A 57,671-nucleotide genomic window follows, 5' to 3' on the forward strand; every position below is an offset into this window, starting at 1 on the left:
ACGGACTGGATGCCGGCGCGGAAAACCTCGGCGATGAAGGCGGAATAGCCGATCATCAGCGCGATGATCGCCCGCCACATCAGCGAGAGGTCGCGCACCTGCACCGGTTCCATGGTGCCGGCAGCAACAAGCGGGCCGAGAATGAAATTGACGGCAGCCACCAGCGCCGGTGCGCCGACGAAGGCGATGTAGAACAGGAGGACGAGGATCGGCACCCCGCGGATCACCTCCGTGTAGAAGCGCGCGACCTGGCGCAGCGCCTTGCTTTCGGAGAGCGCCATCAGCGCGACGCCGAGCCCGAGCAGCGTTGCGAGCAGGAAGGCGACGAGAGTCACGAAGATCGTGACCCACAATCCCTTCAGCACCACGCCGAAGACCTGCCGGTAGAGATCGTTCGCGACGATGACGCCCGCAAGCGCCAGCGCGATGACGGCGAGCGCGACCAGCCACCAGGGATAGTCACCCTTCGCCGCGCCGGGGGAAACGGGAGCCATGGCCGCCCGTCACTCCCCCATCTTGTAGTCGAGGAACCACTTCTTATCGAGCGCGTCCAGCGTGCCGTCGGCCTTGAGCGCGGCGATCGCAGCGTTGACCGGGGCGACAAGGTCGGAGCCCTTCGGGAAGATGAAGCCGAAATCCTCCGTACCGAGCGGTTCGCCGACCACCTTGAGCTTGCCGCCCGAGGCATCGACATAGCCCTTGGCCGCGACGCTGTCGGTGAGGACGAGGTCGACGTCGCCGGCCTGCAGCGCCTGCACCGTCGCGCCGAAGGTCTCGAACAGCTTGATGCGCGGGTTCTGCTCGTTGCCGTCGAGGATCTCGTAGACGGCGGTGTAGAAGGGCGAGGTGCCCGGCTGGGCGGCGATCAGGCCGTCCTTGAGCGCGGCGAAGCTCTTGGTGTCGGAAAAGCGGTTCTCGTCGGCGCGCACCAGCATGAACTGCTGCGAGCGCATGTAGGGATCGGAGAAGTCCACCTTCTCTTTGCGGTCGTCCTTGATGGTGATGCCGGTCATGCCGATATTGTACTGGTTGTCGGAGACGGCCTGGATCATCGCGTCCCAGGAGGTGTTCTGGTACTCGACCTTGAAGTCGAGGCGCCTGGCGATCTCGTTCATCGCGTCATATTCCCAGCCGATCTGCTCGCCGCTCTTGGGATCGACGAACTGCAGCGGCGGATAGGCGTTTTCCGTGACGACCACGACGGTCCTGCCGCCGAGGTCGGGAAGGTCCGAAGCGCATGCCATGGCGGGCGCGAGGGCAACGGCAGCAAGGCCTGCGAGAACGGCACGGCGGGACAACATCGAAATACGCTCCTGAATTGTGGCGGCGAAACACTGTCACAGGTGCAGGGCGGCAGGCAAGCATGCCGCTTGCGCGCCAAGGCTTCTCCGTAAAACAAAAAGCCGCCGGCTGGCGCCGACGGCTTTCATGACGGGATGCGCTGCCGGATTATTCGGCGGCGGCTTCCGCAGCCTTTGCGGCTTCGGCAGCTTCAGCGGCGGCCTTCTCGGCGGCAAGCGCCTGAGCGGCTGCGACCTTTTCAGCTTCCAGACGTGCCTTTTCCTCGGCAATGGCCTGGCGCTCGGCGTCGTTCAGCTTGCGGGCGCGCGTGCCGGTGTTCTCGACGATACGAGCCGACTTGCCGCGACGATCGCGCAGGTAGTAGAGCTTGGCGCGGCGGACCTTACCGCGGCGGACGACTTCGACGCCTTCGACGAGCGGCGAGTAGATCGGGAAGACGCGCTCGACGCCTTCGCCGTAGGAAATCTTGCGAACGGTGAAGCTCTCGTTGAGGCCACCGCCGGAACGGGCGATGCAGACGCCCTCATAGGCCTGGACGCGAGTACGCGAGCCTTCCGTGACGCGCACGTTGACGCGGACGGTGTCGCCCGGGGAGAATTCCGGGAGCTGGCGCTTGGCTTCGATCTTGGCGGCCTGTTCGGCTTCGAGCTGCTGGATGATGTTCATCGGTCTAACCTTCGGTTCTTCTGAAACAGCCAGAGCGCTCGACGGTGGCCTTCGAGGTCATGCCTCTCAGGTTGGTCCGTTGCCGGACGGAGCGGATTCGCCATTCTTTGCTTGCAGGTCGGCTGGGTAGTCCCAAATCCGTGCGGGCCAATACACCAAACGAGGCGGCTTGTCATCCCCTGCGGCCAAAGAATCGACGGCGGGACCGTCGCCACCCGTCCTTGCGGCTCCTCTGGCGTGACGCTATCACCCTTACGGGGAGAAGAGCGCGGCCCTGCCGGCGCTCCGGGGAGCATCATGACCTTTGCCGACGCCATCTTTCTGTTCGTTGCCGGCTTCCTGTCCGGCGTCGTCAACGCCATCGCGGGTGGCGGCACCTTCCTCACCTTCGGCGCGATGACGATGCTCGGACTGCCGCCCATCCTCGCCAACGCGACCTCCGCCATCACGCAGTTTCCCGGTTATATCACATCCTCGCTCGCCTATGCCCGCGAAATCCGCGCCGACTGGAAGGAGGCGGTCCAGCTCGGGGCTCTCTCGCTGGTCGGCGGCCTCGGCGGGGCCTTGCTGCTGCTGTCGCTCTCCAACCAGTCCTTCCGGGCACTGGTGCCGTGGCTGCTGCTGGCCGCAACCGCCGTCTTCGCCGCAGGGCCTTATCTCAAGCCGAAGACCCTCAGCCCGGAAAAGCCCGTCACGCCGCTCGGGCTGTTCGGCCAGTTTGTCACGTCGATCTATGGCGGCTTCTTCGGCGCGGGCATGGGCATCATGACGCTGGCCGTGCTCGGGCTGACCAAGGGCGGCGACTATCACCGGCTGAATGCGCTGAAGAATTTTCTCGCCGTGGTGATCGCGGCCATGGCCATCGTCGTCTTCGCCAGCGGCAAGGTGGTCGGCTGGCCGCAGGCCGCCGTCATGGTGCCGGCGGCGGGCCTCGGCGGCTGGTCCGGCGTCTGGGCGGCGCGGCGCGTGCCGCAGCCGGTGATCCGCGCGCTGGTCGTCGCCGTCGGCCTTGCCCTGACGGCCTATTACTTCTTGACGGGTTGATCGGAGAGAAGGTCCGGCCGACGCTCGAGCGTCAGCTTTTCCGCTTCCTCGCGGCGCCATCTGTCTATGGCCGCGTGGTTGCCCGAGGTCAGCACGCCGGGGATTTCCCGGCCTTCGAAGACCTGCGGACGGGTATAGTGCGGATGTTCCAGCAGCCCGCCCTCGAAGCTCTCGTGCTCGCCGGACAGCGCATTGCCCATGACGCCGGGCAGAATGCGCACGACGGCATCGATGAGGATCATCGCCGCCGGTTCGCCGCCCGAAAGGATGTAGTCGCCGATGGAGACCTCCTCGAGCTGCCGCCCGTCGATGACGCGCTGGTCGACGCCCTCGAAGCGGCCGCAGACGATGATCGCGCCCTCGCCGGCCGCAAGTTCGCGCACGCGCTTCTGCGTCAGCGGTTTTCCGCGCGGGCTCATCAATAGGCGCGGTCGGTCGTCGCCCGCGGAGGCATGGTCGATGGCTTTGGCCAGCACGTCCGGCTTCAGCACCATGCCCGCCCCGCCGCCGGCCGGCGTGTCATCGACGGTGCGGTGGCGGTCGGTGGTGAAGTCGCGGATCTGCACGCAGTCGAGCGCCCAGTCGCCGCGCGCCAGCGCCTTGCCGGAGAGGGACTGGCCGAGGAAGCCCGGAAACATCTCCGGATAGAGCGTCAGGACGGTGGCGCGGAAAGCCACGTCACTCCCCCTCGCCCTGCGGCGGGCGGCGACGGCGGCTGCCGGGACCGTCCTTGTCGTCATCGACGAGGCCGGCGGCGACGGCGTCGATCAACAGGCGCCCGCCTTCGACGTCGATCTCCAGCACGGCGGCCTCGGAGAAGGGAATGAGCACGGGACGCTTGCCCGGCCCCTTGAGTTCGAGGAGATCGCCCGCGCCGAAATCGAAGATGCCCGTCACCTTGCCGTGGCTGCGGCCGGTCGTGTCGACGGCCTCCAGCCCTTCGAGGTCGGCATAGAAGAACTCGTCCTCGTCCAGTTCCTCGTCCGGCAGGTTGTCGCGCTCGATATAGAGATCGAGGCCGTTCAGCGCCTCGGCGGCGTTGCGGTCGTTGATGCCGCGGAAGCGCACGACGACGACGTTCTTCGCCTCGCGCACTTCCAGCACCTCGAAGGACCGGCCGTCCTCGGTGTGGAGATGGCCGTAATCGCCGATGGCGGTCGGGTCGATGGTGTAGGATTTCACGCGGACCTCGCCGCGCAGGCCCTGCGCCGCGCCGACGCTGCCCATGAGGACGGGATTTTCCAGTTTCACCATGGTTCGGTTCCGTGTGGTCTTGCAAAGCCTCTTACGACGTTCACGCGGAGGCTCCTAGAGCAATTCCAGCAAAAGTGTGCAGCGGTTTTGCGTTCGGAATTGCGGCAGACAAATGAAAACGGGCGGCATGAAGCACGCCGCCCGTCTCCACAAAAAGTCGAGGCAGATTATTCGCCAGCGGCAGCAGCAGCGGCGTCTTCTTCCTTCTGCTTCTTTTCGGCGGCGCGCTCGAGAGCCTTCTTGCCCGGCTTTGCCTTGTCCGGGTTGTTGCGGGCTTCGCGCTTCAGGACGCCGGCGTCGTCGAGGAAGCGGGCGACGCGGTCGGTCGGCTGGGCGCCCTTGGCGAGCCATTCCTTGGCGCGGTCGGCGTCGATCTGGACGCGGGTCGCGTCTTCCTTGCCGAGCATCGGGTTCCAGGAACCGATCTTGTCGAGGAAGCGACCGTCACGCGGGGAGCGGGCGTCGGCAACGACGATCTGGTAGTAGGGGCGCTTCTTGGAACCGCCACGGGCGAGACGAATCTTCAGGGACATGTCATTTCTCCTTGGGTAGATGGGCCGCTTTTCAAGCGGTGTGGTTTGCGCCGCCATGTTCGGCGGCAATGGCTTCATGATGCCGGATCACCTCGCGGATGATGAAGTTCAGGAACTTCTCCGCGAAATCCGGATCCAGATTGGCATCCTTCGCCAGACGGCGAAGGCGTTCGATCTGGTATTCCTCGCGCGCCGGATCGGCCGGCGGCAGTTCATGCGTCGCCTTCAGCACGCCCACCGCCTTGGTGCAGCGGAAGCGTTCGGCGAGCATATGGACGAGGGCGGCGTCGATATTGTCGATCGACTGCCGGTATTCCCCCAGTTGCTGCTTGACCTTCGGATCGATCGTCATGCGGCGTTCCTCACTTCTTCTTCGGCAGGCCGGGCAGGCCCGGAAGGCCGCCGCCGAGACCGGGCAGGCGAAGACCGCCGCTGCCGCCGAGGCCCGGCAGGCTGCCCGGCTTGATGCCGGCGGCTTCCGCCTGCTTGGCGAGCGCCGCGAGCTGCTTGGGGTCCATATTGGAAAGATCGGGCATGCCGCCGCCAAGGCCGCCGAGGCCCATCTTGCCGGCAAGGCCGCCCATCATCTGCTTCATCATGCCGCCCTTCTTGCCGCCCATCATCTTCATCATGTCCGCCATCTGGCGGTGCATCTTGAGAAGCTTGTTGATGTCGGCGGCATCGGTGCCGGAACCGGCGGCGATGCGCTTCTTGCGGGAATGCTTGAGCATGTCGGGGTTGGCGCGCTCGGCCTTGGTCATCGAATTGATGATGGCGATCTGGCGGCCGAAGAGCTTGTCGTCGAGGCCGGCGGCAGACATCTTGTCCTTCATGCCGGCCATGCCGGGCATCATTCCCATGATGCCGCCCATGCCGCCCATCTTCTGCATCTGGCGAAGCTGGTCGGCGAGGTCGTTGAGGTCGAACTTGCCCTTGGCCATCTTGGCGGCCATGGCGGCCGCCTTTTCGGCGTCGATGTTCTCCGCCGCCTTCTCGACGAGCGAGACGATGTCGCCCATGCCGAGGATGCGGTCGGCGACGCGGCGGGGATGGAATTCCTCCAGCTCGCCCATCTTCTCGCCGACGCCGATCAACTTGATCGGCTTGCCGGTGACGGCGCGCATGGAAAGGGCCGCACCGCCGCGGCCGTCGCCGTCCATGCGGGTGAGCACGAGGCCGGTGATGCCGACGCGGTCGTCGAAATTGCGGGCGAGGTTGACGGCGTCCTGACCGGTCAGCGCGTCGGCGACGAGCAGGATCTCGTGCGGATTGGACTTCCGCTTGATCTCCGCCATCTCGATCATCAGCGGCTCGTCGATATGGGTGCGGCCTGCGGTGTCGAGGATGACGACGTCATGGCCGCCGAGCTTCGCGGCCTGTACGGCGCGGGCGGCGATATCGGTCGGCGACTGGCCGGCGATGATCGGCAGCGTGTCGATGCCGGTCTGCACGCCGAGCTGGCGAAGCTGCTCCTGCGCGGCCGGACGGCGCGTGTCGAGCGAGGCCATCAGGACCTTCTTCTTCTCGCGCGTCTTCAGCCGGTTGGCGATCTTGCCCGACGTCGTGGTCTTGCCCGAGCCCTGCAGGCCGACCATCATGATGACGACGGGGGCGCTAGCGTTGAGGTCGATGGATACGCCCTCGGAGCCGAGCATGGAGACCAGCTCGTCATGGACGAGCTTGACGACCATCTGGCCGGGCTTGATCGACTTCAAGATTTCCGCGCCGACGGCCTTTTCGCGCACCGCATCCGTGAAGGAGCGCACCACTTCCAGCGCCACGTCCGCTTCGAGAAGCGCACGGCGGACCTCGCGCAGCGCCGCCGAGACATCGGCCTCGGAAAGCGCGCCACGGCCTGTCAGTCCATTCAGAATGGAGCCAAGGCGGTCCTGGAGTGTTTCAAACATCACGTCTTCCTTCTTGTTTCCGCGTCACGCGGAAACGTCGGTGCAATCGGCGTCAAAAACAAGACGCAAAGCCAAAAAGCACCCGAGGGCGCATCGCGCTGTCGGGTGTTGACCTCCGGGATCTGTTTATACCGCAATGGGTCCCGGTCGGCGGCTTCAAGCAGTCTCACTTGTCGCAGATGCGCGGCTTAAACAGCAACAGGGCCGGAAAGTCAAGGATTGGAGTCCCGCGAATCCTTCGCGCACCAAGGATTCGGCAGCGGCGCGGGCAGGATTCGAAGACTCCGTCTGGTAATCGAGGCCTGTTTGCGCCATATACGCGCAAGAAATCAAAGACTCCACGCCGGGTCTTTACAGGAACATTCCGACATGGCCGCTGAAGCGCAATTCGCCCGTATGAACGGACTGGGAAACATGATCCTGGTCGTGGACATGCGCGGCCGCGCCGATGCCGTGACGCCGGCGGCCGCCATCGCGCTCAATGCCGATCCTGCCACCCGCTTCGACCAGATCATGGCGATCCACGATCCGAAGGTCGAGGGCACGGATGCCTTCATCGACATTCTCAACTGCGACGGCACCAAAGCGCAGGCCTGCGGCAACGGCACGCGTTGCGTCGTGCAGGCGCTCGCCGCCGAGACGGGCCGCAAGGCCTTCACCTTCCAGACGGTCGCCGGCATCCTCAACGCCACCGAGCATGCGGACGGCACGATCTCCGTCGACATGGGCAAGCCGGTCTTCGAGTGGGACCGCATTCCGCTCGCCGAGGAATTCTTCGACACGAGCCGCATCGAATTGCAAATCGGGCCGATCGACGCGCCGATCCTGCATTCGCCCGCCGCCATGTCGATGGGCAACCCGCATGCGGTCTTCTGGGTCGACCGCGACCCGATGAGCTTCGATCTCGACCGCTTCGGCCCGTTGCTCGAAAACCATCCGATGTTCCCGGAAAAGGCCAATATCACGCTGGCGCAGGTCACCTCACCGTCCTCCATGACGACGCGGACCTGGGAACGCGGCGCAGGCCTGACGCTCGCCTGCGGCTCGGCCGCCTGCGCCGCCGGCGTTTCCGGCGCGCGTACGGGCCGCACGGGCCGCAAGGTCGCCGTCACCGTCGCCAGCAGCCCGAACCGCGGCACGCTGACCATCGAATGGCGCGACGACGACCATGTCGTGATGACGGGACCTGCCGAATGGGAATGGTCGGGCACGCTCGATCCCTCGACCGGCGCCTTCCGCCGCGACAAGACCGGGGCGGCCGCCCTTTGAGCGGCGTCGAGGTCATAACCTTCGGCTGTCGGCTCAACACCTACGAATCGGAAGTGATGCGCGCGCAGGCCGAGAAGGCGGGGCTGAACAATGCCGTGCTGGTGAATACCTGCGCCGTCACCGGCGAGGCCGTGCGCCAGGCCCGGCAGGCGATCCGCCGTGCCCGTCGCGACAATCCCCATGCCCGCATCATCGTCACCGGCTGCGCGGCGCAGACGGAGAAGCACACCTTTGCCGATATGCCGGAGGTGGACGCGGTGCTCGGCAACGAGGAGAAGCTGAAAAGCGCTTCCTACCGCGCGTTGCCGGATTTCGGCGTCTCGGCGGAAGAGAAGCTGCGCGTCAACGACATCATGAGCGTGCGCGAGACCACACCGCAGATGGTGAAGCTGATCGACGGCCATGTGCGCGCCTTCGTGCAGGTGCAGAACGGCTGCGACCACCGCTGCACTTTCTGCATCATCCCCTATGGCCGCGGCAATTCCCGCTCCGTGCCTATGGGCGCGGTGGTCGATCAGGCGCGCAGGCTTGTCGAGAGCGGCTACTGCGAGATCGTGTTGACGGGCGTCGATGCGACCAGCTACGGCGCGGACCTGCCCGGCAGGCCGAGCCTCGGCCTGCTCGCCAGGACGCTCCTGAAGCAGGTGCCGGAAATCCGCCGCCTGCGGCTCTCCTCCATCGACAGCATCGAGGCGGACGACCATCTCTGGGATCTCATCGCCGACGAGCCCCGCTTCATGCCACACCTGCATCTTTCCCTGCAGCATGGTGACGACCTGATCCTCAAGCGCATGAAGCGCCGCCATTCGAGCGCCGATGCGCGGGATTTTTGTGCGCGGGTGCGGATGGCCCGGCCGGATGCCAGCTTCGGCGCGGATATGATCACGGGTTTCCCGACGGAAACGGAAGAAATGTTCGCCAATGCGGCGCGGCTTGCGGAAGATTGCGGCATCGCCCATCTCCATGTCTTTCCCTACAGCCCGCGCCCCGGCACGCCGGCCGCGCGCATGCCGCAGCTCGACCGCGCGCTCGTCAAGGACCGCGCCGCCCGGCTGCGCGAGACTGGAAAAAGGCTGCATGAGGCCCATCTCGTCTCGATGATCGGGAGAGAGGAAACGATCCTCGTGGAGAACAACGGCCTTGCCCATACGGAAAACTTCACGCTCGTCGATGCCGCGGGGCTTAAGCCGCGCGATCTTGTGCCGGTGACGATCACCGGACACAATGGCAGGCACCTGACGATGCGGCCCCTCAATGCGGCCGGCGCCGCGTCCCTTCGCAACTAGCGGATACCTTTCATGGCTCTCGGCTTCATCAAGAAGATTTTTACATTCGGAAAAGACACCGCCACCGAGCCGAAGCCGGAGGCGCCCATTGCCGAGCAGCAGGTGGTAGAGACACCTGTCGCCGAGCCGGACATCATCGACCAGCCAGCCATCGAGATCGCCCCGGAAGAGCCTGCACCGGAAGAGACCGCATCGGAGGAAACCGCGGAAATCCCCGCCGCCCCCGCCGAGGAGGACGAGGACCGCGACCCGCTGCTCGATGAGGCGGAAGCCGTCAATCCGGAAGCGGACTACCATATTCCAGAAGACGTCGAACCGGAGATCTACCCGCTTCCCCACGCACCGACTCCGCCGGCCGCCCAAGAACCGGCCGAAGCGGAACCCGTGAGCGAACCGGCCGCCGAAAAGGTCGTCGCAGAGCCGGAAGCCGGAGCGCAAGACGGAACCGTCGAGGAAGAGCCGGTCGAAGAATTCGTCGCGCCCGTGGAAGAGATCGTCGAAGCGGAATCGGAAGAGGATACGCCGGACGACATCGAGGACCCCGTTCTGGCAGAAGCCCTCCGTGCTGAAAAGCCCACCGACGCACCCGCCCTGCCGAAGGGCTTTGCCACATCCGCGAAGGCGCCCGTCGAGGAGGCCGCGCCCATGGCGCAGCCGAAGCGCACCTGGTTCCAGCGCCTGCGCGAGGGCCTTGCCCGCACCTCCTCGCAACTCACCGGCCAGATCACCAGCCTCTTCACCAAGCGCAAGCTCGACGACGACACGCTGCAGGACCTCGAGGACCTGCTGATCCAGGCCGATCTCGGCGTGGAGACGGCGCTGCGCATCACCGACACGCTCGCCTCCGAGCGCTACGGCAAGGACGTGACCGGTGCGGACGTCTCGCGCATCATGTCGGCCGAGATCACCAAGGTCCTCGAACCTGTCGCAAAGCCGCTGGAACTCGACCTCAGCCACAAGCCGCATGTCATCCTCGTCGTCGGCGTCAACGGCACCGGCAAGACGACAACCATCGGCAAGCTCGCCGCCAAGCTTTCCGGAGCGGGCCTGAAGGTGATGCTGGCGGCCGGCGACACGTTCCGCGCCGCCGCCATCGAGCAGCTCAAGATCTGGGCGGATCGCACCAGCTCCGACATCGTTTCCTCCAAGCTCGGCGCCGATGCGGCGGGGCTTGCCTATGAGGCTTACGAACAGGCCAAGCTGAAGAAGAGCGACGTCCTCATCGTCGACACCGCCGGCCGCCTCCAGAACAAGGCCGAGCTGATGGCCGAGCTGGAGAAGATCGTGCGCGTCCTCGGCAAGCTCGATCCCGACGCCCCGCACACCGTGCTCCAGACGCTCGACGCCACGACCGGCCAGAACGCGATGAACCAGGTCGAGATTTTCCGCAACGTCGCGGGGGTCTCGGGCCTGATCATGACAAAATTGGACGGTACGGCCCGCGGCGGCATCCTTGTGGCGATTGCCGCCAAGCACAAGCTGCCGGTCTATTTCATCGGTGTCGGCGAAGGGATCGACGATCTCGAACCCTTCGAGGCCAAGGATTTCGCGGAAGCGATCGCAGGAGTTGGAGCATGAGCAAGGCAACGCTGGACGCACCGGCCAAGGAAGAGGAGAAGGTCAGCCCGCTCCTCAAGATGGTGCTGGAACTCGGACCGCTCGTCGTCTTCTTCTTCGCCAATTCGCGCGGCGAATGGCTGGCGTCGCACTTTCCGGTGCTGGCCGAGATGGGCGGGCCGATCTTCATCGCCACCGGCCTCTTCATGGCCGCGACGGCCATCGCGCTCGTCGTCTCGTGGATCCTGACGCGCACCCTGCCGATGATGCCGCTGATCTCGGGCGTCGTCGTCTTCGTCTTCGGCGCGCTGACGCTCTGGCTGCAGAACGACACCTTCATCAAGATGAAGCCGACCATCGTCAACACGCTGTTCGGCGTCATCCTGCTCGGCGGGCTTTTCTTCGGCAAGTCGCTGCTCGGCTACGTCTTCCACGCCGCCTTTAAGCTGACGGACGAGGGCTGGCGCAAGCTGACGCTGCGCTGGGGCCTGTTCTTCCTCGTGCTCGCCGTGATGAACGAGGTCGTCTGGCGCAATTTTTCGACCGATTTCTGGGTCGCCTTCAAGGTCTGGGGCACCATGCCCATCACCATCCTCTTCACGCTCTCGCAGATGCCGCTGATCATGCGCCATTCGGCCGAGCAGCCGGAAGAAGAAAAGGCGCCGTAAGCCTCACGCGTAGGCGAAATCCGCCGTCTTGCTGATCAGCACGGCCTTCAGCTTTTCCAGCGCCCGGTTCTCGATCTGGCGCACGCGCTCCTTCGAGATGCCGAGGAGAATGCCCAATTCCTCGAGCGTCGCGCCATTCTCGGCGAGGCGGCGGGCGCGGATGATCTTCATCTCGCGCTCGTTGAGCTGGCCGAGTGCCGAGTGCAGCCAGTGATGACGGCGTTCGCCGTCGATGCTGCCCTCGGCCTGCTCATCGGGCAGGGGCGCGTCGCTGGTGAGGAAATCAAGGCGGTTCGAGCCCTCGCCGCCCTCCCCTACAGAAAGCGGCGCCTGGAGGGAGACGTCGGAGGCGGAAAGCCGCGCGTCCATGGTGCGCACATCCGCCGTGCTGACCCCGAGGGCCGCCGCGATCTCCTGATGGATCGCCTCGCTCGTCAGATGGTCATCGCCGCGGGCGAGCCGGGCGCGAAGGCGCCGGAGGTTGAAGAAGAGCGCCTTCTGCGCGGAGCTGGTACCGCCGCGCACGATGGACCAGTTGCGCAGCACATAGTCCTGGATGGAGGCGCGAATCCACCAGCTTGCATAGGTGGAGAAGCGCACCTGCCGCTCCGGCTCGAAGCGGGCTGCCGCTTCCAGCAGGCCGATATAGCCCTCCTGTACGAGATCGCCGAGCGGCAGGCCGAAGTTGCGAAACTTGCCGGCCATCGAGACGACGAGGCGCATATGGGCCATGGCGATGCGATTGCGCGCATGCTGGTCGTGATTGTCCTTCCAGGCATGGGCGAGGGCCTGCTCCTCCTCCCTTTCCAGATAGGGGGCGGACATAGCGAGCTTGATCATGCGGCGGTCTGCGGTCGTCGTAGCCATGGCGGTCTCTCCACGTGAACCGAGGCGGCGAGAGGCACTATCTCTCGTCTGCGTGACGATGACGTTTCAGAGGAGCCTGCGGATCGCTCGAAAAGGGCTTCGAGCGAAGAAAGCGGCTGTTCCACTCCCGCGGCCGCCCGGAGCCGGTCGTCCTCGGGCGTTCAAACGGGTGCGGCGCAAAAAAGTTCCAATAAAAAACCCGGCTGTCGCCAGCCGGGCTTTAAATTTCGACGTTGCGCCCTAGATCAGGCCGCTTCGTCCTGCGAGTCGTCTTCCTCGATGGCCTTGCCGCGCTTCGGACCCTTGGCGAGGTTCGTCTCGACGAGACGAACGGCTTCGGTTTCCGACATCTTGTTCACGGCGGCGATTTCGCGGGCCATGCGGTCGAGAGCGGCTTCATAGAGCTGACGCTCGGAATAGGACTGTTCCGGCTGGTTCTCGGCGCGATAGAGGTCGCGGACCACTTCGGCAATCGAGATCAGGTCGCCCGAATTGATCTTGGCATCGTATTCCTGCGCGCGGCGCGACCACATGGTACGCTTCACGCGGGCCTTGCCCTGGACAACCTTCAGCGCGCGGTCGACGAAATCGGTCTCCGACAGTTTGCGCATGCCGATGGAAACGGCCTTGGCAACCGGCACCTTGAGACGCATCTTGTCCTTCTCGAAATCGATGACAAAAAGCTCGAGCTTCATGCCGGCGACTTCCTGCTCTTCGATGGCGACGATCTGGCCGACGCCGTGAGCGGGATAGACGATCGACTCGCCGGTCTTGAAGCCCTGGCGCGTGGAAGATTTCTTCTGCTGGGTCGTCATTCTATTCAAATACTCCCTGTTACGCTCCCCGGCGACGGCCGGGGTGGGTCCGGGGACCCGGGAAAGACGGGGGGCACCTTGGGGGTGTCACCACTGGTCCGTCCGCCATGCGCAAAAACGTCCCTTTCGACGCGATCACATTTGAGCAACCGAGGTTGCCTATGGGAGGTGAGCGACGTTGAGGGATCGTTAGCTTTCGTGGTGGTGTTCGGGCACGCAAAATGCCGCGATTTGGATCAGTATCCGGACCCTATCACAAAAAAGTGCCGAAATCAATAATTTGCTTCGCATGGGTCATCAAGCCTGCCCTATCGCGCTTTTCGCGCGAGCATGCTTTTTTCCCCAGCTTCGGTCATTGCCGCCCGGTGCCGGGCGATCGCGCCCGGCCGGCGGGGTCAGTCGCCCTGGCCGGGCTTCGGCGAGAAATACTGCTCGTACTTGCCTTCCACGCCGTCCATTTCCTTGGCTTCCGGCATCGCATCGCGCTTGATCGTGATGTTCGGCCAGACCGAGGCGAATTCCGAATTGATCTTCAGCCACTTGTCGAGGCCCGGCTCGGTATCCGGCTTGATGGCCTCGGCGGGACATTCCGGTTCGCAGACGCCGCAGTCGATGCATTCGTCGGGATGGATGACGAGAAAGTTCTCGCCCTCATAGAAGCAGTCGACGGGGCACACTTCCACACAGTCCGTGTACTTGCAGCGGATGCAGTTGTCGGTCACGACATACGTCATGCTTCACTCCAGAATCGTCATAAGGCGGCGGAGGCGGGGCCATCCGGCGCCGCAAAACCTGTCACGCAGTCGGCTTGCCGGACAGAAGAGGGCCGCGCTCGCGCAGGCTGTCCGGTGGCTGAGGTAAAGGCTTTGCAGGCGCTTTGCAAGCGTAATACATGCGCCGCCTGACGTGGGCGAGGTATAGAATTCTAATCCTCGTCGTCGCCGGGAAAAGCCTGGAGCCGGTCGGTTTCCCGGCGCTCCCGCTTCGTCGGCCGTCCGGCACCCCGTTCGCGCGTCGCCTGCGCAAAGAGATTGCGCTCCTCGCGGGGCGCTGGGGGCGGCGTCATGTCGCTGTAGAGAAGGCGGGCTTCCTCATAGGGGCCGCGGCGCACGCCGGGCTGGAGCACCTTGACCACCGCGTCGTGCCGGTCGAGCGAGAGGACGATAACGTCGCCCGGCCGCACCGCATGCGAGGGCTGGCGGACACTGACGCCGTTGACGCTGACATCGCCCGCCTCGACGGACTTCGCCGCGAGCGAGCGGGACTTGCGCAGCCGCGCGAAGAACAGCCACTTGTCGATGCGCTGTCGCGCCTGACCCGCGGGCTGTTCCTCGTTATGCGCCATCGGCCTACTTCTTCATCTGCTCCTTGAGCGCCGCGAGCTTGGCGAAGGGCGAATCCGGATCGATCGGCTTTTCCTTGCGGGGAGGCCGGGCCTCGAACTTCGCCTGCTGCGGCTTGCCGCCACGGTCGTTGCGCTCGCCGCGATCCGGGCGGTTGCCGCCCTGCGGCTTTCCGTCGCGGCCCTTGTTCTGGTCCGGGCGGCCGCGGCCGCCTTCCCGGCGCTCGCCACGCTCGCCGGCCGGCTGGCCGCGATGACGCTCGCCGCCGCGGCGTTCGCCCTGGCCCTGACGGTCGCCGTGGCGCTGGCCCTGACGCTGGTTGTCGTGGCGCGAGCCCGGACGCCAGAGGAGGACGGGCTTGGCCTCGGCCGGCTCGCCTTCGCCGGCCGCTTCCGCGACCGGGGCTTCCGCAGTCTCGGCAACGGGTGCCTCGGTGGCCGCAGCCGGAGCCTCGGTTGTCTCGACCGGGGCTTCAGCCGTCGCTTCGCCTTCGTCGGACGCATCGGCATCGTGTTCGTCGGAGGTCTCCGCGCCTGCTTCCGCCGGGGTCTCCGCAGCGGCGGCGGCCGGGGCCTGCGCGGCGAGGAAGGCGGCGGCCTCCTCGGCCTTCACGCTGTCGGCACGGTAGCCGAGACCCTTGAGGATCTCCTCCATGTCGTCCGGCGTCGCGCCGAGAATGGAGAGCATGGCGGTCGTCGCCATGAAGCGGCGGCCGTCATAGGCGCCTTCCGGACGCGGCGTGCCGGGCTTCCACTGCAGGAGCGGACGGATGAGGTCGGCAAGGCGCTCGAGGATGTCGATGCGCACGGCGCGCTTGCCGAGGAAACGGAAGCCGGCCAGCTTGTAGAAGGCACGCTCGTAGCTCGGATCGGTGACGACCGAGGTGCGGCCGGCGGCCAGCACCGGGATAAGGTCGCCGTAGCCCGGCTTGTCGAGGCCGTCGTTCTTCAGCGCCCAGAGCAGCGTGATGAGTTCGGCCGGAGCGGGCTTCAGCAGCGCCGGCATGAAGATGTGGTAGGCGCCGAAGCGGATACCGTGCTTGCGCATGGAAGCGCGGGCGTCCTGGTCGAGCGCCTTCACGTCGTCGGCGACGTCGCGGCGGAACAGCACGCCGAGGCTTTCCACGAGCTGGAAGGCGAGGCCCTTGGCAAGGCCCTGCAGGTCTTCGGCACGCGAAAGATCGTCCAGCGGCTTCAGCACGGTCGCGATGTGATGGTTCACGAAGCGCTCGATGCGGGCGGCAACGTGGTCGCGCGCATTGCCCGTCAGCTGCTCGTCGGAGAGCAGGATGACGCGCGGGCGCATGATGTGGTCGGAGGCCGAAAGGCGCGCGACGGGATCGCCGAGCCAGCGCACGGTGCCGTCCGAGCTCAGCGCGAGATCGGCATTGCCGGCGGCATGCAGGCGTGCGGCACGGGCCTCGAACTCCAGCGCGAGCGCCTTCTGCGCAGCCGCCTGCACGGCCTTCGCATCGGGGCCTTCCGTCCCGGCGGCCAGCGTGAACCGGAAACCGGCCAACTGCCCGACATGATGTCCCTCTACGAAGACATCGCCATTCACACTGATTTCAGCTTCCAGCATCGCATTCTCTCTCAGGCGCTTCATGAGCACAGATGTCCTGCGATCAACAAAGCGTTTCGTCAACCGTTCATGTAGCGCATCGGACAATCGGTCTTCGATTTCCCGCGTCTTTTCCTGCCAGTGTGTCGGATCGGCAAGCCATCCGGGCCGATTCGACACATAGGTCCAGGTCCTTATCTGCGCGATTCGTGCCGAAAGCGTGTCGATCTCGCCATCGGTCCGGTCGGCCCGGCGGACCTGATCCGCCAGAAAATCTTCGTTCACCGTGCCACGCTTTACCAGGTCCGCATAGAGCGTCGAGATGAGATCGGCATGCTGGGCGGGCGTGATGCGGCGATAATCGGGAAGCGCGCAGGCTTCCCAGAGCTTTTCGACGCGCTCGGGCGTCGTCGCAAGGTCCCGGACATCCGGGTAGCGCGAGAGATGGTCCAGCGCCTGCTGGTCGACGGCCGGCAGCGCCCGCGTCAGCCCGCCGATCGGCGGCGGCGCATCGAGCGACTGGCGCAGCGATTGCAGGGAGGAATAGTCGAAGCGGGTCGTGCGCCATTGCAGCACCTTCACGGGATCGAAATGGTGCGTCTCGATGCGCTTGACCAGTTCGTCGTCGAAGGGATCGACGCGGCCCGTCACGCCGAAGGTGCCGTCGCGCAGGTGCCGGCCGGCACGGCCGGCGATCTGGGCGAGCTCGGCCGGGTTGAGGTTGCGGAACTGGTAGCCGTCGAATTTTCGATCCTGCGCGAAGGCGACATGGTCGACGTCGAGGTTGAGGCCCATGCCGATGGCATCGGTGGCGACGAGATATTCGACGTCGCCCTCCTGGTAGAGCGCGACCTGCGCATTGCGGGTACGCGGCGAGAGCGCGCCGAGCACCACCGCCGCCCCGCCGCGCTGGCGGCGGATGAGTTCGGCGATGGCATAGACCTCATCGGCCGAGAAGGCGACGATGGCGGTGCGCTGCGGCAGGCGCGTGATCTTCTTCGAGCCGGAATAGAAGAGCTGCGACAGGCGCGGCCGCTCGATGACATGGATGCCGGGCAGGAGCTGCTCGAGGATCGGCTTCATGGTAGCCGCGCCGAGCAGCAGCGTCTCGTCGCGGCCCCTCAGATGCAGCACCCGGTCGGTGAAGATGTGGCCGCGTTCCAGATCGCCGGCAAGCTGCACCTCGTCGATGGCGACGAAGGCGGCGCGCGTCTCGCGCGGCATCGCCTCCACCGTGCAGACAGAGAAGCGCGCCATATGCGGCGTGATCTTCTCCTCGCCGGTGACGAGCGCGACATTGTGCTGGCCGACCTTCTCGACGAGGCGCGTATAGACCTCGCGCGCGAGAAGGCGCAGAGGCAGGCCGATAACGCCCGTCTCATGTGCCACCATGCGCTCGATTGCGTAGTGGGTCTTGCCCGTATTGGTCGGGCCGAGCACCGCGGTCACCCCGCGGCCGCTCAGGATCATGGGTGCTTGCGACAAGACATGCCCCGGCAGGTTTCAGTTTCGGGCTCACAGATGCCCATCGGGGCGGCCGATGGCAAGGGGGGAGGCGAAATAGGGCGGTTTTCCCGATGCTTTGCAAGAGTCTGGAACAGGGCGCGAACGAAACGGAGACGAATCGATGACTCTGGGTGATTCAGGGTTTGTTCACCTCTAGGGGTGGGCCGGCCCGCGGCAGAACCACGAAATGCTGAATCGGATCAACCGGTAAGGAGCCGCCCTGCTGGCCGGGGCGATCAAACGAGATGGTCGCGCAGATCCGCCCCGTCCCAGCCGCCGCCCGCCTCGTAGAGCGGAAACACCTCTTCCGTCAGATACGGTCCGCCGCCGACCGATTCCTTCGAGGACATCAGCACGAAGCGGTTCACGGTGAAGGGCGCGGTGTGGAAGTTTCCGCGGCCGGAGAGGTAGTGGGCGACGTCCTCGGTGCGGGCGTTGCGCAGGCGCGCGAGCGTGACGTGCGGGGTGAACTTGCGCGGATCGGCGGGAAGGCCGAGGCGCTGGCAGATGCGCTCGACCTCGCCCTGCAGCGCGTACATTTCCGGCGCCTGCGTGACACCGGCGAAAACCGAATGCGGCTTCTTCGAGCCGAAGGAGCCGATGCCGGAAAGCGCGAGCTGGAATTCCGGGCGCTCGATGCGGTCGAGCCGGTCGACCACCTCGTCGGCGGTGCGCCCGTCGATATCGCCGATGAAGCGCAGCGTGATGTGGAAGTTCTCGACGTCTATCCAGCGGGCTCCGGGAAGTCCGCCTCTCAGGAGCGAGAGGCTCATCGCCGCGTTGCGCGGCACTTCGAGGGCGACGAAAAGTCTCGGCATGGCGACTTCTCCCTGCTGGAAAGTAACGTCAGCGAATCACGCAACGGATTTTTGCGCAACCCTAATTTCGCACCCGCGAGAACTACTCCCCTGCCTTGATCGACTTGAGGAAGGTCTCGACCGTCGGCAGGATGGACTGGACCATGACGTCCACGCCCGCCGGGTTCGGATGCATTCCATCCTCGATCTGGAGGTTCGCCTTGGTGACGACCCCGTCGAGGAAGAAGGGATAGAGCGGAACACCGTGCTTTTCCGAAAGGCGTCCGTAGATGCCATTGAAGCGTTCGGCATAGTCCGCGCCCATGTTGGGCGGGGCGAGCATGCCGGCGAGCAGCACCGCGATGCCGCGCTCCTTGAGCCGCGTCAGCATGGCGTCGAGGTTCTTTTCGGTCTCCTCCGGCGCGATGCCGCGCAGCGCGTCGTTGGCGCCGAGCTCGAGGATGACGCCCTGCGTCCCGTCGGGGATCGACCAGTCGAGGCGGGCGAGGCCGCCGGAGGTCGTGTCGCCCGAGACGCCGGCATTGGCGATCTCGACCTCATGGCCCTTCGCCCGAAGGGCCGCCTCCAGCTTGACCGGGAAGGCGTCGGCAGCCGGAAGCTGGTAGCCGGCCATCAGGCTGTCGCCGAAGCCGACGAGCTTGACAGGTTCGGCGCGGGCCATGCCCGTGGATAACAAAGCTGTGATGGCAAGTGAGGCGAAAAATCCGAGCGCCGCTTTAAACGACATGATGCTGATCCTAGATTGCTGGCATTCCAGTCTTTTCCATACATATAGGGCAGAATTCCTTGGCCAGAACCATCATCGATCTGAAAAAAGCCGATCTCACCCTCGGACGGGCGGCCGCATCCGTGCATGTCCTCAAGGGGATCGACCTGACGATCGATGCGGGCGAATCGGTCGGCATCGTCGGGCCGTCCGGCTCCGGCAAGTCGACGCTGCTGATGGTGCTGGCAGGCCTCGAACGGCTGGACGGCGGCGAGATCCATATCGACGGCGCCGCCCTGCACGCGATGAACGAGGACAGGGTGGCCGATTTCCGCGGCCGCAATATCGGCATCGTCTTCCAGTCCTTCCACCTCATTCCCAACATGACGGCGCTGGAAAACGTCGCCGTGCCGCTGGAGCTGGCCAATGTGCGCGACGCCTTCGATATCGCGCGGCGCGAGCTGGAGGCCGTCGGGCTCGGCGAGCGCCTGTCGCACTATCCCGGCCAGCTTTCGGGCGGCGAGCAGCAGCGCGTCGCCATTGCCCGCGCGCTCGCGCCATCGCCGAAGCTGCTGATCGCCGACGAGCCGACCGGCAACCTCGACACGGAGACCGGCCGCCAGATCGCCGACCTCCTCTTTTCCAAGCAAGCCGAGCGCGGCATGACGCTGGTGCTGGTAACGCACGATCCGGCGCTTGCCGCCCGCTGCGGCCGGCAGGTCGCCATGCGCTCGGGCGAAATCGTCTCGGGCGCCGCGCCCCTGCGCGCGCTTGCCGAAGCGGTGCCGGCATGAGGGCCGGCGCGGTCCTCCGCCAGGTCCCGCTCGCCCTTCGCCTTGCCTTGCGCGAAATGCGCGGCGGCCTGAAGGGCTTCTACATCTTCCTCGCCTGCATCGCGCTCGGCACGGCGGCGATTGCCGGCGTCAATTCGGTGTCGAGCGCCATTACGCAGGCGATAGCCTCGCAGGGCCAGACGCTGCTGGCCGGCGACGTGCGCTTCGAATTCCGCAACCGCTTCGCCACGCCCGAGGAGCTGAACTATTTCGAGGGCCTCGGCGCGGTTTCCAGGACCACGGGCCTGCGCTCCATGGTGCGCCTGCCGGACGGCTCCGACCAGACGCTGGTGGAGGCGAAGGGCGTCGACGGCGCCTATCCGCTCTACGGCACGCTGGAGACCGAGCCGCAGAAGCCGGCCGCTGCGCTCTTCGCGAAGGATGGCGACGCCTATGGCGCGGTCGTCGCGCCTCTGCTGCTCGACCGGCTCGGCCTTGCCGTCGGTGACGAGATCCTGCTCGGCACGGCGAAGATCCGCATCGCCGCCACGCTCACCCGCGAGCCGGACGCCGTCTCTGAAGGCTTCGGCTTCGCCCCGCGCCTGATGCTGCCCGAGGAGGCCCTGCGGGCGAGCGGGCTGGTGCAGACGGGCAGCCTCGTGGAGAATGCCTATCGCATCCGCCTTGCGAAACCCGATCTCTCCCCGGCCGCCATCCGCGCGGAAGCCAACAAGGCCTTCCCGACGGCCGGCTGGTCGATCCGTACGGCCGACAGCGCGGCGCCGGCGCTGACCGCCAACATCACCCGCTTCTCGCAGTTCCTGACGCTGGTCGGCCTGACGGCGCTGATCGTCGGGGGCGTCGGCGTGGCGAACGCCGTGCGCGCCTATCTCGATTCCAAGCGCTCGGTGATCGCCACCTTCAAGTGCCTCGGCGCGCCGGCCTCGCTCGTCGCGCTCGTCTATCTCGCGCAGATCGCTCTGATCGCCTCGATCGGCATCCTGATCGGCCTTGCGGTCGGCGCCCTGATGCCGTCCGTGGCGATGCAGTTCCTCGGCGGCGTGCTGCCGGTATCGGCCAAGGCCGAGCTCTACCCCTCCGCGCTGCTGCTTGCCGCCGTCTTCGGCCTGCTGACGGCGCTCGCCTTCGCCATCATGCCGCTCGGCCATGCCCGCGAGGTGCCGGCCACCGCGCTCTTCCGCGAGCAGGGCTTCGAGGCGGGCCGCCTGCCGGGCTGGCCCTATATTCTGAGCGCTGCGCTCTTCCTTGCGGCGCTGGCCGGCCTTGCCGTCTACACGGCCTATGACCGCTACATCGCGCTCGTCTTCCTCGGCGCCATCGCCTTCGCCTTTGTCGTGCTCAGGGTCGTCGCCATGCTGATCACGGCGCTGGCGCGGCGCAGCCCGCGGGTCAATTCGCCGGCGCTCCGGCTCGCGGTCGGCAACATCCACCGTCCGGGCGCGCTGACCTCCTCCGTCGTGCTGTCGCTCGGCCTCGGCCTTGCCCTCCTCGTCACGCTGACGCTGATCGACGGAAACCTGCGCCGCGAGCTCACCGGCAACCTGCCGGAGCGTGCGCCGAACTTCTTCTTCGTCGATATCCAGGGCAGCGAACTCGACGGCTTCCGCGAAGTACTGAAGGCGAACATGCCGGAGGGCAAGATCATCGAGGTGCCGATGCTGCGCGGCCGGGTGATGGAGCTCGACGGTGTCGACGTCGCCAAGGTCAAGGTTCCGCCGGAAGGGCAATGGGTGCTGCGCGGCGACCGCGGCATCACCTATGCCAAGCGCGTGCCGGAAAACTCGACGCTTTCGGAAGGGACCTGGTGGCCGGAGGACTATTCCGGCGAACCGCTGGTGTCCTTCTCCACCGAGGAGGGCCGCGAGCTCGGCCTGAAGATCGGCGATACGGTGACCGTCAACGTGCTCGGCCGCAACATCACCGCACGCATCGCCAATTTCCGCAATGTCGAGTGGGAATCGCTGTCGATCAACTTCGTCATGGTCTTCTCGCCGAACACCTTCGCCAGCGCGCCGCATGCCTGGCTCGCCACCGTGATCGACCCGGGCGCGACGGCGGCGCAGGAGGCCGCGACGCTGAAGGCGATCACCAATGCCTATCCGACCGTCACCAGCGTGCGCGTCAAGGATGCGCTCGACGTGGTGAACGAACTGGTCGGGCAGCTCGCCACCGCCATAAGGGCGGCCGCCGCCGTCGCGCTGGTCGCCTCCATCCTCGTGCTCGCCGGGGCGCTCGCCGCCGGCAACCGGGCGCGCGTGCACGACGCGGTGGTGCTGAAGACGCTCGGCGCGACGCGGGCGACACTCATCCGCGCCTTCAGCTACGAATACCTGATGCTGGGGCTGGCAACCGCCGTCTTCGCGCTCTTCGCCGGCGGGGCGGCTGCCTGGTTCGTGGTGAGCCGCATCATGAAGCTGCCGTCGAGCTTCCTGCCCGACGTCGCGGTGATGACGGTCGCGACCGCGCTTATCCTCACCGTCGGCATCGGCCTTGCGGGGACCTGGCGCATTCTGGGGCAGAAGGCCGCGCCCGTGCTGCGCGAGCTCTGAAAAACGACCGGCCCGCACCCTCCGCCGAGGTTGCGGGTCTTGTGCGGAACACAATTCATGCTCATATTCACGTCAGGCAAGCTGGAGCCCCGCAGCGGCTGCCCGGAACCGCCCGCAAGGCAGGGACCGACACCGTAATCCCATGGGGCTTGAACCAAGAGGACAACATGGCTGATCTCCGCAATTACCAGACCCGACCGGCGGGCGCCCAGGCCGGCGCCGTCATCGACGAGGGCCTGCGCTCCTATATGCTTCGGGTCTACAACCTGATGGCGCTGGGTCTTGCGATCACCGGCCTCGTGGCGTTCTTCGCTTCCCAGGCCGCGATTTCCGGCGGCCAGCTCACGGCCTTCGGCCAGGCGATCTATCTGAGCCCGCTGCGCTGGGTCGTGATGCTCGCCCCGCTCGCGCTGGTCTTCTTCCTGAGCTTCCGCATCCACACGATGAGCGTTTCGGCCGCACAGACGACCTTCTGGGTCTATGCCGGCCTGATGGGCCTGTCGCTGTCGTCGATCTTCCTGATCTACACCGGCGCCAGCATCGCGCAGACCTTCTTCGTCTCGGCCGCCGCCTTCGGCGCCCTGTCGCTCTACGGCTACACGACGAAGCGGGATCTCTCCGCGATCGGCTCGTTCCTGGTCATGGGCCTCTTCGGCCTGATCATCGCCTCGCTGGTCAACCTGTTCCTCAAGTCCTCGGCGCTCGACTTCGCGATCTCCGCGATCGGCGTTCTGGTCTTCGCTGGCCTGACGGCGTGGGACACGCAGAAGATCAAGGAAATGTACTTCGAGGCCGACGACGTCGCCATGGCCGGCCGCAAGGCCATCATGGGCGCGCTGACGCTCTACCTCGACTTCATCAACCTCTTCCTGTTCCTGCTGCGCTTCCTCGGCAATCGCGACTGATGCCAGCAGGCCGGATGGCCGATGAAAAAACCCCGCCGGAAACGGCGGGGTTTTTGTTTGCGCATCCGGAAGGCGCGACCGGCAACCTTGCCGTTTATTCGGTGATGATCTTGAACTTGTCGCCCGGCTTGACCGTGCTCGTCGCGGTCATGGCATTGATCAGCCGGAAGAGATCGAGCTTGCGCTCCGTCCCCATCATGCGCGCCGAGAGCGAGGCGATCGTATCGCCGGGGCGGGCGGTGACGACGCGCACGCGCAACGGCTTCAGCGAGGCGGCTTCCTCCGCGGTCAGCTTGCGGAACGAGTTCCTGAGGATCGCCGCCGTCGGCTCCAGCGCCTTGGAGCCCGTCGGCACCGCCGTCAGGAAGCGGTAGATCTGGTTGTCGATGCGCACGACGGTGACGTCGAATTCCCAGCGGTCGGCGGCGGCCCGCGCGGTCGCGCCCGGCAGGCCGTTGATCGACACCGGCCGGATCGTCTCGGGCCTGAGGCCCGTCACCCAGCCGCTCGAAATGTAGTTGACGAGATCCTGTCCCTTGCTGTCGGCGACGCCGTCGAAGCGGATCGCGACGTCGCCGGGACCGGTCGCCAGAACCGCATCGGCCTTGTTGTCGATCTGGAAGCCTTCCGGCACGTCGAAACGAATGCCGAGCTTGCCGTGCAGGAAAGTCTGGCCGCGCACATAGCCCTCTTCCGGCGCGTCGCCGTAGAGAAGGCCGTCGATACCGGCGAGATAGTAGTCGCGGCCGCGGTCGCCGACCGTGCCCTCCGCCCCGAAGGCGCGGGCATGCAGGCGCGCCAGCTCGACCCGCTGCGGCGCGTTCGGATGGCTCGACAGGAAGTCGAGGCTCTGGTCGGCCTCCGGATCGACTGCGGTGAAGCGGGCATAGCCGGCCATGGAATCGAGGAAGCGTGCGGCCGCATAGGGATCGTAGCCCGCCTCGCCCAGCATGCGCACGCCGATGACGTCGGCCTGGAGCTCCTGGTTGCGCGAGAAGGCGGCAAGGCGCAGCTTGCCGCGCGCCAGCGCCTGCTTGCCGGCAATGTTGCTGGACAGCACCTCGGCGACGACGCGGCTCGCGATGACCTCGGCCTCCTCCTTCTTCTGCCGCTCGATGCCGTGGTTGGCGGTGACATGCGCCATTTCATGCGACAGCACGGCAGCGACTTCCGAAGCGTCGTTGGCGAGCGCCAGCAGGCCACGCGTCACGTAGAGATAGCCGCCCGGCAGCGCGAAGGCGTTGATGGCCGGCGAATTGAGGATGGTGATGCGGTAGGACTGGTTCGGGTTTTCCGAAACGGCCGTCAGCGCGCCGGTGATGCGGGCGACGAGCCGCTCGGTCTTGGCGTCCTTGTATTCGCCGCCGTAGCTCGCCACGATGCGCGGATGCTCGCGGGCGCCCATCTGGGCGCGCGGATCGTTCTTCTGCACCTCTTCGACGATCTGCGGATTGGAAGAGGGCGAGATCGTCGGCTCATAGCTCTGCTCGATGAGCGACTGGCAGCCCGAAAGCAGCGTGCCCGCGAGCAGCAGGGCCGCGACGGGTCTCACGACCCCGCGCCCGGATACCATTGCAGCTCCCTGCGTCGCTTTCGCCATGTCTCTTGCCCAAGCCCCTGAATGGGTTCGCGCCCGTGCCACAGCCTTCGGCCGCGGCGCGAGCGCGCATCGCCTTCGAACGGATGAGATAGACGCGCCATACCCGGCCGGCAACTCCCGATTCGACAAACGGTTTTCCTGTGGCTCCGGTGACACAGGGGGGCGACCAAATTGTGGCGTCTACTCCGGTCAAATCGCCCCGCCCCGCGTTAAAGGCCGGAACGGCCGAGGAATTTTGCAACGGGAGGTGGTTCGAGGCGTGCAAGGAAATCCGCCGCCGGCGCATCGAGGAGGATCGAGCCGGCCTCCAGGAACAGCACCCGCTCGGCAAGGCGGCTGATATCCTCGGGCTGGTGGGTGATGAAGAGGAGCGTGCTCTTCGTCTCGGCATGAAGCTCGGCGATCAGCCGCGCCATGTCCGCCCGCATGGCCGGGTCGAGCGCGGCGAAGGGCTCGTCGAGCAGCAGGATCGGCCGGCGGCGCACCAGCGCGCGGGCGAGCGCCACGCGCTGCCGCTCGCCGCCGGAAAGCGAGCCCGGCTGGCGCTTCTCGTAGCCGGCAAGGCCGACGCGGGCGAGCGCGGCGCTGACATTTTCACGGCCAGCCGCATCCAGCCTCAGGCCCGGATCGACGCCGAGGCCGATATTGTCGGCGGCGGAAAGGTGGGCGAAGAGGTTGTTGTCCTGGAAGACGATGGAGACCGGCCGCTCCGCCGGATCGCGGCCGGCCATATCCTCGCCGAACAACCTCACGCTGCCGCTTGCCGGCTTCTCGAAACCGGTGATGACGTTGAAGAGCGTCGACTTGCCAGCGCCCGAGGGGCCGGCGACGGCGACGGCGGCCCCTGCCGGAATGGCGCAATCGAAGGCGAGGCTCTTTTCCGCGAAGCGCACGGTGACATCGGCAAGGGAAATGGCGGGATCAGGCATCGGAGCCGGGTCTTTCGGTTTGGCGCTCGGCGGCGGTCGAGGGCAGCGTCAGCAGCAGGCATAGCACGCCGAGGATCAGCGCGATGCCCGCGGCATCGGCCGTGCGGTAGCTCGCCATGCGGGAATAGAGCAGCCAGGGCAGCGTGACGAAGCCCTCCGCGCCGAAAATGGCGACGGCGCCGAGATCGCCGAGCGACAGCGCCATGGCGAAGGCGAAGGCGGTGAGGAAGGGCTTTTTCAGCGCGGGCCAGTCGATGCGCAGGAAGCGCCGCCAGCCGGTGACGCCGAGGCTGAGCGCAAGGCGCGCGGTGCGGGAGAGATGCGTGCGATAGGCGGGCTCCAGCACGCGGATGACGAAGGGCAGCGCCATCAGCGCATTGAGCACGGTGACGACGAAGGGCGCGAAGCGGCCCGTCTCGCCGAAGGTGCGCAGCATCAGGAACCAGCCGGTTGCGACGACGACCGGCGGCACGAGCAGGATCAGCGAGCCGACCGCCGGCAGCGCGCGGCCCGTCAGCCGCGTGGCGCCGCCGCCGTCACCGCTTTCGGCAAGGCGTGGCACCAGCACGACGGGAAGGGCGACGGCAAGGCTGAGGGCGGCGGAGGCGAGCGAGATGGCAAGGCTGGTGGCGAGCGCGCGGTGGAGCTGCGCATCGGCAGCCAGCCTGCCGAAATCGGCGGCAAGGCCCGAGACGAGAATGGCGGCGAGCGGGGCGGCGGTGAAGAGCGTGAAAAGGAGGATGACAAGGCCATCCGGGACGCGCCGCCGACGGCCGTCGAAACGGCGGATGGCGCGGCCGGCGGTCATGCCCTCCTCCGGCGGACGGCCGAAGAGCGAGATGAGCCAGAGCAGCGCCGCCGTCACCGCGATCTGCAGGAAGGCGAGCAGCACGGCGCGCTCAGGATCGAAATCGAAGCGCAGCGCCTGGTAAATCGCGACCTCGATGGTCGTGGCCGCCGGCCCGCCGCCGAGGGTGAGCACGATGGTGAAGCTCGTCGCGCAGAGCATGAAGACGAGGCCGGCGATGCCCGGCAGCACGCGGCGGATGACCGGCCATTCGATGAGCCGGAAGACCGCACCTGACCCCATGCCGAGATTGGCCGAGGACAACCAGTATTCCGGCGGAATGCGGTCGAGCGCGGCGAGCATGAAGCGTGCGGCGAGCGGCAGGTTGAAAAAGACATGGGCGATGAGGATGCCGGCGAGCCCGTAGACGCTGACCGGGCTTTCGAGGCCGGCAAGGCGCAGGAGATCGTTGACGACGCCCTGCCGCCCCCAGATCCCGACGACGCCGAGCGCGGCGACCAGCGCCGGCAGGCCGAGCGGCACGACGGAGAGGCGAACGATCCAGACGCGGCCGGGAAAGGTCCGCTGCCGGGCAAGCGCCCGGGCGACAGGAATGGCGAGCAGGACGGAGAGCAGCGTCGAAAGCGCCGCCTGCATCAGCGTGAACCGGGCGACGCGGCCGATATAGGCATCGAGCAGCGGCGCACCGCTGCCGCCGCCCGCATGGGCGAGCAGCACGGCGGTCGCCGCGCCGACGAAGACGAGCACGCCGCCGAGGGCAAGGCCCCCGGCGATATCCAGCATCCGTCGTTCGGCGCGGGCGAAGATCATCCTATTTCGCGCTCATCGCGCCGAGCCATTCGTCGATCCAGGCCTTGCGGTTCGCCGCGACCTCGTCGGACGGCATCAGGAAGGTCTTTTCCGGCTTCACCAGCGCGTCGAAGGCGGCCGGCAGCGGATCGCGGGTCTTGGCGGCGGGCATCATCCAGTTGGTTTCCGGGATGATCGACTGGAAATCCGGCCCCGTCATGAAGGTGAGGAACTGCCGGGCGAGGTCCTTGTCATGGGAGGTGCGCGTCAGGCCGGCGACCTCGATCTGGATGTAATGACCCTCGGAGAAGGCGGCGGCCTTGTAGCGCTCGGTATTCTCCGCGATCACATGATAGGCCGGCGACGTCGTGTAGGAGAGCACCATCGGCGCCTCGCCCTTGGTGAAGAGGCCATAGGCTTCCGACCAGCCGGGGGTGACGGTCAGCACGCGGTTCTTCAGCTTTGCCCAGGCTTCCGCCGACTTGTCGCCATAGACGGATTTGACCCAGAGCAGCAGGCCGAGGCCGGGCGTCGAGGTGCGCGGGTCCTCGATGACGATCTTCTGCGACGGGTCGCCCTCGACCAGTTCCTTGAGGCTTGCCGGCGGGGTCTTCAGCGCCTCGGTATCGTAGACGACGGCGAAGTGGCCGTAGTCGTAGGGAAGGAACGTGTCGTCGGAGAAGCCGCCCGGAACGGTGAGGCCTTCCGGCTTCAGGCCGTGCGGCTCGAAGAGACCGGTCGCCTTGGCTTCCGAGATCAGGTTGGTGTCGAGACCGAGCACCACGTCGGCCTTGGTGCCCTCGCCCTCCAGCTTGAGGCGGGTCAAAAGCTCGACGCCATCGGCGACGCCGACCCATTCGACCTTGCAGCCGCAGGTCTTTTCGAAGGTCTCCTTGACCTTCGGCCCCGGGCCCCATTCGGCAACGAAGCTCTCATAGGTGTAGACGGTCAGCGTCTTTTCCTGCGCGAAGGCGGGAAAGGCGAGGGTTGCGGCGAGCACCGCGATGGAAGAAAGAAATGCCGCGCGCATCAGCGCCTCCTTGTCTGGTCACAAACGGGAATAGGGCGCTGGATTGAGCCGTCTAATCCCTCCGCCGGTACGAGCCGGATCAGGTTCTTCGGGTTGGCAAACGCCTCTCAGCCGGCAGGTCAAAAACCCGCGGGGCACCCCGTTAGAGCGAAAGAAGGCATAATCCCGCGCGCTTCGGCGCGCAAGGGGTGGAGGCGGAAACCGTGTGACGGAAGACGGCCCTGCATGGGGCTGCCCCTCACCCTAACCCTCTCCCCGCAAGCGGGGAGAGGGGACTTGCCCCACGAACGGTTGCTGATTGGGGAAAACGGCGCGGCATATCCCTTCGCCCCGCAGCCAAGGAGAAGGTGGCCGGCAGGCCGGATGAGGGGCGAGCGCTCCCGCGATTACCCAACCCTTTTGAGAGTTATCAGCCGCCCGCAGCGGGCGTCCCGAGCGCCTTCTCGATGGCCGGATAGAGCCCGCCCTTCAGGCTCTTTTCATCGAACGGACCGACCCGCTTGTAGAGGATCGTCCCATCCGGCCCGACGAGATAGGATTCCGGGATGCCGTAGACGCCCCAGTCGATCGCCATCTTGCCGACGGGATCGAGGCCGATGGCCGAGAAGGGATTACCGAGCTCGCCGAGGAAGCGCAGCGCATTTTCGCTGCCGTCCTTGTAGTTGACGCCGACGACGGTAATGCGCGGGTCCTTCGACAATGCCAGGATGACCGGATGCTCCTGCCGGCACGGCACGCACCAAGAGGCCCAGAAATTGACGAGCGTCAGCTTGCCCTTACCCGTCTGCGCCGTCAGTGCCGGGACGGGCGCGCCGTCCTTCGTGGCGCCGGCGAGCGGCTCGAGATCGCGGAACGGCGCCTTGGTACCGATCAGCGCGGAGGGGATTTCCGAGATGTCGCGGCCGGAATTGAGCTGCGTCCAGAAGATCAGCGCCAGGCCGAGGAAGATTGCCAGCGGCAGCGCGGCGAGGATCAGGCGCGTGCGCTTGCCCGCGCCCTCGGCATTGCCTTCGCTCTCGCTCATGGATTGCCCTCGCTGCGCGCCGAACGGCGGCGGATGCCGGCAGCTTCGAGCTGCTCGATCTCGCGGCGGCGGCCGCGATGGTCGATGAAGACCCAGAGCACGAGACCGAGCGTGACGGCGAAGGCGGCGATGTAGGACACCGCGACGTAGAAGGTATGGCTCATGCGGCGCCTCCCGCGCGGCCGGCGGCGCGGGCTGCATGGCGGCGCAGCACCGCGATGCGGCGGCGCAGGATCTCGTTGCGCATGGCGAGGATATGCAGCGTGAAGAACAGCATGGTGAAGGCGACGGCCATGATGAGGAGCGGCCAGAGGAATTCCGGGTCGATGGTCGGCCCGCCCATGCGGATGACGCTCGCCGGCTGGTGCAGCGTGTTCCACCACTCGACCGAGAACTTGATGATCGGGATGTTGACGAAGCCGACGAGGATCAGCACGGCGCTGACCTTGGCGGCACGCGTCGGATCGTCCATGGCACGGCCGAGCGCGATGAGGCCGAGATACATCAGGAAAAGCACGAAGACGGAGGTGAGCCGCGCGTCCCACACCCACCAGGTGCCCCACATCGGCTTGCCCCAGAGCGAGCCGGTGATGAGCGCGACGAGCGTGAAACAGGCGCCGATAGGCGCGGCGGCCTTGGCCGAGACGTCGGCGAGCGGATGGCGCCAGACGAGCGTGCCGAGCGCCGAGAGCGCCATGACCGAATAGCACATCATGGAGAGCCAGGCGGCCGGCACATGCACATACATGATGCGCACCGTCTCGCCCTGCTGGTAATCGCCCGTCGTGGTGAAGGAGAGGTAGAGCCCTGCCGCGAAGAGACAGAGCGTCAGCCCGGCAAGCCAGGGCCAGACGATGGCGACCAGCGCCAGGAACCGCGTCGGGTTGGCGAGGTCGCTGAATTTGCGGATGGCAAGGCTCGGTTCGTTCATGATGGTTCTTTAACGCGGAAGCACCCGGTCTTCAATTGATCTGCAGCAATCACTTTCTCGTCAGTCGCTCGAAAGACGAAGGGCCGCAGCCGCGGCGACCGGGCCGATGACGGCGAAGGCGAGGTTGAGCGCGACGAGGATGAGGAAGGGCGGCAGGAAGGGCGCCGGTTCCTGGATCGCCGCATAGACCGCGCTCACCCCGAAGATCAGAACGGGAATGGCGAGCGGCAGCACGAGGATGGAGACGAGCAGCCCGCCGCGCGGCAGCGCCACCGCCACCGCCGCGCCGGCCGCACCGATGAAGGTGATGGCGGGCGTGCCGGCAAGCAGCGTCAGCGTCGTCGCGCCGATGGCGATCTCGTCCATGTTCATGAAGAGGCCGAGCAGCGGCGAGGCGATGACGAGCGGCAGGCCGGTCGCGAGCCAATGGGCGAGGCACTTGACGAAGACCGTCAGCACCAGCGGCGTCTCCTGCATCAGGAGAAGGTCGAGCGAACCGTCCTCGCGCTCGGCCTGGAACAGCCGGTCGAGGCCGAGGAGGGAGGCGAGCAGCGCGCCGATCCAGAGGATGGCAGGTCCGATTCGGGCAAGGAGATTGAGGTCCGGCCCGACGCCGAAGGGAATGACGGCGACAACAGTCATGAAGAAGAGGACGCCGACCAGTGCGCCGCCGCCGGCGCGCACGGAGAGCTTCAGGTCGCGGAAGAGGAGGGCGATCATGCGGCACTCCTTAGGCTTCGAGGGCTTGGTTCACCCCCCTCTGCCCTGCCGGGCATCTCCCCCACAAGGGGGGAGATTGGGTGGGGCAATGCTTTACTTCCTCTTTGACGTTTCTGTTTGGGCTGGGCTTGCACCTCTTGCCAATCTCCCCCCTTGTGGGGGAGATGCCCGGCAGGGCAGAGGGGGGTAGCCACGGACACGACCATCACCACACATCCTCCATGACCCCGGCAAAACCCGTCATCCGCAGCTCCGTCACCCCTTCCAGCCCCAGCGGCTGATGCGTCGCGGCAATCGCGATGCCGCCGCGGGCAAGGTGAGAGGTCACGAGGCCCGCGAACATGGTTTCCGCAGCCGCGTCGAGAGCCGCCGTCGGCTCGTCGAGGATCCAGACCGGGCGCCAGGCAACGAGAAGCTTGGCCATGGCCATGCGCCGTTGCTGGCCGGCGGAGAGATAGCCGAAGGGAAGATGCGCGATGCCGCCGAGGCCGACAGCCTCGACTGCCTTCATGACCGGCACGCCCGCCCCACCTACAAAATCGCCAAAGAAGGATTTCCAGAAGGACAGGTTCTCCTCGACGGTGAGCTCTCGCTTCATCGCGTTGCGGTGGCCGAGATAGTGCGCGGCCTCACCGATCTGGCCGGCCGGTTGCGCTGCAGCAAGGAATTTCGCGGTTCCCGCATGCGCCGGCAGGAGGCCCGCCAGAACCCGCAGCAGCGTCGACTTGCCGGAGCCGTTCGGCCCCTTGACGACGAGGGCTTCGCCGCTACCGATTTCAAAGGAAATATCTTGGAAAATCAGGTCTTCGCCGCGCTTGGCGCTCAATCCCTCGGCGACGAGCCGCATGGCTTTTCACTTTCCCTTTACGACCTTGGTCGCAACGCAAAAAAATTGTCCCGATTTACCGTCAGGCGCTCTGGATCGTTTCTTAGAAATTATCTATAACGCCCGCAACACGCCAGCGGTCGGCGTGAATTTCATCCAAGCGCCGAACACGGGAATGATTTCCGCGTACGGACAGCGGAAATGGCCGCACCCGCATCCCATTCGCGCCTCAGGCGCTCGGGCGTTCGTACGTCAGCTTTCTGGCGCCAGACGAGACGGGGTATAAAGTGTCCAAATCCCTAGACAGTTTCAATTGTCGCTCGACCCTCACGGTCAACGGCACCGACTATGTGTACTACAGCCTGCCCAAGGCCGAAGCGAACGGCCTTGCCGGCGTCTCGAAGCTGCCCTACTCGATGAAGGTGCTTCTTGAGAACCTGCTGCGCTTCGAGGACGGCCGCTCGGTCACCAAGGAGCACATCCTGTCCGTCGCCGAATGGCTGACGAACAAGGGCACGGTCGAAAACGAGATCGCCTATCGCCCGGCGCGCGTCCTGATGCAGGACTTCACCGGCGTTCCCGCCGTCGTCGACCTTGCGGCCATGCGCGACGCGATGGTCTCGCTCGGCGGCGACCCGGAGAAGATCAACCCGCTCGTTCCCGTCGACCTCGTCATCGACCACTCGGTCATCGTCGACGAATTCGGCACGCCGACGGCCTTTGCCCGCAACGTCGAGCTGGAATACCAGCGCAACGGCGAGCGCTACCGCTTCCTCAAGTGGGGCCAGCAGGCCTTCAAGAACTTCCGCGTCGTTCCCCCGGGTACCGGCATCTGTCACCAGGTCAATCTGGAATATCTGGGCCAGACGGTTTGGACCAAGGAAGAAGACGGCGAGATCGTCGCCTACCCGGATACCTGTGTCGGCACGGACAGCCACACGACCATGATCAACGGCCTCGGCGTTCTCGGCTGGGGCGTGGGCGGCATCGAAGCCGAAGCCGCCATGCTCGGCCAGCCGGTCTCCATGCTTCTGCCTGAGGTCATCGGCTTCAAGCTGACCGGCAAGCTCAAGGAAGGCGTCACGGCGACCGACCTCGTGCTGATGGTCGTGCAGATGCTGCGCAAGAAGGGCGTCGTCTCCAAGTTCGTCGAATTCTTCGGCCCCGGCCTCGACAACATGACGCTCGCCGACCGCGCGACGATCGGCAATATGGGCCCGGAATACGGCGCGACCTGCGGCTTCTTCCCGGTCGATGGCGAGACTGTCAACTACCTCACCATGTCCGGCCGCGAAGAGCAGCGCATCGCCCTCGTCGAAGCCTATTCGAAGGCGCAGGGCATGTGGCGTGACGGCGACGGCTCCGACCTCGTCTTCACCGACACGCTCGAACTCGACCTCGGCGACGTGGTCCCGGCCATGGCCGGCCCGAAGCGTCCGGAAGGCCGCATCCCGCTGGAAAACATCGCGCCGAACTTCGCCACGGCGCTTGAAAACGACTACAAGAAGCCCGGCCAGCTTTCGAACCGCTACGCCGTCGAAGGCACGGACTACGATATCGGCCACGGCGACGTCGCCATCGCCGCCATCACGTCCTGCACCAACACGTCGAACCCCTCGGTCCTCATCGCCGCCGGCCTTCTCGCCCGCAATGCGGTCGCCAAGGGCCTGAAGACGAAGCCGTGGGTCAAGACGTCGCTGGCACCGGGATCGCAGGTCGTCGGCGAATACCTCGCCAAGTCGGGCCTGCAGGCCGACCTCGACAAGCTCGGCTTCAACCTCGTCGGCTTCGGCTGCACGACCTGCATCGGCAATTCCGGCCCGCTGCCGGCGCCGATTTCCAAGACGATCAACGACAAGGGCCTGATCGCGGCGGGCGTCCTTTCGGGCAACCGCAACTTCGAAGGCCGCATCTCGCCGGACGTGCAGGCGAACTACCTCGCCTCCCCGCCGCTCGTCGTCGCCTATGCGCTTGCCGGTTCGGTCCAGAAGGACCTGACCAAGGAACCGCTCGGCGAGGACCAGAACGGCAACCCCGTCTACCTCAAGGACATCTGGCCCTCCTCCAAGGAGATCCAGGAGTTCATCATGAAGTACGTCACGCGTGAGCTCTATGCCACGAAGTATGCCGACGTCTTCAAGGGCGACGAGAACTGGCAGGCCGTTCAGGTGCCGGAAGGCCAGACCTATGCCTGGGACGACAAGTCGACCTATGTGCAGAACCCGCCCTATTTCGTGGGCATGGGCAAGACCGGCTCGGGCCTCAAGAACATCGAAGGCGCGCGCGTCCTCGGTCTCTTCGGCGACAAGATCACGACCGACCACATCTCGCCGGCCGGTTCGATCAAGGCGGCTTCCCCGGCTGGTGCGTACCTGACGGATAACGGCGTCGCAGTCGCGGACTTCAACCAGTACGGCACGCGCCGCGGCAACCATGAAGTCATGATGCGCGGCACCTTCGCCAATATCCGCATCCGCAACCACATGCTCGGTCCGAACGGCAAGGAAGGTGGCTACACGATCCACTATCCGTCCAAGGAAGAGATGTCGATCTACGACGCGGCCATGAAGTACAAAGCCGAGGGCGTTCCGCTCGTCATCTTCGCCGGCGTCGAATACGGCAACGGCTCCTCGCGTGACTGGGCGGCCAAGGGCACCAACCTGCTCGGCGTCAAGGCCGTGGTGGCGCAGTCCTTCGAGCGCATCCACCGCTCTAACCTCGTCGGCATGGGCGTCGTGCCCTTCGTCTTCGAGGAAGGCACGACCTGGGCTTCGCTCGACCTCAAGGGCGACGAAGTCGTCACGATCGAGGGCCTGGAAGGCGACATCAAGCCGCGCGAGAAGAAGATCGCCAGGATCGCCTACTCCGACGGCACGGTGAAGGAAGTTCCGCTCCTCTGCCGCATCGATACGCTGGACGAGGTGACCTACATGAACAACGGCGGCATCCTGCAGACCGTTCTGCGCGACCTCGCCGCCTGAGCCACCAACGGCTGAAAACGAAGTGCCGGGGCAGAAAGCCCCGGCATTTTTCGTTTTCGAGGGCAAAAATCTCACTCCATCGTGACTTCCTGTTGAAGCGGCAAGGGCGTAAGACGGCTGAAAAGGCTGGCCTGCGGCCGGCATTGCATTGGAAATGATCATGCCGAGACCGTATGTACCGGAATGTCTGGCGATCCTGCTGACGCTCGGCGCCGGCGTCGCCCATGCACAGGAAGCGAACGCGCCGAAGGGCGTCGTCGAGCTTTTCACCAGCCAGGGCTGCTCCTCCTGCCCGCCGGCCGACAAGGCGCTCGAGACGCTTGCACGCGAAGGCAAGGTCGTCGCCCTCGCCTACCATGTCGACTACTGGAACTATCTCGGCTGGGCGGACACGCTCGCCTCCAAGGACAACACCGCACGGCAATATGCCTATGCCCGCATGTTCGGCCGCAACGGCGTCTATACGCCCCAGGCCGTGCTGAACGGCCGCGAGCACATCAACGGCGCCGACCTTTCCGGCATCCGCACCCGCCTCGATTCCCTGCCGAAGGAAGGCAAGGGGCTCGACGTGCCGGTGACTGTCGAGGTGAAGAACGACGAGCTGCGCATCCACGTCGGAGCCGGGCAGGGCAAGGCCAATATCGTGATCGCCTATTTCGAGCGCGAACGCTCGATCAATATCGACAAGGGCGAGAATCGCGGCAAGACCGTCAATTACTGGCACGCCGTGACCAATATGGAAACGATCGGCATGTGGGAGGGCAAGGAGACCAATCTGGTGCTTCCCGCCGACATGCTGAAGAAGAAGGAAAAGCCCGGCGGCTGCGCCGTGCTTCTCCAGCGCATGAAGACGGCCGACACGCCCGGCGCGATCCTCGGGGCGACGGTTCTGGCAGGCGACGAGGCATCACGGTAAATCCTCCCCCGCGGGGGAGGTCCGGTCCGGCTTCTTCGAGGGGCTGGGGCTTGAGGGTTCGAAGAAAGACGGACCGGACCGGGACGAAGCTGCCGGCAACGGATACAGGGCAACTTCGACAGTCGCGCACCGTTCCGAACCGGCTTCCTGCTTGAGGCAACAGACTGGTACGGGCCGCGACGGGCGAACTCTCTCTTTTAATTTGGGCTTCTGTTTGTCTGAAATGCGGCGGGACGGATTTTTGCGAAATCGCCGCTTTCGGCCCATCCAGCTTGCATTTCAGCGCCGCTCAGGCACACTGTCACGCAGCCGTCACAGACGAGGTGCGGAGATTCGATGACCGATCAGCCGGATTTGCAGGCGTCCAGTGTCGTGGTCGACCTCAAGGAATACCGCAACAGCAAGGATCCGCTGCCGGTGACCTTCCACCGCCGTGAACTCGATGCGATCCTCTGGGTCTATGGCCGCATGGTGGGCGAAGGCGAATGGCGCGACTATGCCATCGACCATATGCGCGACAAGGCCGTCTTCTCGATCTTCAAGCGATCCGGCGAAATGCCGCTCTACCGGGTGGAGAAGAACCCGAAGCTCGCCGCCAAGCAGGGCGCCTACAGCGTCGTCAACCAGCAGGGCATGATCCTGAAGCGTGGGCACGAGCTGAACCAGGTGCTGAAGGTCTTCGACAAGGTGCTGCGTCTCGTCGAGACGTAAGCCCGCCCTTCCCCTTCTCCCGCTTCCAATGAAGTCACCCTCGGGCTTGACCCGAGGATTCAAGTAGCTCGGCATTGGCTGCGTGGATGCTCTAGTCAGGTCCGAGCATGACGGAGAGGAGGTTACGGCCTACCCCGATCCCCTTCAATTCACCCCATCGTCCCCGGATAGTCCGCCACCGACGGCTCCGTCTCCGCCCCGTCGCCGAGGGGGCGCTGCATGAAGACCGTATCCAGCCAGCGGCCGTGCTTGAAGCCGGTCGCCGTCATACGGCCCGAATGCGCAAAGCCGGCGGCGCTGTGGACGGCAATGGAAGCCGGGTGCGCGCCGCCGATGACGGCCACCATCTGGCGGAAGCCGAGACCCGTGCAGCGGCGGATGAGCTCGGCCAAGAGCGCCTTGCCGACACCCTTGCCGCGCGCTTCCGGCGCCAGATAGACCGAGTCCTCCACCAGCCAGCGATAGGCCGGCCGCGTGCGGAAGGCCGAGGCATAGGCATAGCCGAGGATGAGGCCGGTCTGCTCCACCGCCACGATATAGGGATAGCCCTTTCCGGTGATCGCCGTGAAGCGCGCTTCCATCTCGTCGAGCGTCGGCGGGTCGATCTCATAGCTCGCCACGCCGTTCAGCACGGATTCGCGGTAGATTTCGGTGAAGGCGGCGATATCGCCGAGCGCGGCGGTGCGGATGACGAAGCTCATGGAAGCCTGCGTTTCATTGAACAATTCTGATAGAGTGGCAGCGTTTTGCGGCCGGAATTGCGCAAGCGCAAGGGCAAAGAGGGGATGGGGTTAACCCCATCCCCCCGTCATGCGGACTTCCTGCCGGCAGGCTCAGGCGCCGTAGACGATCAAGAGGTCCTTGGCGTCGATCTGGTCGCCGGCCTTGACCAGCACTTCCGAGATCATGCCGTCCTTTTCGGCATGCAGCGCCGTTTCCATCTTCATCGCCTCGATGGAGAGCAGCACGTCGCCGGCCTTGACCGTCTGGCCGGCCGAGACCGAGACCGTCGAAATGACGCCCGGCATCGGCGCGCCGAGATGGGCGGTATTGCCGCTGTCGGCCTTGCGGCGCACGGCCGAGGTGGCGGCGCGGTTGCGGTCCGGCACCTTGATGAGGCGCGGCTGGCCGTTCAGCTCGAAGAACACCTTGACCATGCCCTGCTCGTCGGGCTCGCTTTTCGCCTGATGCAGGATGACGAGGGAAACGCCCTTCTCCAGCTCCGGCGAAAGCTCCTCGCCGGGAGCAAGGCCGTAGAAATAGGCCGGCGTCGGCAGCACGCTGACCGGGCCGTAAAGGTCGGCGGCCAGCGCATAGTCGGTGAAGACCTTCGGATACATGAGGTAGGAGGCGAACTCGAAGTCGTCGACCTTGCGCTCCAGCTTGTCCTCGATGGCCTTGCGCTCGGCATTCAGATCGGCCGGCGGCAGCAGCGAGCCGGGCACGGCCGTATAGGGCGTCTCGCCCTTCAGCGCCTTCTTCTGGAGACCGGCCGGCCAGCCGCCCGGGGGCTGGCCGAGGTCGCCCTTCAGCATGGAGACGACCGATTCCGGGAAGGCGATGTCCTTGGCCGGGTTCTCGACATCGGCGATCGTGAGGTCCTGCGAGACCATCATCAGCGCCATGTCGCCCACCACCTTGGAGGAGGGCGTCACCTTGACGATGTCGCCGAACATCTGGTTGGCGTCGGCATAGGCCTGCGCGACGCGATGCCACCTGGTTTCGAGGCCCAGCGAGCGCGCCTGCTCCTTGAGATTGGTGAACTGGCCGCCCGGCATTTCATGCAGATAGACTTCCGAGGCCGGCCCCTTGAGGTCGCTTTCGAAGGCGGCGTACTGGAAGCGCACGGCCTCCCAGTAGAAGGAGATGCGGCGGATCCATTCGGGATCGAGGCCCGGATCGCGCTCGGAGCCCTTCAGCGCCTCGACGATCGAGCCGAGGCAGGGCTGCGACGTGTTGCCGGAAAGCGCATCCATCGCCGCATCCACCACATCGACGCCGGATTCGACGGCGGCAAGCACGGTCGCCGCCGCAATGCCCGAGGTGTCGTGGGTGTGGAAATGGATCGGCAGGTCCGTCGCCTCGCGCAGCGCCTTGAAGAGCACGCGCGCGGCGGCCGGCTTCAGGAGACCCGCCATGTCCTTCACCGCGATCATGTGCGCGCCGGCCTTTTCCAGCTCACTCGCAAGGGCGGTGTAGTATTTGAGGTCGTATTTCGGGCGGGCGGAATTGAGCAGGTCGCCCGTATAGCAGATCGCCGCCTCGCAGATCTTGTTCTCTTCCGCGACCGCCTCCATCGAGACGCGCATGTTGTCGACCCAGTTGAGGCAGTCGAAGACGCGGAAGACGTCGATGCCGCCCCTGGCTGCCTGGCGCACGAAATACTTCACGACATTGTCGGGATAGTTCTTGTAGCCGACGCCGTTCGCCCCGCGCAGCAGCATCTGGAGGAGGAGGTTCGGGGCATCCTCGCGGATGCGGGCAAGCCGGTCCCACGGGTCTTCCGTCAGGAACCGCATGGAGACGTCGAAGGTCGCGCCGCCCCAGCATTCCAGCGAGAAGAGCTGCGGCAGGGCGCGGGCATAGGTGCCGGCGACGCGGGCGATGTCATGCGTGCGCATGCGGGTGGCGAGCAGCGACTGGTGCGCGTCGCGCATGGTCGTGTCGGTCAGGAACACCTGGCCCTGCGCGCGCACCCACTCGGCAAACTTCTTCGGTCCGAGCTCATCGAGCTTCTGCTTGGTGCCGGGGACGATCTCCCCCTCGATGAAGGGTACGACGGGCTTGGCGACGTCGGCCGGCGGCTTCGGCCGGCCCTTGGCCTCCGGATGGCCGTTGACGGTAACGTCGGCGAGGTAAGTCAGCAGCTTGGTGGCGCGGTCCTGGCGCTTGACCTGCTGGAAGAGCTCCGGCGTCGTGTCGATGAAGCGGGTCGTGTAGCTGTTGTCGCGGAAGCGCTCGTGGGTGATGATCGCTTCGAGGAAGGTGAGGTTCGTCGCGACGCCGCGGATGCGGAACTCGCGCAGCGCGCGGTCCATGCGGGCGATCGCCTCCAGCGGATCCGGCGCCCAGGCCGTGACCTTGACCAGCAGCGGATCGTAGAAGCGGGTGATCACCGCGCCGGGATAGGCCGTGCCGCCGTCGAGGCGGATGCCGAAGCCTGAGGCCGAACGATAGCCGGTGATGCGGCCGTAGTCGGGAATGAAGTTCTGCTCCGGGTCTTCGGTGGTGATGCGGCACTGGAGGGCATGGCCGTTGAGGCGGATATCCGCCTGTGCGGGCACGCCCGACTGCGGCGTGCCGATGGCATGGCCGTCGAGGATGTGGATCTGCGCCTTGACGATGTCGATGCCGGTCACGACTTCCGTGACGGTGTGCTCGACCTGGATGCGCGGGTTCACCTCGATGAAGTAGAACTTCCCACTGTCGGCATCCATCAGGTACTCGACCGTGCCGGCGCCGACATAGCTGGTCGCCTTGGCGATCTTCAGCGAATAGTCGGCGAGCTCCTGGCGCTGCGCATCCGAAAGATAGGGCGCGGGCGCGCGCTCGACGACCTTCTGGTTGCGGCGCTGGATGGAACAATCGCGCTCGAAGAGATGCACGACATTGCCGTGCGTGTCGCCGAGGATCTGGCTTTCGACGTGGCGGGCGCGCTCGACGAGCTTTTCGAGATAGACCTCGTCCTTGCCGAAGGCGGCCTTGGCCTCGCGCTTGGCTTCCGTCACCTCGCGGATCAGGTCCTTCGGATCGCGGATGGCGCGCATGCCGCGCCCGCCGCCGCCCCAGGAGGCCTTGAGCATGACGGGATAGCCGATCTCCTCCGCAAGGCGGTGGATCTCCTTCTCGTCGTCCGGCAGCGGATCGGTCGCCGGCACGACCGGCACGCCGACGGAAATGGCGAGGTTGCGCGCGGCGACCTTGTTGCCGAGCTGGCGCATGGTGGCCGGGCGCGGGCCGATGAAGGTGATGCCGGCGGCATCGCAGGCATCGACGAATTCCGGGCTTTCCGACAGCAGGCCGTAGCCGGGATGGATGGCGTCGGCGCCGGAAAGCTTGGCGACGCGGATCACTTCCTCGATCGACAGATAGCTCTCGATAGGGCCGAGGTCGCGCGAAAGATGCGAACCACGGCCGATCTGGTAGCTTTCGTCCGCCTTGAAACGGTGCAGCGCAAGTTTGTCTTCCTCGGCCCATATCGCGACTGTTTTCAGCCCCAGTTCATTGGCCGCGCGGAACACGCGTATGGCAATTTCTGAACGGTTGGCGACAAGGATCTTGGAAATGGGCAAGTCGGACTCCTCATTGACTTGGAAAGCGGCGGCTTGGAAAACGGGAAAATGCTGCACCCGCGAAGAGAATTATTAGCGGGTAATTTCCAAAGTGCAATTTTGGAGTCGTCACGGAACAAAAGATTTGCGCCGCTGGAAACAATCGCGACGGGGGCGCGAAGCGTTTTCACGCCGAAAATCGTTTATTTGCAATCGCTTAGGCGATTCTGCGGCTACAAACCTGCTAGGATACCAGCCCCAGCCTGAAGGCGATCGCGATGGCGTGATGGCGGTTGCGCGCGGCGAGTTTTTCCTGAATGCCGTTCATGTACCAGTCGACGGTATGGCTGGATATGCCGAGGGTACGGCCGATCTCATGCGAGGTCATGCCTTCGGCAAGCAGCGTCAGCGCCTCCATCTCGCGGCGAGTCAACTCCACGTCGACCACCTCGGCAAGCCGGCCGGCGGTCTCCGGATCGACCGCATGGACCAGCTTCCAGTAAAGCCGCCGGGCGATGCTGTCGAAGAGACCGAGTTCCACGCTTTCGAGGTCCACCGGCTTGCCCCCGATGCTGAGGCTGCCGATGAGGCCGCGCCGGCCGTGGATAGGGAACACATAGCCGTCCTCAAGCCCCTTGTTGCGGGCGTCCACCATCATGCGTTCCATGCGCTTGCGATGCGGGCTCGTGCGGAAGGCGCCGAGCGTATCACGCCAGCGAAAGCCCTGCTGGGCATGGCCGAGATAGCGCACGGTCGGGTCGATCTGCATGTAGCGCCTGCGCAGGTAGAGTTCGGGCCAGCCCTCCGGCCAGCGGCCGGCAAGCAGCAGGCGGGACGGCTCGTCCACCGGCCTCGGCGCCAGCAGGAGACCGTAATAATCGAAGCCGCAAAGCGTCAGCAGACGCTCGAATTCGGCTGTCGCCTCTTCCCGATCGCGCAACTCGTCGATCAGTGCAAGGAATTGCACCAGCAAGTTGATATTCATATGCCCCGCGCTTGACTAGCTTTGTTTAACCAACTGATAAAGCTGAACCCGGCCGACAACCGGCCCAAGCGCCCCATTCATATTCCCCGCCTTACAAATGGCAGGATCGCATGCTGAAAATCAATCGTCTTGCATGCATGGCTGCCGTGAAAATGAGAAAATCACGCAAGATGTCAGGGCGGTCATGAAATTTGCTTGACGCGGAAGAACTTTTGTCGCTTCCGCTGATTAATACCCGCAGCGAAGGGACAGAAGGTGCTCGCTGCACCGCATAACTGGTATCGCCGGAAAGGCTCCATTCCCGTGTCTTTGTTTCAGGTCTATGCAAGAGCCCTCAGCTATCTTGGCACCTACAAGCTTCGAGTTGGTCTCGTCGTCGCCGCCAACGTCATCCTGGCGGTCATCACCATTGCCGAGCCCATCCTTTTCGGCCGCATCATCGATGCCATCTCCAGCAAGAGCGCCGTCACGCCGCTGCTTCTGATGTGGGCGGGCTTCGGCCTGTTCAACACCATCGCCTATGTGCTCGTCGCCCGCGAGGCGGACCGGCTGGCGCATGGACGGCGCGCGAGCCTGCTGACGGAAGCCTTCGGCCGCATCATCTCCATGCCGCTCGCCTGGCATAGCCAGCGCGGCACCTCCAATGCGCTGCACACGCTGCTGCGCGCCTGCGAGACGCTGTTCGGCCTCTGGCTCGAATTCATGCGCACGCATCTTGCCACCGCCATCGCGCTCGCCCTCCTCATCCCGACCGCCTTCACGATGGACTATCGCCTGTCGCTGGTGCTCGTGGTGCTCGGCGCGCTCTATGTCGTCATCGGCAAGGCGGTGATGAACCGTACGCGCGAGGGACAGGCGTCGGTGGAGAACCATTACCACACCGTCTTCTCCCATGTGTCGGACTCGATCAGCAACGTCTCGGTGGTGCACAGCTACAACCGCATCGAGGCGGAAACCCGCGAGCTGAAGGGCTTTGCCGAGCGCCTGATCAACGCTCAGTTCCCGGTGCTCGACTGGTGGGCGCTCGCCAGCGCGCTCAACCGCATCGCCTCCACCATCTCCATGATGACGATTCTCGTCATCGGCACCGTGCTCGTCCAGAAGGGCGAGATCCGCGTCGGCGACGTCATCGCCTTCATCGGCTTTGCGGGCCTGCTGATCGGTCGCCTCGACCAGATGAAGGCCTTCGCCACGCAGATCTTCGAGGCGCGCGCCAAGCTGGAGGACTTCTTCACGCTGGAAGACGCCGTCAAGGACCGCGAGGAGCCGAGCGATGCCGGCGAGCTCGGCGAGGTGAAGGGCAAGGTCGAGTACCGCAATGTCAGCTTCGACTTCGCCAATGCCACGCAGGGCGTGCGCGATGTCTCCTTCACGGCGGAAGCCGGCCAGACGGTCGCCATCGTCGGCCCGACGGGCGCCGGCAAGACCACCCTGGTCAATCTCCTGCAGCGCGTCTACGAGCCGCAGTCCGGCCAGATCCTCATCGACGGCGTCGATATCGCAACGGTGACGCGCAAGTCGCTGCGCCGCTCCATCGCCACCGTCTTCCAGGATGCGGGCCTGCTCAACCGCTCGATCTCCGACAATATCCGCCTCGGCCGCGAGGGCGCGAGCCAGGAGGAGATCGTGGCGGCCGCCGAAGCGGCGGCGGCGAACGACTTCATCACCTCGCGCCAGAGCGGCTACGACACCCATGTCGGCGAGCGCGGCAACCGCCTTTCCGGCGGCGAGCGCCAGCGCATCGCCATCGCCCGCGCGATCCTGAAGAACGCGCCGATCCTCGTGCTCGACGAGGCGACCAGCGCGCTCGACGTGGAGACGGAGGCACGCGTCAAGGCGGCGATCGATTCGCTCCGCCGCAATCGCACGACCTTCATCATCGCGCACCGCCTGTCGACGGTCCGCGAGGCCGACCTCGTGGTCTTCATGGATCACGGCCAGATCGCCGAGATGGGGACGTTCAACGATCTCAGCCAGAGCAACGGCCGCTTCGCCGCGCTGCTGCGCGCCAGCGGCATCCTGACCGACGACGACGTGCGCAAGAGCCACACTGCCGCCTGACGGGCGTTACCGCTTACGGATCGCTTTTGACCGGCAGGGCCTCGAGGCCCTGCCGTTTTGCATTGGCGATGACCGCGGCCTGCCAGTCGAGATAGCGCGCATAGGCGAAGTGGAGGGCGATGCCGAGCAGCACGTAGAGTGTCCCGAGCAGCGGGTTCTTCCCCGTGACGAACATCAGCACCTGCCCGGCCATCGCGAGGATCGTGCCGAAGATGAAGACGGCAAGCGAATGCCGCCCCACCGCCACCAGCGGATGGGAAAGCGGCAGCGCCGCCCATCCGGTAAGCGCCGGGATCGTCGCCATCAGATAGGCCCCCGCCAGCACATGCAGCAACCGCGTGGCGGAAAGGAAGGTCTTGTCGAAGCCCGTCAGCACCGCCGGCAGGCCGTAGGAGAAGTCGATGAACCACCAGGACAGCACCACCCAGAGCATCGAGACGGTGAGATAGGCCACAGCAAGCGCCGTCAGCAACGGATGGCGCGGAATGCCCTTCCCCTTCGCGCGCATCATGCCGACGAAGCCGATGACGAAGAGGAACTGCCAGGACAAGGGGTTGAGGAACCAGTAGCCGTCGTCGAGGAAGTTCGACGGCGCGATCCGCCAGATGCCGGCACACAGCCAGATCGTTCCCGACACGGCGAGCAGCAGGCGCGCGCTCTGCCGGTAGAGCCAGAGGAAGCCGGGCAGCATCAGGAAAACGACGGCATACATGGACAGAATGTTGTTGTAGCCGAACTGGTGGCCGAGCAGCACCATGCTGACGACGCCCTCGTCCGTGCGGTCGACGACGGCGCGCAGGTTGATCTCCGAAAGCAGGTCCGGCCGCGCGAACCACAACGCCCCGCCCGCGAAGATCGCGAAGGTGATGATGCTTGTCATGATATGCGCGATATAGAGCGTCAGCGCCCGCCGCAGGATGCGCAGCGTCAGGGCGAGACGCTCGCCGACCGCAAAGCGCGCGCCATAGGCGAGCGCGACGGACATGCCGGAGATCAGCACGAAGGCTTCCGCGGAATCGGAAAAGCCGAAGTTCTTGTGCGTCAGGTGCTCCAGATACTGGCCCGGAACGTGATTGACGAAGATCGTCAGGAGGGCGAGGGCCCGGAAGACATCGAGGCGCGTGTCGCGTTGCCGCGGCACGACGCCTGTCGGTCCATGTCTGTCTGCCATGATACTCTGATCCGCGTGGTGCGGATCAGAGCAAATAGCCCTCGTTTGAAGATTTGATGACAGTGCCGTTCACGGTTGCCTGCCATCCACCGTCCTCGCCGCGATCGACGCGGATCGAAAGCTTCCGTCCGTCGAGCGTGAGGGTGGCGCTGTAGCCGTTCCATGCCGCCGGAAGCACCGGATCGACGAAGAGACGGCCGCCTTCCTTGCGGACGCCGAGAATACCCTCGACAGCCGCCCGGTAGAGCCACCCGGCCGAGCCCGTGTACCAGCTCCAGCCGCCCCGCCCGGTGCGCTCGCCGACACCGTAGACGTCGGCCGCCACGACATAGGGCTCGACGCGGTAGCGTTCGGCCGCCTCCGGATCGAGCGCATGCCTGACCGGGTTGAGGAGATCGAAGCAGGCATAGGCGTCGTCGCCCCTCCCCTGGCGCGCCAGCGCCAGGACGACCCAGGTCGCCGCATGGGTATACTGGCCGCCGTTTTCGCGCACGCCCGGCGGATAGGCCTTGATGTAGCCCGGATCCTGCGGGGTTTCGGCAAAGGGCGGCGTGAACAGGCGGATGATGCCGTTTTCCTTGTCGACGAGTTCGGCCATGACGGCGTCCATCGCCTGCCGCGAGCGCGCGGGCTCGCCCTCGCCGGAGAGCACGCTCCAGCTCTGGGCGATGGAATCGATGCGGCACTCGGCACTTGTCGCCGAGCCCAGCGGCGTCCCGTCGTCGTAATAGCCGCGACGGTAGTAGCCGCCGTCCCAGCCCGCCGTTTCGAGCGCTTCCTTCAGCCGGCCGAGATGGCCTTCCCAGATTTCGGCGCGGCCGTGATCGCCCCGTTCGCGGGCGATCGGCAGGAAGCCGCGCAGGGTGCCGGCGAGCAACCAGCCGAGCCAGACGCTCGTGCCGCGGCCTTCCTCGCCGACGCGGTTCATGCCGTCGTTCCAGTCGCCGCCGAGGATCAGCGGCAGGCCGTTCTCGCCGGTGCGCCGGAGCGCGAGATCGAGCGCGTGGGCGCAATGGTCATAGAGCGAGGCCTCTTCCGACGAGCGGTCGGGCTTGAAGAAAGCATCGTGCTGGCCCTCGGCGAGCTGCTGGCCCTCGATGAAGGCGAGCCTTTCCTCGAGCAGCCCGCGGTCGCCGGTCACCCGGCAATAATACTCCACCGCATGGGCGAGCCAGACGACGTCGTCGGAGATCATCGTGCGCACGCCGGCGCCGGTATCGGGCAGCCACCAGTGCTGCACGTCGCCTTCGACGAACTGGCGGGCCGCCGCGTTGAGGATCTGCGTGCGGGCCAGCTCCGGGTGATGCATGATGAAGGCGAGCGTATCCTGCAGCTGGTCGCGGAAGCCATAGGCGCCGCTCGCCTGGTAGAAGGCGGTGCGCGCCATGATGCGGCAACCGAGCGCCTGATAGGGCAGCCAGTCGTTGACCATCCGGTCGAGCGCCGCATCGGGCGTCTTGACCTGGAGCGTGCCGGTGAAGCGCTCCCAGAAGGAGCGGACCGACGCCATGACCGTATCGAAATCCGCCGCCCGGCTCTTGCCGGCCAGCGCGCGGGCGCTCTCCGCATCGGCGGTGTCGCCGAGCATGAAGAGGAGCTCGCGCTTCTCGCCGGGCTTCAGCGTGATGTCGACGGCGAGCGCCGCGCAGGGATCGCCGATGCCGTCGGCACTGCCGGAAAGCGGCTGCCCCGCCGCAACGGCCGAAGGAAGCACGATATCGCCGGTGCGGCCGATGAAATCGCGCCGCCGCGCCGTGAAGCCCGCCACCGGCGCATTGACGCCGAAGAAGCTGGTCCGGCCGGAGAATTCGAGGCTGTAGGGATTGGTCGCAAGGAGCGCGCCGCTTTCCTCGTCATGGCTCGTCACGACGAAGGGCGCCGTCTTGGCGGAATTGTTGCCAAGCACCCATTCGACATAGCCGTAGACCGTGAGACTGCGCGCCGTCTCGCCGGTATTCTTCACGACGAGGCGCGAATATTTCACCGGGTCCTCGGGATCGACCGTCTGGACGAGATCGAGCTCGATGCCGTCCTCCCAACTGCGGAAGGCCGTGTAGCCGAGGCCGTGCCAGGTCTCGAACTTCACCGTCCGCTTGCGTGAAAGGGCGGCGAAGGGCGTCATCACGGTGTCGCGGTCGCGGTCCCGCACATAAAAGGCCTCGCCTGGGCGGTTGATGACCGGGTCGTTTGTCCAGGGCGTGAGCTGGAAGTCGCGCGAATTGCGGCTCCAGGTGAAGCCGGCGCCTTCCGCCGAGACGTGGAAGCCGAATTCGCGGTTGGAGATGACGTTGATCCACGGCTGCGGCGTCGCCTCGCCGCCGCGCAGGCGCACGGCATATTCGCGCCGGTCGACGTTGAACCCGCCGAAGCCGTTCCAGAAGGAAAGGCCCTCGCCATCGATGGCAACGGGCTCGCCTTCCGGCACCGGAAGCTTCGGCACGATTGCATCCGCATCCGCCTTTGCCTCCTCCTCGCCGCGCGGCGTCGAGAAGAGCGAGACGGTGCGGGCGATCTGGTCGGAAAGCGTGCCGTTGCGGGCGTGGAAGACGGCGCGGGCCGTCGCCAGCAGCGCCTGCCAGGTGGAGACCTCCATCAGGTCGCGGCGCACCGTGAAGACATGCTGGCGCACGCCATCCGACTGGCCGCGCATGCGCAGCGCCTCGCACATCTGGTCGAGCGTGTGCTGCATGTCCTGCGCATAGGAGGCGGCGCGCTCGTTGAGGATCACGAGGTCGGCGGTGACGCCGCGGTGACGGAGGTATTCCTGCGCGCGCAACGCCCCGCGGGCGACATCGAGGTCGATCTCGTCGTTGATGCGTACGATGAAGATCGGGAAATCACCGGAAATCGCCAGCGGCCAGAGCGCCGACTGCGCCTTGAGCCCCGTCTCAATCGTGCCGGTATCGGCCCGCAGATGCATGTCCGGATAGGTCAGGTACTTACCGAGCATCTGGAAGCTCGCCGCCTCCTGCGAGGTGACGCCGACATGGCGCATATGCACCTGCGAGCGCGTCCAGGCATGGATCATCTCGTGGTTGAAGGCATCTGGGTGGCGATAGCGGTCGATGGCGGCATCCACCTCGGCGCGGCTCGGCGCAGCGATGGTCCAGAAGATGACCTTGACCTTCTTGCCGGCCGGAACGCGCACCACGCGGCGCAGCGCCAGGATCGGATCGAGCGTGAAGCCGTCCGTGCCCGAGAGCTGAGCGCCGGCGTCGAAGGCGGCGGCGGTCGGCAGCGAGCGCCCGCGGCCGATGAAGCGGCGACGGTCCGTCTCAATCTCTGTGCGGCGCGAGGGGCCGGCATTGTCGACGATGAGATGGGCGATCGCCATGTCCGGCTCGTTCGGATTGCGCTTCTGGCGCTCCGCGCGGATGACATCGCCGCGCTTGCCGATTTCGGTGCGCACGAACATCTTCGAGAAGAGCGGGTGGGCGTTGTCGGCGTCGTCCGTCGCGATGACGGGCTCCATATAGGAAGTCACCTCGATGAAGCGGTCTTCCGTGCCGGTGTTGAGCAGGGTCAGGCGACGGCCCTCGGCATCGTGCTCGGTGGCGACGATGCACTCGACCTCGCTGGTCAGCGTGCCGACGGTCTTGATGAACTCCGCCTTGTCGTCGCCGAACTGGGTCTTCGTCACCTCGCCCTCGATGCGCCGGGGCTCGGCGGTGGCGGACCACCATTCGTTCGTCCCCATGTCACGCAGGAAGAGGAAGGAGCCCCAGCGGTCTTCCGTCGGGTCGGGCTTCCAGCGGGTGACGGACTGGCCGTTCCAGCGCGAATAGCCCGCGCCGGTCGCCGTGAGCATGACGGAGTAATGGCCGTTCGACAGGAACACGGTCTCGCGCTCGCGGGAGATCGGATCCTTGAAGATGCGGATTTCCGGACGCAGCAGGTCGGCCTGCGTGCTGCCGACGGTTTCCGGCTCGCGCTTGGCGTTGATGACCGGGATGTCACGCGGCGCCTTTTCCTGCAGCAGCAGTTCGGCGGCCTCGATGACGGGATCCGAATGGAAGCGCTCGCGCAGCACGCCGTTGAAGACGACATTGGCGACAGCGGCGATGGACATGCCGTGATGGTGCGCCATGTAGTTCCTCACCACCGCGCAGGTCTTGCCCTCCGGCACGCGCGTCGGGGTGAAGTCGACGGCGTCATGGAAACCGTAGACGCCGAGCGCGCCGAGCTTGCGCAGGCGCTCGAGATTCTCCAGCGCCGCCTTGGGCGCATATTGCGTGGCGAGGAGCGACGCGTAGGGCGCGATCACCGCGTTCTGGCCGAGGCCGCGCTTGAGGCCGAGCGTCGGCACGCCGAAATTGGTGTACTGATAGGTCAGCTCGTGGTCGCGGGCGTTGAAGGCCGCTTCCGAGATGCCCCAGGGCGTGCCGAGGCGGCGGCCGTGGTTCATCTGCTCGACGACGACGAGGTTGTTCGTCTGGTTGAGGATGCCGCCCTGACGCTCCTGCATGACGAGCGGCGGCATCAGGTATTCGAACATCGAGCCCGACCAGGAGACGAGCGCGCCGCGCGAGCCGACCGGAACGACCGGGCGGCCGAGCTTGTACCAGTGCTCGGTCGGCAGGTCGCCCTTGGCGATGGCGAAGAGGCTCGTCAGGCGCGCCTCGGAGGCAAGCAGGTCGTAGCAGGCCTCGTCCAGCTCGTTCGTCTCGACGCGGTAGCCGATGGAGAGGAGGCGCCGTTCCTGGCGGAAGAGGAAGCCGAAATCCATCGAGAAGGCGATGTCGCGCGCCCGGTCGCGCAGCACGGCCAGCCGGTCGCGCAGCGCCTCGATGCTGCCGAGGTCGAAGACGCTGTCGGCGATATGCGCCTCGCAGGTCGAGACCAGCGCGCCCGCCCAGTGCACGACCTCCGCGCTCTGCGGCGACTTGATCTCGTGGTCGAGATTAACGATCAGCTTGTTCACGTCGCGCGCCAGCACCGAAAGGTTGATGACGCGGATCGAGGCGAATTCGTGCTCGCGCTTGACGGCGGCGAGCGCGTTGTGGAAGCCCTCGATGCGCTCCTCGATGAGGCGACGCAGCGGGCGCACGGTCTTGCGGTCGTCCGGAAGCTGCTTGAGCGTTTCCGAAAGGATCGCGGCGACGTCGCCGATGCCGTCGAGGCTGCCTTGGAGATGCGCAGACGGGGCTTCGGCCCATTCGCGGCACATGGAGGAGATGGCGATGAGGTGACCGGCGAGGTTGCCGCTGTCGACCGCCGAGACATAGCGCGGCCCGAGCGTTTCCAGCGTATTGGTGCGGTACCAGTTGTAGAGGTGGCCGCGGTATTTCGGCATGCCGTCGATGGTGGCGACGGTCTGCTCGAGGCGACGAACCGTCTCCTCGAAGCTCAGCCAGCCGAAATCGCGCGCCGAGATGACCGAGAGCAGGTAGACGCCGATATTGGTCGGCGAGGTGCGCTCGGCCAGAACCGGCTGCGGTATTTCCTGGAAGTTGTCCGGCGGCAGGAAATGCTGCTCGGCGGTGACGAAGGTCTCGAAATAGCGCCAGGTGCGTCGCGCGATCTTGCGCAGCTCGGTCGCGACATGGTCGGAAACGACGAGCTGGTCCTCCGTCTCCGCCGTCTGGCTAACGGACCAGGCGATCATCGGCGAGAGCATCCAGACGAGCGCGAAGGGAACGCCGATGAAAGGCAGGCCCGTCTTGGAGATCATGGCGAGCGCGACGGAGAACACCGCGAGCGCCGGCGCCTGCCACATGGACTTGTAATGGGCGAGGATGCCGCCGCGCGCGCCGCTGTCGGCCTGCGCGGCCGTGCGCCATTCCAGCATCAGCTTGCCGCTGATGAAGGTGCGGTAGAGCGAGCGCACGATGGCGTCCGCCATCAGCGCCGCCGAATGGGCGATGAAGACGATGCGCAAGGCGACCTGCGCATTGGCCGCGCGGATATCGGAGAAGACGCGGTGCACATGGGCGCGGGCGACGATGTCGCTGCGGCGCGGCATGATGCCCGAAATGAGCGAGAGCGTCGGCGCGACGAAGAGCAGGAAGATCAGCACGAGCTGCCAGATCAGCGCCTGGCGCGGCTCCATGTAGTACCAGCCCATGACGGAGGCGACGAGCCAGCCGATGGGAATGAGGCTGCGGCGCAGGTTGTCGTACATCTTCCAGCGGCCGAGCATGGGAATGCCGCTCGACGGGCCGAAGAGATAGGGCAGCAGCTGCCAGTCGCCGCGCGCCCAGCGATGCTGGCGCGAGGTCTCGACGCCGTAGCGCGTCGGGAAGTCCTCGACGAGCTCCACGTCCGTCACCAGCGCGCAGCGCGAGAGCGAACCTTCGAGCAGGTCGTGGCTGAGAACGGCGTTCTCGCCGATCCGCCCCTTCACCGCCGCCTCGAAGGCGTCGACATGGTAGAGGCCCTTGCCCGTGAAGGTGCCTTCGCCGGCAAGGTCCTGGTAGACGTCGGAAACGGTGAAGACATAGGGGTCGACGCCGCGGTCGGCCGAGAAGATGCGCTGGAAGGTGGAGGCCTCCTTGCCCGTCGTCAGCGAGGGCGTGACACGCGGCTGGAGGATGGAATAGCCGGCGACGATCTCGCCCGTCGCCTCGTCGATGACCGGGCGGTTGATCGGGTGGTGCATCTTGCCGACGAGCTTGGTCACGGCATCGCGCATCAGGCGCGTGTCGGAATCGAGCGTCATGACATATTTGACGTCGGCCGGAACGACATTGGCGCCCGGCAGGAAGGTCGTGTCGCCGTCGCCGCGCAGGAGAAGATTGAGCTCGTGCAGCTTGCCGCGCTTGCGCTCCCAGCCCATCCACGCCCCTTCGGAAGGGTTGTAGAGGCGGCGGCGGTGCAGGAGATAGAAGCGCGTGCGCCCGTCATAGGCATAGCGGGCCGAAAGCGTCGCGATCTCGCGCTTGGCATATTCCAGGACGTCGAGATCGGCCGGCGTCTCCTCGCTCTGGCTGTCGGCCCAGTCACTGACCAGCGCGAAATAGATCTCGCCGCGCGGATTAGCCAGATAGTGAACTTCCAGGTTGCGCACCAGCTCGTCCACATGGTCGCGCTTGGAGATCAGACAGGGCACGACGAGCAGCGTGCGCGCATCCTCGGGAATGCCGTCCTTGAACTCGTATCCGACGAGCCGCGAGGGCGTGACGAAGAAGGTGACGAGCGTGTTGAAGAGACCCGTCGCACCTTCCGAGGCCGGCAGCGCGAAGAGGACGAGCATGATCAGCCATGCGCCGTTCGGAATGTCGAGCTGGTCGAGGAAATAATAGACCGCGATCATCGCCAGCAGCGTGAGGATGATGTTCGGGCCGGCGATGGCGAGCCAGTCGAGCTTGCGCGTCAGGCGCACGACGCGCTGGACGAGCGAGGGGCGGTAGCCGATGCGCTTTTCGAGAAGCTTGCGCTTCTTGCCGACGAGGAAGGCGCCGACATTGGCCTCGTAGTCGGGATCGTCCCCATGGGCGGCCGCGTCTTCGGCCGTCATGGCGATGGCGGTCTCGGTGACCTCCAGTTCCGTCTTGCCGGAGCGGCGGGCGAAACGCTCGATCGTGTTGCGGTACTTGTTGCGCGAGCCGAAATCGAGGTCGCTGTAGTCCGAACTCTGGCGCAGCGCCTCGTCGAGGCGGCTGACGCTCTCGAACCAGACCGGCCATTCGGTGTCGTCCACCGTGCGCAGGCTCTTGATGAGCGAGCTCATCGTCACGTTGCCGGAGGACAGGCGGTTGTTCTCCGCGACGATAAGCTCTTCGAGGTCGCTGCCGCGGCTCTCGATCCTGCGCTCCAGCCACTGGATGACCGCGCCGGAAGCCTGAAGGCCGTCGCGCAGGCGATAGAGAAGCTGGATGACGAAAGTATTGTCCTCGACGAAGCTCTCCAGCGAGCCGAGATAGGCGATGCACTTTTCCGGATCGTTGAGGCGGATCAGCTCGTCGGCCACCTCGTTCGCCTTGAAGCGCATCTTGCGCGAGCGCTCGACGCGGCTGGAAATACGCCGCAGATTCTCGAGCAGCACGAAGCGGATGAAGGAGGGCAGCGCCCAGAGTTCGCCGATCTTCAGCGCATCGAGCTTCTGGAAGCCCTGCACGAAGGCCGTCAGGCTTTCCACCGACACGCCGCTATGGGTATGGGCGACATAGAGCCAGGCGATGGCCAGCGTGCGGGGAACCGGCCTGCCGTCGATCTCGATGGTCGGCAGTTGCCGGAAGAAGCGGCGAGGGAAGTCGCGCCGGACCTCCTGGATCGCTTCCTCGATGACGTAGTAATTGTCGAGCAGCCATTCGGCCGCGGGTGTGATCTGCGCACCGGCCTCCACGTCCCGTGCGGTCGCCTGGTAGACGCGGAAGATCTCCTTCTCGTTCTCCTTGTGCCGCGGGCGGAACTCGAAGGGCTGGTAGCCGGGCAGGGCCGCCGTCCTGTCGCGCGCAAGCGCTTCGCCGCACTCGGCCAGCTCCTCCAGCGTCAGATAGGTGGCGCGGATGGAATCGTTGTAGTCGATGTGCTTGGCATCGGCATCACGCGGGGCTTGCGGCGTATTGTGAAGGGGCATGTTTCTGATTCTGGATCCGGCCATGGTGAGCCAACCGGCGGCGGCCTTGGCGCCGGAGGGTTTGTCGCGGACAGGCTTCGTCTCGGCGCCGCGATCAGCCATGACACCGGGCGGCGCCCTCGGGGCGCTTCACGGATGGAACTGGCTCAGGCGACACGCTGATTGGCATCCTGGCCGCGTGGTGCATGAAAACGGCATTTTTTAGCCGTAAGGACAGAGACTTGCAACATGTCAACAGGACCGGATGGCGCAGCATGGACCCTCATCTGCGGTTTTGGTGAATCCCTGCGCCCCTCGTTTGACGCGAGGGAAGACAGGATACTGGCGAAGCGCAACGCGCAACCGCGCGAAAAGTTCCTGTGGGACATTACAACCGCCCTTTCCGGCAACCTTGGGGCAGTCCGGCTGCAATAGCGCTCGCAACGAAACGCCGATCCGGGTATTGCCATGAACAACCCCTTGGCGGCTTCTTCCGCCGGGCGTTGAATCGATCTGCGCGAATGAACACATATTGACATAAAGATATCTTTATGTGATCTCCAACATACGATTTGTCAGTACCGGAGGGCTCCCATGGCCAATTCCCACCTGGACACCCTGTTCGGCCCCGAACAGCCGCCGCGCGACGGCAGCGAAGTCCTGGCCGCGCTCAAGGCTGCCGCACAGGAGCGCATCCTCGTGCTCGACGGCGCCATGGGCACGGAGATCCAGACGCTCAAGCTCGTGGAAGAGGACTTCCGCGGCGACCGTTTCGGCGACTGCGCCTGTCACCAGCAGGGCAACAACGACCTCCTGACGCTGACGCAGCCGGCCGCCATCGAGGACATCCATTACCGCTACGCGCTGGCCGGCGCGGACATCCTCGAGACCAACACCTTCTCCTCCACCACCATCGCCCAGGCCGATTACGGCATGCAGGACATGGTCTATGAGCTGAACCGCGACGGCGCGCGCCTTGCCCGCCGCGCGGGCCTGCGCGCCGAGCAGAAGGACGGCCGCCGCCGCTTCGTCGCCGGCGCGCTCGGCCCGACGAATCGCACCGCCTCCATCTCGCCGGACGTCAACAATCCCGGCTACCGCGCCGTCACCTTCGACGACCTGCGCACCGCCTATGCCGAGCAGGTGCGCGGCCTCATCGACGGCGGCGCCGACATCATCCTCATCGAGACCATCTTCGACACGCTGAACGCCAAGGCCGCGATCTTCGCCACCCGCGAGGTCTTCGAGGAAAAGGGTATCCACCTGCCGGTCATGATCTCGGGCACGATCACCGACCTTTCCGGCCGCACGCTGTCCGGCCAGACGCCGGAGGCCTTCTGGAACTCGGTGCGTCACGCAACGCCCTTCTCCATTGGCCTCAACTGCGCGCTGGGCGCCAATGCCATGCGCGCGCATCTCTCCGAGATTTCCTCGGTCGCCGAGACCTTCGTCTGCGCCTATCCGAATGCCGGCCTGCCCAACGCCTTCGGCAAGTACGACGAGACGCCGGAGGAAATGGCCGACCAGATCGAAGGCTTCATGCGCGACGGCCTCGTCAACATCGTCGGCGGCTGCTGCGGCTCGACGCCCGCCCATATCCGCGCCATCGCGCAAGCCGCCGCGCGCCACAAGCCGCGTCAGATCCCGGATATCCCGCGCCATATGCGCCTGTCCGGTCTCGAGCCCTTCACGCTGACGGAAGCCATTCCCTTCGTGAATGTCGGCGAGCGCACCAACGTCACCGGCTCGGCGAAATTCCGCAAGCTGATCACCGCCGGCGACTATGCGGCCGCCCTCGACGTCGCCCGCGACCAGGTGGCCAACGGCGCGCAGATCATCGACATCAACATGGACGAAGGCCTCATCGATTCCCAGAAGGCGATGGTGGAATACCTCAATCTCATCGCCGCCGAGCCGGACATCGCCCGCGTTCCCGTGATGATCGACTCGTCCAAGTGGGAGATCATCGAGGCGGGCCTGAAATGCGTTCAGGGCAAGCCGCTGGTCAACTCGATCTCGCTGAAGGAAGGCGAGGAAGCCTTCCTGCGTTATGCCAGGCTCGTGCGCGCCTACGGCGCCGCCGTGGTCGTCATGGCCTTCGACGAGAAAGGCCAGGCCGACACCAAGGCGCGCAAGGTGGAGATCTGCACCCGCGCCTACAAGCTGCTGACCGAAGTCGCGGGCCTCGCCCCGGAGGACATCGTCTTCGACCCCAACATCTTCGCCGTCGCCACCGGCATCGAGGAGCACGACAATTACGGCGTCGACTTCATCGAGGCGACCGCCGAGATCACCGCGACGCTGCCGCATGTCCACATTTCCGGCGGCGTCTCGAACCTCTCCTTCTCCTTCCGCGGCAACGAGCCGGTGCGCGAGGCGATGCACGCCGTGTTCCTCTACCACGCCATCCAGGCGGGCATGGACATGGGCATCGTCAATGCCGGTCAGCTCGCCGTCTACGACACGATCGAGCCCGAGCTGCGCGAGGCCTGCGAGGACGTGGTGCTGAACCGCGTGCCCAAGACCGGCGGCACCGCCACCGAGCGCATGCTGGAGATCGCCGAGCGCTTCAAGGGTGCGGGCGGCAAGGAAGCCAAGGAGCGCGATCTCGCCTGGCGCGAATGGCCGGTGGAGAAACGGCTGGAGCACGCCCTCGTCAACGGCATCACCGAATTCGTGGAAGAGGACACGGAAGAGGCGCGGCAGAAGGCCGAGCGCCCGCTCCACGTCATCGAAGGCCCGCTGATGGCCGGCATGAACGTCGTCGGCGACCTTTTCGGCGCGGGCAAGATGTTCCTGCCGCAGGTGGTGAAGTCCGCCCGCGTGATGAAGCAGGCCGTCGCCGTGCTGCTGCCCTACATGGAAGCCGAGAAGCTCGCCAATGGCGGCGGCGGCGACGAACGCCAGAGTGCCGGCAAGATCCTGATGGCGACCGTCAAGGGCGACGTGCACGACATCGGCAAGAACATCGTCGGCGTCGTGCTCGCCTGCAACAATTACGAGATCATCGACCTCGGCGTCATGGTGCCGGCGACGAAGATCCTCGAGACGGCGAAGGCCGAGAAGGTCGACATCATCGGCCTTTCCGGCCTCATCACCCCCTCGCTCGACGAGATGGCCCATGTCGCTGCCGAGATGGAGCGCGAAGGCTTCGACATCCCCCTCCTCATCGGCGGGGCGACGACGAGCCGCGTGCACACGGCCGTCAAGATCCACCCGCGCTACGAGCGCGGCCAGGCCGTCTATGTCACGGATGCCAGCCGCGCCGTCGGCGTCGTCGGCAGCCTGCTGTCGGCGGAGATGAAGCCCGGCTATGTCGACACCCTGAAGGCCGAATACCGCAAGGTCGCCGACGCCCATGCGCGCAGCGAGGCGGAAAAGCAGCGCCTTCCCATCGCAAGGGCCCGCGACAACGCCTTCAAGGCCGACTGGTCGGCCTATGAACCGAAGACGCCGTCCTTCCTCGGCACCCGCGTCTTCCAGGACTGGGACCTTGCCGAACTCGCCCGCTACATCGACTGGACGCCCTTCTTCCAGACCTGGGAGCTGAAGGGCGTCTATCCCCGGATTTTCGAGGACGAGAAGCACGGCGAGGTGGCCCGCCAGCTCTTTGCCGACGCGCAGGCGATGCTGAACCAGATCATCGCGGAAAAATGGTTCACGCCGAAGGCCGTCGTCGGCTTCTGGCCGGCCGGCACCGTCGGCGACGATATCCGGCTCTTCACCGACGAGGCGCGCGACAAGGACCTCGCCACCTTCTTCACGCTCCGCCAGCAGCTCTCCAAGCGGGACGGCCGGCCGAACGTGGCGCTCTCCGACTTCGTCGCGCCCGTCGACAGCGGCCGCAAGGACTATCTCGGCGGCTTCGTCGTGACGGCCGGCATCGGCGAGATCGCCATCGCCGAGCGCTTCGAGCGGGCGAACGACGACTACAACTCGATCCTCGTCAAGGCGCTGGCCGACCGCTTCGCCGAAGCCTTCGCCGAGCGCATGCACGAATATGTCCGCAAGGAACTGTGGGGCTATGCGCCGGACGAGACCTTCTCGCCCACCGACCTGATCGGCGAGCCCT

42 protein-coding genes and 1 riboswitch (2 of these 43 cut by a window edge) are annotated in these 57,671 nt (G+C 65.7%); of the genes, 13 read left to right on the forward strand and 29 right to left on the reverse strand.

Annotated elements, in window-relative coordinates; translation table 11 throughout:
• The 3 genes from ShzoTeo12_RS15255 to rplS all read right to left on the reverse strand — a co-directional run.
• Positions 1–494: the 5' portion of an amino acid ABC transporter permease gene (locus ShzoTeo12_RS15255; protein ID WP_318910229.1), read on the reverse strand. The gene continues 322 nt to the left of window position 1, outside the view; 494 of the gene's 816 nt are visible here — the first part of the coding sequence; the start codon lies at positions 492–494; the stop codon falls past the left edge of the window.
• A gap of 9 nt (positions 495–503) precedes the next feature.
• Positions 504–1,301, reverse strand: coding sequence for a basic amino acid ABC transporter substrate-binding protein (locus tag ShzoTeo12_RS15260; RefSeq protein ID WP_318910230.1), 798 nt, complete (start codon positions 1,299–1,301; stop codon positions 504–506).
• Positions 1,302–1,449: 148 nt separating this feature from the next.
• On the reverse strand, positions 1,450–1,968 hold the full coding sequence (gene rplS, locus ShzoTeo12_RS15265; protein WP_119257827.1) for a 50S ribosomal protein L19: 519 nt from the start codon (positions 1,966–1,968) through the stop codon (positions 1,450–1,452).
• A gap of 297 nt (positions 1,969–2,265) precedes the next feature.
• Here rplS and ShzoTeo12_RS15270 point away from each other — a divergent pair, with 297 nt between their 5' ends.
• Positions 2,266–3,012, forward strand: a complete 747-nt coding sequence (locus ShzoTeo12_RS15270) for a sulfite exporter TauE/SafE family protein (RefSeq protein WP_318910231.1) — start codon at positions 2,266–2,268, stop codon at positions 3,010–3,012.
• Here ShzoTeo12_RS15270 and trmD read toward each other — a convergent pair.
• The 5 genes from trmD to ffh form a co-directional block, all read right to left on the reverse strand.
• Positions 2,994–3,689, reverse strand: coding sequence for a tRNA (guanosine(37)-N1)-methyltransferase TrmD (gene trmD / locus ShzoTeo12_RS15275; RefSeq protein WP_318910232.1), 696 nt, complete (start codon positions 3,687–3,689; stop codon positions 2,994–2,996). The two genes, ShzoTeo12_RS15270 and trmD, sit on opposite strands and share 19 nt — an antisense overlap.
• 1 nt (position 3,690) lies before the next feature.
• Positions 3,691–4,266, reverse strand: a complete 576-nt coding sequence (gene rimM, locus ShzoTeo12_RS15280; protein ID WP_119257830.1) for a ribosome maturation factor RimM — start codon at positions 4,264–4,266, stop codon at positions 3,691–3,693.
• A 167-nt stretch (positions 4,267–4,433) separates the two neighbouring features.
• Positions 4,434–4,799 carry a 30S ribosomal protein S16 gene (gene rpsP, locus ShzoTeo12_RS15285; RefSeq protein ID WP_119257831.1) on the reverse strand — a complete coding sequence of 122 codons (366 nt, stop codon included), beginning with the start codon at positions 4,797–4,799 and terminating at the stop codon, positions 4,434–4,436.
• A gap of 31 nt (positions 4,800–4,830) precedes the next feature.
• Positions 4,831–5,151, reverse strand: a complete 321-nt coding sequence (locus ShzoTeo12_RS15290; RefSeq protein ID WP_119257832.1) for a chorismate mutase — start codon at positions 5,149–5,151, stop codon at positions 4,831–4,833.
• A gap of 10 nt (positions 5,152–5,161) precedes the next feature.
• Positions 5,162–6,706, reverse strand: a complete 1,545-nt coding sequence (gene ffh / locus ShzoTeo12_RS15295; RefSeq protein WP_318910233.1) for a signal recognition particle protein — start codon at positions 6,704–6,706, stop codon at positions 5,162–5,164.
• 369 nt (positions 6,707–7,075) lie between these two features.
• On the opposite strand from ffh, the gene dapF reads away from it, so the two are divergent.
• The 4 genes from dapF to ShzoTeo12_RS15315 are packed head-to-tail and all read left to right on the forward strand — an operon-like array spanning position 7,076 to position 11,486.
• Positions 7,076–7,975 (forward strand): diaminopimelate epimerase, encoded by a 900-nt coding sequence (dapF, locus tag ShzoTeo12_RS15300; protein WP_318910234.1) that lies wholly within the window; start codon positions 7,076–7,078, stop codon positions 7,973–7,975.
• On the forward strand, positions 7,972–9,261 hold the full coding sequence (gene mtaB, locus ShzoTeo12_RS15305; RefSeq protein ID WP_318910235.1) for a tRNA (N(6)-L-threonylcarbamoyladenosine(37)-C(2))-methylthiotransferase MtaB: 1,290 nt from the start codon (positions 7,972–7,974) through the stop codon (positions 9,259–9,261). Before dapF ends, mtaB begins: the two co-directional genes overlap by 4 nt.
• A gap of 12 nt (positions 9,262–9,273) precedes the next feature.
• Positions 9,274–10,839: a signal recognition particle-docking protein FtsY gene (ftsY, locus tag ShzoTeo12_RS15310; RefSeq protein ID WP_318910236.1), complete on the forward strand. Its 1,566-nt coding sequence runs from the start codon at positions 9,274–9,276 to the stop codon at positions 10,837–10,839.
• Positions 10,836–11,486 carry a septation protein A gene (locus tag ShzoTeo12_RS15315; RefSeq protein WP_318910237.1) on the forward strand — a complete coding sequence of 217 codons (651 nt, stop codon included), beginning with the start codon at positions 10,836–10,838 and terminating at the stop codon, positions 11,484–11,486. The genes ftsY and ShzoTeo12_RS15315 overlap by 4 nt, the downstream gene beginning before the upstream one ends.
• A gap of 3 nt (positions 11,487–11,489) precedes the next feature.
• Here ShzoTeo12_RS15315 and ShzoTeo12_RS15320 read toward each other — a convergent pair whose 3' ends face one another.
• The 7 genes from ShzoTeo12_RS15320 to ShzoTeo12_RS15350 all read right to left on the reverse strand — a co-directional run bounded on the left by ShzoTeo12_RS15320 (position 11,490) and on the right by ShzoTeo12_RS15350 (position 19,122).
• Positions 11,490–12,353 (reverse strand): RNA polymerase factor sigma-32, encoded by an 864-nt coding sequence (locus ShzoTeo12_RS15320; protein ID WP_318910238.1) that lies wholly within the window; start codon positions 12,351–12,353, stop codon positions 11,490–11,492.
• Positions 12,354–12,598: 245 nt separating this feature from the next.
• On the reverse strand, positions 12,599–13,168 hold the full coding sequence (locus ShzoTeo12_RS15325) for a CarD family transcriptional regulator (protein WP_119257839.1): 570 nt from the start codon (positions 13,166–13,168) through the stop codon (positions 12,599–12,601).
• A 395-nt stretch (positions 13,169–13,563) separates the two neighbouring features.
• Positions 13,564–13,902 (reverse strand): ferredoxin FdxA, encoded by a 339-nt coding sequence (gene fdxA / locus ShzoTeo12_RS15330; protein WP_119257840.1) that lies wholly within the window; start codon positions 13,900–13,902, stop codon positions 13,564–13,566.
• A gap of 191 nt (positions 13,903–14,093) precedes the next feature.
• Complete coding sequence (locus ShzoTeo12_RS15335; protein WP_318910239.1) at positions 14,094–14,513, reverse strand: RNA-binding S4 domain-containing protein; 420 nt, start codon at positions 14,511–14,513, stop codon at positions 14,094–14,096.
• A gap of 4 nt (positions 14,514–14,517) precedes the next feature.
• The gene (locus tag ShzoTeo12_RS15340) at positions 14,518–17,541 is read right to left on the reverse strand and encodes a helicase-related protein (RefSeq protein ID WP_318912462.1); all 3,024 of its coding nucleotides are present in this window, start codon (positions 17,539–17,541) and stop codon (positions 14,518–14,520) included.
• A 272-nt stretch (positions 17,542–17,813) separates the two neighbouring features.
• Entirely contained in the window at positions 17,814–18,395 is a 582-nt protein-coding gene (thpR, locus tag ShzoTeo12_RS15345; protein WP_119257844.1) for an RNA 2',3'-cyclic phosphodiesterase, read from the reverse strand.
• 82 nt (positions 18,396–18,477) lie between these two features.
• The gene (locus tag ShzoTeo12_RS15350) at positions 18,478–19,122 is read right to left on the reverse strand and encodes an arylesterase (protein ID WP_318910240.1); all 645 of its coding nucleotides are present in this window, start codon (positions 19,120–19,122) and stop codon (positions 18,478–18,480) included.
• Between the two features lie 59 nt (positions 19,123–19,181).
• Here ShzoTeo12_RS15350 and ShzoTeo12_RS15355 point away from each other — a divergent pair, with 59 nt between their 5' ends.
• The 3 genes from ShzoTeo12_RS15355 to ShzoTeo12_RS15365 all read left to right on the forward strand — a co-directional run bounded on the left by ShzoTeo12_RS15355 (position 19,182) and on the right by ShzoTeo12_RS15365 (position 23,349).
• Positions 19,182–19,895, forward strand: coding sequence for an ABC transporter ATP-binding protein (locus tag ShzoTeo12_RS15355; RefSeq protein ID WP_318910241.1), 714 nt, complete (start codon positions 19,182–19,184; stop codon positions 19,893–19,895).
• Entirely contained in the window at positions 19,892–22,444 is a 2,553-nt protein-coding gene (locus tag ShzoTeo12_RS15360; protein ID WP_318910242.1) for an ABC transporter permease, read from the forward strand. The genes ShzoTeo12_RS15355 and ShzoTeo12_RS15360 overlap by 4 nt, the downstream gene beginning before the upstream one ends.
• 167 nt (positions 22,445–22,611) lie before the next feature.
• Positions 22,612–23,349, forward strand: coding sequence for a Bax inhibitor-1/YccA family protein (locus ShzoTeo12_RS15365; RefSeq protein WP_119257848.1), 738 nt, complete (start codon positions 22,612–22,614; stop codon positions 23,347–23,349).
• 94 nt (positions 23,350–23,443) lie between these two features.
• On the opposite strand, the gene ShzoTeo12_RS15370 is transcribed toward ShzoTeo12_RS15365, so the two are convergent.
• From ShzoTeo12_RS15370 to ccmA, 9 genes are all read right to left on the reverse strand, one after another.
• The gene (locus ShzoTeo12_RS15370) at positions 23,444–24,922 is read right to left on the reverse strand and encodes a M48 family metalloprotease (protein ID WP_119257849.1); all 1,479 of its coding nucleotides are present in this window, start codon (positions 24,920–24,922) and stop codon (positions 23,444–23,446) included.
• A 236-nt stretch (positions 24,923–25,158) separates the two neighbouring features.
• Complete coding sequence (gene thiQ, locus ShzoTeo12_RS15375) at positions 25,159–25,878, reverse strand: thiamine ABC transporter ATP-binding protein (RefSeq protein ID WP_318910243.1); 720 nt, start codon at positions 25,876–25,878, stop codon at positions 25,159–25,161.
• Positions 25,871–27,469 (reverse strand): thiamine/thiamine pyrophosphate ABC transporter permease, encoded by a 1,599-nt coding sequence (thiP, locus tag ShzoTeo12_RS15380; protein ID WP_318912463.1) that lies wholly within the window; start codon positions 27,467–27,469, stop codon positions 25,871–25,873. Before thiP ends, thiQ begins: the two co-directional genes overlap by 8 nt.
• Positions 27,470–27,497: 28 nt before the next feature.
• Positions 27,498–28,505 (reverse strand): thiamine ABC transporter substrate binding subunit, encoded by a 1,008-nt coding sequence (gene thiB / locus ShzoTeo12_RS15385; RefSeq protein ID WP_318910244.1) that lies wholly within the window; start codon positions 28,503–28,505, stop codon positions 27,498–27,500.
• Between the two features lie 39 nt (positions 28,506–28,544).
• Positions 28,545–28,657: riboswitch (TPP riboswitch) on the reverse strand.
• Between the two features lie 257 nt (positions 28,658–28,914).
• The gene (locus ShzoTeo12_RS15390; RefSeq protein ID WP_318910245.1) at positions 28,915–29,529 is read right to left on the reverse strand and encodes a DsbE family thiol:disulfide interchange protein; all 615 of its coding nucleotides are present in this window, start codon (positions 29,527–29,529) and stop codon (positions 28,915–28,917) included.
• The gene (ccmD, locus tag ShzoTeo12_RS15395; protein ID WP_313194824.1) at positions 29,526–29,693 is read right to left on the reverse strand and encodes a heme exporter protein CcmD; all 168 of its coding nucleotides are present in this window, start codon (positions 29,691–29,693) and stop codon (positions 29,526–29,528) included. The genes ShzoTeo12_RS15390 and ccmD overlap by 4 nt, the downstream gene beginning before the upstream one ends.
• The gene (locus ShzoTeo12_RS15400; protein WP_119257854.1) at positions 29,690–30,460 is read right to left on the reverse strand and encodes a heme ABC transporter permease; all 771 of its coding nucleotides are present in this window, start codon (positions 30,458–30,460) and stop codon (positions 29,690–29,692) included. The genes ccmD and ShzoTeo12_RS15400 overlap by 4 nt, the downstream gene beginning before the upstream one ends.
• Positions 30,461–30,520: 60 nt before the next feature.
• Positions 30,521–31,180, reverse strand: a complete 660-nt coding sequence (ccmB, locus tag ShzoTeo12_RS15405) for a heme exporter protein CcmB (RefSeq protein WP_318910246.1) — start codon at positions 31,178–31,180, stop codon at positions 30,521–30,523.
• A 205-nt stretch (positions 31,181–31,385) separates the two neighbouring features.
• Positions 31,386–32,027, reverse strand: coding sequence for a heme ABC exporter ATP-binding protein CcmA (gene ccmA, locus ShzoTeo12_RS15410; protein WP_318910247.1), 642 nt, complete (start codon positions 32,025–32,027; stop codon positions 31,386–31,388).
• Positions 32,028–32,293: 266 nt separating this feature from the next.
• Between ccmA and acnA the strand changes: the two genes are divergently transcribed.
• The 3 genes from acnA (at position 32,294) to ShzoTeo12_RS15425 (ending at position 36,614) form a co-directional block, all read left to right on the forward strand.
• On the forward strand, positions 32,294–34,987 hold the full coding sequence (acnA, locus tag ShzoTeo12_RS15415; protein ID WP_318910248.1) for an aconitate hydratase AcnA: 2,694 nt from the start codon (positions 32,294–32,296) through the stop codon (positions 34,985–34,987).
• Positions 34,988–35,144: 157 nt separating this feature from the next.
• Positions 35,145–35,903: a DUF1223 domain-containing protein gene (locus tag ShzoTeo12_RS15420; protein ID WP_413251154.1), complete on the forward strand. Its 759-nt coding sequence runs from the start codon at positions 35,145–35,147 to the stop codon at positions 35,901–35,903.
• 336 nt (positions 35,904–36,239) lie between these two features.
• Positions 36,240–36,614 (forward strand): DUF2794 domain-containing protein, encoded by a 375-nt coding sequence (locus ShzoTeo12_RS15425; RefSeq protein WP_119257859.1) that lies wholly within the window; start codon positions 36,240–36,242, stop codon positions 36,612–36,614.
• A gap of 149 nt (positions 36,615–36,763) precedes the next feature.
• Here ShzoTeo12_RS15425 and ShzoTeo12_RS15430 read toward each other — a convergent pair whose 3' ends face one another.
• The 3 genes from ShzoTeo12_RS15430 to ShzoTeo12_RS15440 all read right to left on the reverse strand — a co-directional run bounded on the left by ShzoTeo12_RS15430 (position 36,764) and on the right by ShzoTeo12_RS15440 (position 41,870).
• Complete coding sequence (locus tag ShzoTeo12_RS15430; RefSeq protein ID WP_318910250.1) at positions 36,764–37,315, reverse strand: GNAT family N-acetyltransferase; 552 nt, start codon at positions 37,313–37,315, stop codon at positions 36,764–36,766.
• A 132-nt stretch (positions 37,316–37,447) separates the two neighbouring features.
• Positions 37,448–40,906 carry a pyruvate carboxylase gene (gene pyc, locus ShzoTeo12_RS15435; protein ID WP_318910251.1) on the reverse strand — a complete coding sequence of 1,153 codons (3,459 nt, stop codon included), beginning with the start codon at positions 40,904–40,906 and terminating at the stop codon, positions 37,448–37,450.
• Between the two features lie 223 nt (positions 40,907–41,129).
• Positions 41,130–41,870 (reverse strand): helix-turn-helix transcriptional regulator, encoded by a 741-nt coding sequence (locus ShzoTeo12_RS15440; protein ID WP_119257860.1) that lies wholly within the window; start codon positions 41,868–41,870, stop codon positions 41,130–41,132.
• 303 nt (positions 41,871–42,173) lie between these two features.
• Between ShzoTeo12_RS15440 and ShzoTeo12_RS15445 the strand changes: the two genes are divergently transcribed.
• On the forward strand, positions 42,174–43,931 hold the full coding sequence (locus ShzoTeo12_RS15445; protein WP_318910252.1) for a glucan ABC transporter ATP-binding protein/ permease: 1,758 nt from the start codon (positions 42,174–42,176) through the stop codon (positions 43,929–43,931).
• 13 nt (positions 43,932–43,944) lie between these two features.
• Here the strand turns inward: ShzoTeo12_RS15445 and ShzoTeo12_RS15450 are convergent, their stop codons facing one another.
• The gene (locus tag ShzoTeo12_RS15450; protein WP_318910253.1) at positions 43,945–45,102 is read right to left on the reverse strand and encodes an OpgC family protein; all 1,158 of its coding nucleotides are present in this window, start codon (positions 45,100–45,102) and stop codon (positions 43,945–43,947) included.
• Between the two features lie 25 nt (positions 45,103–45,127).
• Positions 45,128–53,620: a GH36-type glycosyl hydrolase domain-containing protein gene (locus ShzoTeo12_RS15455; RefSeq protein ID WP_318910254.1), complete on the reverse strand. Its 8,493-nt coding sequence runs from the start codon at positions 53,618–53,620 to the stop codon at positions 45,128–45,130.
• A gap of 573 nt (positions 53,621–54,193) precedes the next feature.
• On the opposite strand from ShzoTeo12_RS15455, the gene metH reads away from it, so the two are divergent.
• Positions 54,194–57,671, forward strand: partial view of a methionine synthase gene (metH, locus tag ShzoTeo12_RS15460; RefSeq protein ID WP_318910255.1) — the 5' portion only. Its footprint extends 317 nt past the window's final position; 3,478 of the gene's 3,795 nt are visible here — the first part of the coding sequence; its start codon is at positions 54,194–54,196; the stop codon falls past the right edge of the window.

Source organism: Shinella zoogloeoides (assembly GCF_033705735.1).
In the GTDB taxonomy this organism is placed as follows: domain Bacteria; phylum Pseudomonadota; class Alphaproteobacteria; order Rhizobiales; family Rhizobiaceae; genus Shinella; species Shinella zoogloeoides_A.

Excerpts from the sequence above, each read along its gene's own strand:
- ccmB (WP_318910246.1), bottom strand. The coding sequence starts at position 31,180 with ATGATCGCCCTCCTCTTCCGCGACCTGAAGCTCTCCGTGCGCGCCGGC.
- ShzoTeo12_RS15360 (WP_318910242.1), top strand. The coding sequence starts at position 19,892 with ATGAGGGCCGGCGCGGTCCTCCGCCAGGTCCCGCTCGCCCTTCGCCTT.
- rplS (WP_119257827.1), bottom strand. The coding sequence starts at position 1,968 with ATGAACATCATCCAGCAGCTCGAAGCCGAACAGGCCGCCAAGATCGAA.
- ffh (WP_318910233.1), bottom strand. The coding sequence starts at position 6,706 with ATGTTTGAAACACTCCAGGACCGCCTTGGCTCCATTCTGAATGGACTG.
- ShzoTeo12_RS15260 (WP_318910230.1), bottom strand. The coding sequence starts at position 1,301 with ATGTTGTCCCGCCGTGCCGTTCTCGCAGGCCTTGCTGCCGTTGCCCTC.
- ShzoTeo12_RS15340 (WP_318912462.1), bottom strand. The coding sequence starts at position 17,541 with ATGATCCTGAGCGGCCGCGGGGTGACCGCGGTGCTCGGCCCGACCAAT.
- ShzoTeo12_RS15335 (WP_318910239.1), bottom strand. The coding sequence starts at position 14,513 with ATGGCGCATAACGAGGAACAGCCCGCGGGTCAGGCGCGACAGCGCATC.
- ShzoTeo12_RS15400 (WP_119257854.1), bottom strand. The coding sequence starts at position 30,460 with ATGAACGAACCGAGCCTTGCCATCCGCAAATTCAGCGACCTCGCCAAC.
- ShzoTeo12_RS15325 (WP_119257839.1), bottom strand. The coding sequence starts at position 13,168 with ATGACGACCCAGCAGAAGAAATCTTCCACGCGCCAGGGCTTCAAGACC.
- thpR (WP_119257844.1), bottom strand. The coding sequence starts at position 18,395 with ATGCCGAGACTTTTCGTCGCCCTCGAAGTGCCGCGCAACGCGGCGATG.
- ShzoTeo12_RS15390 (WP_318910245.1), bottom strand. The coding sequence starts at position 29,529 with ATGAGCGAGAGCGAAGGCAATGCCGAGGGCGCGGGCAAGCGCACGCGC.
- ShzoTeo12_RS15440 (WP_119257860.1), bottom strand. The coding sequence starts at position 41,870 with ATGAATATCAACTTGCTGGTGCAATTCCTTGCACTGATCGACGAGTTG.
- ShzoTeo12_RS15320 (WP_318910238.1), bottom strand. The coding sequence starts at position 12,353 with ATGGCTACGACGACCGCAGACCGCCGCATGATCAAGCTCGCTATGTCC.
- ShzoTeo12_RS15430 (WP_318910250.1), bottom strand. The coding sequence starts at position 37,315 with ATGAGCTTCGTCATCCGCACCGCCGCGCTCGGCGATATCGCCGCCTTC.
- ShzoTeo12_RS15365 (WP_119257848.1), top strand. The coding sequence starts at position 22,612 with ATGGCTGATCTCCGCAATTACCAGACCCGACCGGCGGGCGCCCAGGCC.
- fdxA (WP_119257840.1), bottom strand. The coding sequence starts at position 13,902 with ATGACGTATGTCGTGACCGACAACTGCATCCGCTGCAAGTACACGGAC.
- ccmD (WP_313194824.1), bottom strand. The coding sequence starts at position 29,693 with ATGAGCCATACCTTCTACGTCGCGGTGTCCTACATCGCCGCCTTCGCC.
- thiQ (WP_318910243.1), bottom strand. The coding sequence starts at position 25,878 with ATGCCTGATCCCGCCATTTCCCTTGCCGATGTCACCGTGCGCTTCGCG.
- dapF (WP_318910234.1), top strand. The coding sequence starts at position 7,076 with ATGGCCGCTGAAGCGCAATTCGCCCGTATGAACGGACTGGGAAACATG.
- ShzoTeo12_RS15450 (WP_318910253.1), bottom strand. The coding sequence starts at position 45,102 with ATGGCAGACAGACATGGACCGACAGGCGTCGTGCCGCGGCAACGCGAC.
- ShzoTeo12_RS15350 (WP_318910240.1), bottom strand. The coding sequence starts at position 19,122 with ATGTCGTTTAAAGCGGCGCTCGGATTTTTCGCCTCACTTGCCATCACA.
- ccmA (WP_318910247.1), bottom strand. The coding sequence starts at position 32,027 with ATGCGGCTCGTCGCCGAGGGATTGAGCGCCAAGCGCGGCGAAGACCTG.
- rpsP (WP_119257831.1), bottom strand. The coding sequence starts at position 4,799 with ATGTCCCTGAAGATTCGTCTCGCCCGTGGCGGTTCCAAGAAGCGCCCC.
- ftsY (WP_318910236.1), top strand. The coding sequence starts at position 9,274 with ATGGCTCTCGGCTTCATCAAGAAGATTTTTACATTCGGAAAAGACACC.
- ShzoTeo12_RS15315 (WP_318910237.1), top strand. The coding sequence starts at position 10,836 with ATGAGCAAGGCAACGCTGGACGCACCGGCCAAGGAAGAGGAGAAGGTC.
- ShzoTeo12_RS15290 (WP_119257832.1), bottom strand. The coding sequence starts at position 5,151 with ATGACGATCGATCCGAAGGTCAAGCAGCAACTGGGGGAATACCGGCAG.
- ShzoTeo12_RS15370 (WP_119257849.1), bottom strand. The coding sequence starts at position 24,922 with ATGGTATCCGGGCGCGGGGTCGTGAGACCCGTCGCGGCCCTGCTGCTC.
- rimM (WP_119257830.1), bottom strand. The coding sequence starts at position 4,266 with ATGGTGAAACTGGAAAATCCCGTCCTCATGGGCAGCGTCGGCGCGGCG.
- ShzoTeo12_RS15425 (WP_119257859.1), top strand. The coding sequence starts at position 36,240 with ATGACCGATCAGCCGGATTTGCAGGCGTCCAGTGTCGTGGTCGACCTC.
- ShzoTeo12_RS15270 (WP_318910231.1), top strand. The coding sequence starts at position 2,266 with ATGACCTTTGCCGACGCCATCTTTCTGTTCGTTGCCGGCTTCCTGTCC.
- thiB (WP_318910244.1), bottom strand. The coding sequence starts at position 28,505 with ATGCGCGCGGCATTTCTTTCTTCCATCGCGGTGCTCGCCGCAACCCTC.
- thiP (WP_318912463.1), bottom strand. The coding sequence starts at position 27,469 with ATGCTGGATATCGCCGGGGGCCTTGCCCTCGGCGGCGTGCTCGTCTTC.
- ShzoTeo12_RS15455 (WP_318910254.1), bottom strand. The coding sequence starts at position 53,620 with ATGCCCCTTCACAATACGCCGCAAGCCCCGCGTGATGCCGATGCCAAG.